At 69.5% G+C, this 55293-nt stretch carries 53 protein-coding genes and 1 tRNA gene (1 of these 54 only partly in view); 15 read left to right on the top strand and 39 right to left on the bottom strand.

What is annotated here, in order from left to right:
* Both AB4Z01_RS17485 and AB4Z01_RS17490 read left to right on the top strand, forming a co-directional pair.
* The coding region (locus tag AB4Z01_RS17485; protein WP_441695821.1) for a M10 family metallopeptidase C-terminal domain-containing protein at positions 1–551 on the top strand (551 nt) is incomplete at its 5' end.
* A gap of 159 nt (positions 552–710) precedes the next feature.
* Positions 711–1367 carry a hypothetical protein gene (locus AB4Z01_RS17490; RefSeq protein WP_441695822.1) on the top strand — a complete coding sequence of 219 codons (657 nt, stop codon included), beginning with the start codon at positions 711–713 and terminating at the stop codon, positions 1365–1367.
* Positions 1368–1567: 200 nt separating this feature from the next.
* On the opposite strand, the gene AB4Z01_RS17495 is transcribed toward AB4Z01_RS17490, so the two are convergent.
* Together AB4Z01_RS17495 and AB4Z01_RS17500 are read right to left on the bottom strand one after the other, a co-directional pair.
* The gene (locus AB4Z01_RS17495; protein WP_441695823.1) at positions 1568–2734 is read right to left on the bottom strand and encodes a dienelactone hydrolase family protein; all 1167 of its coding nucleotides are present in this window, start codon (positions 2732–2734) and stop codon (positions 1568–1570) included.
* Between the two features lie 36 nt (positions 2735–2770).
* A complete protein-coding gene (locus AB4Z01_RS17500; RefSeq protein ID WP_441695824.1) occupies positions 2771–3952 on the bottom strand; it encodes a M14 family metallopeptidase in 1182 nt (393 codons plus the stop codon).
* Between the two features lie 185 nt (positions 3953–4137).
* Between AB4Z01_RS17500 and AB4Z01_RS17505 the strand changes: the two genes are divergently transcribed.
* Complete coding sequence (locus tag AB4Z01_RS17505) at positions 4138–5724, top strand: ABC transporter substrate-binding protein (protein ID WP_441695825.1); 1587 nt, start codon at positions 4138–4140, stop codon at positions 5722–5724.
* Positions 5725–5750: 26 nt separating this feature from the next.
* Here the strand turns inward: AB4Z01_RS17505 and AB4Z01_RS17510 are convergent, their stop codons facing one another.
* Both AB4Z01_RS17510 and AB4Z01_RS17515 read right to left on the bottom strand, forming a co-directional pair.
* Positions 5751–6644 (bottom strand): alpha/beta hydrolase family protein, encoded by an 894-nt coding sequence (locus AB4Z01_RS17510; protein ID WP_441695826.1) that lies wholly within the window; start codon positions 6642–6644, stop codon positions 5751–5753.
* Positions 6645–6656: 12 nt separating this feature from the next.
* Entirely contained in the window at positions 6657–7589 is a 933-nt protein-coding gene (locus AB4Z01_RS17515; RefSeq protein ID WP_441695827.1) for a cyclase family protein, read from the bottom strand.
* A gap of 265 nt (positions 7590–7854) precedes the next feature.
* On the opposite strand from AB4Z01_RS17515, the gene rsgA reads away from it, so the two are divergent.
* Positions 7855–8925: a ribosome small subunit-dependent GTPase A gene (gene rsgA, locus AB4Z01_RS17520; RefSeq protein ID WP_441695828.1), complete on the top strand. Its 1071-nt coding sequence runs from the start codon at positions 7855–7857 to the stop codon at positions 8923–8925.
* 4 nt (positions 8926–8929) lie between these two features.
* On the opposite strand, the gene AB4Z01_RS17525 is transcribed toward rsgA, so the two are convergent.
* From AB4Z01_RS17525 to AB4Z01_RS17535, 3 genes are read right to left on the bottom strand one after another with little or no spacing between them, the layout of a single operon-like run.
* Positions 8930–9313, bottom strand: a complete 384-nt coding sequence (locus AB4Z01_RS17525) for a VOC family protein (RefSeq protein WP_441695829.1) — start codon at positions 9311–9313, stop codon at positions 8930–8932.
* Positions 9314–9357: 44 nt separating this feature from the next.
* The gene (locus tag AB4Z01_RS17530) at positions 9358–9720 is read right to left on the bottom strand and encodes an Atu4866 domain-containing protein (RefSeq protein WP_441695830.1); all 363 of its coding nucleotides are present in this window, start codon (positions 9718–9720) and stop codon (positions 9358–9360) included.
* A gap of 12 nt (positions 9721–9732) precedes the next feature.
* Positions 9733–10464 (bottom strand): SDR family oxidoreductase, encoded by a 732-nt coding sequence (locus tag AB4Z01_RS17535; protein WP_441695831.1) that lies wholly within the window; start codon positions 10462–10464, stop codon positions 9733–9735.
* Positions 10465–10576: 112 nt separating this feature from the next.
* Here AB4Z01_RS17535 and AB4Z01_RS17540 point away from each other — a divergent pair, with 112 nt between their 5' ends.
* The gene (locus AB4Z01_RS17540; RefSeq protein ID WP_441695832.1) at positions 10577–11482 is read left to right on the top strand and encodes a LysR family transcriptional regulator; all 906 of its coding nucleotides are present in this window, start codon (positions 10577–10579) and stop codon (positions 11480–11482) included.
* A 47-nt stretch (positions 11483–11529) separates the two neighbouring features.
* On the opposite strand, the gene clpB is transcribed toward AB4Z01_RS17540, so the two are convergent.
* Positions 11530–14139 (bottom strand): ATP-dependent chaperone ClpB, encoded by a 2610-nt coding sequence (clpB, locus tag AB4Z01_RS17545; protein ID WP_441695833.1) that lies wholly within the window; start codon positions 14137–14139, stop codon positions 11530–11532.
* Between the two features lie 268 nt (positions 14140–14407).
* Here clpB and AB4Z01_RS17550 point away from each other — a divergent pair, with 268 nt between their 5' ends.
* Positions 14408–15166 (top strand): MOSC domain-containing protein, encoded by a 759-nt coding sequence (locus AB4Z01_RS17550; RefSeq protein ID WP_441695834.1) that lies wholly within the window; start codon positions 14408–14410, stop codon positions 15164–15166.
* A gap of 38 nt (positions 15167–15204) precedes the next feature.
* On the opposite strand, the gene AB4Z01_RS17555 is transcribed toward AB4Z01_RS17550, so the two are convergent.
* On the bottom strand, positions 15205–16224 hold the full coding sequence (locus tag AB4Z01_RS17555; protein ID WP_441695835.1) for an aldo/keto reductase: 1020 nt from the start codon (positions 16222–16224) through the stop codon (positions 15205–15207).
* Positions 16225–16342: 118 nt separating this feature from the next.
* Here AB4Z01_RS17555 and AB4Z01_RS17560 point away from each other — a divergent pair, with 118 nt between their 5' ends.
* On the top strand, positions 16343–17269 hold the full coding sequence (locus AB4Z01_RS17560) for a LysR family transcriptional regulator (protein ID WP_441695836.1): 927 nt from the start codon (positions 16343–16345) through the stop codon (positions 17267–17269).
* 6 nt (positions 17270–17275) lie between these two features.
* Here the strand turns inward: AB4Z01_RS17560 and AB4Z01_RS17565 are convergent, their stop codons facing one another.
* The 3 genes from AB4Z01_RS17565 to AB4Z01_RS17575 all read right to left on the bottom strand — a co-directional run bounded on the left by AB4Z01_RS17565 (position 17276) and on the right by AB4Z01_RS17575 (position 19594).
* Positions 17276–17860 carry a nitroreductase family protein gene (locus AB4Z01_RS17565; RefSeq protein WP_441695837.1) on the bottom strand — a complete coding sequence of 195 codons (585 nt, stop codon included), beginning with the start codon at positions 17858–17860 and terminating at the stop codon, positions 17276–17278.
* Between the two features lie 79 nt (positions 17861–17939).
* Positions 17940–18608, bottom strand: a complete 669-nt coding sequence (locus AB4Z01_RS17570; RefSeq protein WP_441695838.1) for a glutathione S-transferase family protein — start codon at positions 18606–18608, stop codon at positions 17940–17942.
* 134 nt (positions 18609–18742) lie between these two features.
* Entirely contained in the window at positions 18743–19594 is an 852-nt protein-coding gene (locus tag AB4Z01_RS17575) for a LysR family transcriptional regulator (protein WP_441695839.1), read from the bottom strand.
* 117 nt (positions 19595–19711) lie between these two features.
* Between AB4Z01_RS17575 and AB4Z01_RS17580 the strand changes: the two genes are divergently transcribed.
* The gene (locus tag AB4Z01_RS17580) at positions 19712–20092 is read left to right on the top strand and encodes a tautomerase family protein (protein ID WP_441695840.1); all 381 of its coding nucleotides are present in this window, start codon (positions 19712–19714) and stop codon (positions 20090–20092) included.
* A gap of 65 nt (positions 20093–20157) precedes the next feature.
* The gene (locus AB4Z01_RS17585; RefSeq protein ID WP_441695841.1) at positions 20158–21654 is read left to right on the top strand and encodes an FAD-binding protein; all 1497 of its coding nucleotides are present in this window, start codon (positions 20158–20160) and stop codon (positions 21652–21654) included.
* A 4-nt stretch (positions 21655–21658) separates the two neighbouring features.
* Here the strand turns inward: AB4Z01_RS17585 and gltB are convergent, their stop codons facing one another.
* The 3 genes from gltB to AB4Z01_RS17600 all read right to left on the bottom strand — a co-directional run bounded on the left by gltB (position 21659) and on the right by AB4Z01_RS17600 (position 28845).
* The gene (gene gltB / locus AB4Z01_RS17590) at positions 21659–26224 is read right to left on the bottom strand and encodes a glutamate synthase large subunit (protein WP_441695842.1); all 4566 of its coding nucleotides are present in this window, start codon (positions 26222–26224) and stop codon (positions 21659–21661) included.
* A 16-nt stretch (positions 26225–26240) separates the two neighbouring features.
* On the bottom strand, positions 26241–27686 hold the full coding sequence (locus tag AB4Z01_RS17595; RefSeq protein ID WP_441695843.1) for an NAD(P)-dependent oxidoreductase: 1446 nt from the start codon (positions 27684–27686) through the stop codon (positions 26241–26243).
* A 514-nt stretch (positions 27687–28200) separates the two neighbouring features.
* Positions 28201–28845 (bottom strand): hypothetical protein, encoded by a 645-nt coding sequence (locus AB4Z01_RS17600; RefSeq protein WP_441695844.1) that lies wholly within the window; start codon positions 28843–28845, stop codon positions 28201–28203.
* Between the two features lie 114 nt (positions 28846–28959).
* Here AB4Z01_RS17600 and AB4Z01_RS17605 point away from each other — a divergent pair, with 114 nt between their 5' ends.
* From AB4Z01_RS17605 to AB4Z01_RS17615, 3 genes are all read left to right on the top strand, one after another.
* Positions 28960–29268 (top strand): putative quinol monooxygenase, encoded by a 309-nt coding sequence (locus AB4Z01_RS17605; protein ID WP_441695845.1) that lies wholly within the window; start codon positions 28960–28962, stop codon positions 29266–29268.
* A 212-nt stretch (positions 29269–29480) separates the two neighbouring features.
* Positions 29481–31019: a glycosyltransferase family 39 protein gene (locus tag AB4Z01_RS17610; protein WP_441695846.1), complete on the top strand. Its 1539-nt coding sequence runs from the start codon at positions 29481–29483 to the stop codon at positions 31017–31019.
* A 67-nt stretch (positions 31020–31086) separates the two neighbouring features.
* Positions 31087–32100: an alpha/beta hydrolase gene (locus tag AB4Z01_RS17615; RefSeq protein WP_441695847.1), complete on the top strand. Its 1014-nt coding sequence runs from the start codon at positions 31087–31089 to the stop codon at positions 32098–32100.
* A 46-nt stretch (positions 32101–32146) separates the two neighbouring features.
* Here AB4Z01_RS17615 and AB4Z01_RS17620 read toward each other — a convergent pair whose 3' ends face one another.
* Positions 32147–33109 carry a complex I NDUFA9 subunit family protein gene (locus AB4Z01_RS17620; protein WP_441695848.1) on the bottom strand — a complete coding sequence of 321 codons (963 nt, stop codon included), beginning with the start codon at positions 33107–33109 and terminating at the stop codon, positions 32147–32149.
* Positions 33110–33299: 190 nt separating this feature from the next.
* Between AB4Z01_RS17620 and AB4Z01_RS17625 the strand changes: the two genes are divergently transcribed.
* A tRNA-Ala gene (locus AB4Z01_RS17625) sits at positions 33300–33375 on the top strand.
* 343 nt (positions 33376–33718) lie between these two features.
* Here the strand turns inward: AB4Z01_RS17625 and AB4Z01_RS17630 are convergent.
* The 21 genes from AB4Z01_RS17630 to creD all read right to left on the bottom strand — a co-directional run bounded on the left by AB4Z01_RS17630 (position 33719) and on the right by creD (position 50764).
* Positions 33719–33889, bottom strand: coding sequence for a DUF1328 domain-containing protein (locus tag AB4Z01_RS17630; RefSeq protein ID WP_441695881.1), 171 nt, complete (start codon positions 33887–33889; stop codon positions 33719–33721).
* A 136-nt stretch (positions 33890–34025) separates the two neighbouring features.
* On the bottom strand, positions 34026–34460 hold the full coding sequence (locus AB4Z01_RS17635) for a CBS domain-containing protein (protein WP_441695849.1): 435 nt from the start codon (positions 34458–34460) through the stop codon (positions 34026–34028).
* A gap of 111 nt (positions 34461–34571) precedes the next feature.
* Positions 34572–35048: a GNAT family N-acetyltransferase gene (locus AB4Z01_RS17640; protein WP_441695850.1), complete on the bottom strand. Its 477-nt coding sequence runs from the start codon at positions 35046–35048 to the stop codon at positions 34572–34574.
* A gap of 163 nt (positions 35049–35211) precedes the next feature.
* Positions 35212–35910, bottom strand: coding sequence for an ABC transporter permease (locus tag AB4Z01_RS17645; RefSeq protein WP_441695851.1), 699 nt, complete (start codon positions 35908–35910; stop codon positions 35212–35214).
* Positions 35911–35912: 2 nt separating this feature from the next.
* Positions 35913–36650: an ABC transporter permease gene (locus AB4Z01_RS17650; protein WP_441695852.1), complete on the bottom strand. Its 738-nt coding sequence runs from the start codon at positions 36648–36650 to the stop codon at positions 35913–35915.
* A 54-nt stretch (positions 36651–36704) separates the two neighbouring features.
* Positions 36705–37502, bottom strand: a complete 798-nt coding sequence (locus AB4Z01_RS17655) for a transporter substrate-binding domain-containing protein (protein WP_441695853.1) — start codon at positions 37500–37502, stop codon at positions 36705–36707.
* A gap of 77 nt (positions 37503–37579) precedes the next feature.
* Positions 37580–38371, bottom strand: coding sequence for a transporter substrate-binding domain-containing protein (locus AB4Z01_RS17660; protein ID WP_441695854.1), 792 nt, complete (start codon positions 38369–38371; stop codon positions 37580–37582).
* Positions 38372–38474: 103 nt separating this feature from the next.
* Positions 38475–39212: an ABC transporter ATP-binding protein gene (locus AB4Z01_RS17665; protein ID WP_441695882.1), complete on the bottom strand. Its 738-nt coding sequence runs from the start codon at positions 39210–39212 to the stop codon at positions 38475–38477.
* A 214-nt stretch (positions 39213–39426) separates the two neighbouring features.
* The gene (gene ccmI, locus AB4Z01_RS17670) at positions 39427–40812 is read right to left on the bottom strand and encodes a c-type cytochrome biogenesis protein CcmI (protein WP_441695855.1); all 1386 of its coding nucleotides are present in this window, start codon (positions 40810–40812) and stop codon (positions 39427–39429) included.
* The gene (locus AB4Z01_RS17675; RefSeq protein ID WP_441695856.1) at positions 40809–41276 is read right to left on the bottom strand and encodes a cytochrome c-type biogenesis protein; all 468 of its coding nucleotides are present in this window, start codon (positions 41274–41276) and stop codon (positions 40809–40811) included. Before AB4Z01_RS17675 ends, ccmI begins: the two co-directional genes overlap by 4 nt.
* Positions 41273–41809, bottom strand: a complete 537-nt coding sequence (locus AB4Z01_RS17680) for a DsbE family thiol:disulfide interchange protein (RefSeq protein ID WP_441695857.1) — start codon at positions 41807–41809, stop codon at positions 41273–41275. Before AB4Z01_RS17680 ends, AB4Z01_RS17675 begins: the two co-directional genes overlap by 4 nt.
* A gap of 13 nt (positions 41810–41822) precedes the next feature.
* Positions 41823–43790 (bottom strand): heme lyase CcmF/NrfE family subunit, encoded by a 1968-nt coding sequence (locus AB4Z01_RS17685; RefSeq protein WP_441695858.1) that lies wholly within the window; start codon positions 43788–43790, stop codon positions 41823–41825.
* The gene (ccmE, locus tag AB4Z01_RS17690; protein WP_441695859.1) at positions 43787–44272 is read right to left on the bottom strand and encodes a cytochrome c maturation protein CcmE; all 486 of its coding nucleotides are present in this window, start codon (positions 44270–44272) and stop codon (positions 43787–43789) included. Before ccmE ends, AB4Z01_RS17685 begins: the two co-directional genes overlap by 4 nt.
* Positions 44269–44439 (bottom strand): heme exporter protein CcmD, encoded by a 171-nt coding sequence (gene ccmD / locus AB4Z01_RS17695; protein WP_441695860.1) that lies wholly within the window; start codon positions 44437–44439, stop codon positions 44269–44271. The genes ccmE and ccmD overlap by 4 nt, the downstream gene beginning before the upstream one ends.
* Positions 44436–45197 carry a heme ABC transporter permease gene (locus AB4Z01_RS17700; protein WP_441695883.1) on the bottom strand — a complete coding sequence of 254 codons (762 nt, stop codon included), beginning with the start codon at positions 45195–45197 and terminating at the stop codon, positions 44436–44438. Before AB4Z01_RS17700 ends, ccmD begins: the two co-directional genes overlap by 4 nt.
* Before the next feature lie 60 nt (positions 45198–45257).
* Positions 45258–45674 carry an SET domain-containing protein gene (locus tag AB4Z01_RS17705; protein WP_441695861.1) on the bottom strand — a complete coding sequence of 139 codons (417 nt, stop codon included), beginning with the start codon at positions 45672–45674 and terminating at the stop codon, positions 45258–45260.
* A 317-nt stretch (positions 45675–45991) separates the two neighbouring features.
* Positions 45992–46213 (bottom strand): antitoxin PaaA2 family protein, encoded by a 222-nt coding sequence (locus AB4Z01_RS17710; protein ID WP_441695862.1) that lies wholly within the window; start codon positions 46211–46213, stop codon positions 45992–45994.
* Between the two features lie 63 nt (positions 46214–46276).
* Positions 46277–46942 (bottom strand): heme exporter protein CcmB, encoded by a 666-nt coding sequence (gene ccmB / locus AB4Z01_RS17715; protein WP_441695863.1) that lies wholly within the window; start codon positions 46940–46942, stop codon positions 46277–46279.
* Positions 46939–47589, bottom strand: coding sequence for a heme ABC exporter ATP-binding protein CcmA (gene ccmA / locus AB4Z01_RS17720; protein ID WP_441695864.1), 651 nt, complete (start codon positions 47587–47589; stop codon positions 46939–46941). Before ccmA ends, ccmB begins: the two co-directional genes overlap by 4 nt.
* A gap of 109 nt (positions 47590–47698) precedes the next feature.
* Positions 47699–49156 (bottom strand): Ca2+-dependent phosphoinositide-specific phospholipase C, encoded by a 1458-nt coding sequence (locus AB4Z01_RS17725; RefSeq protein WP_441695865.1) that lies wholly within the window; start codon positions 49154–49156, stop codon positions 47699–47701.
* 195 nt (positions 49157–49351) lie between these two features.
* Entirely contained in the window at positions 49352–50764 is a 1413-nt protein-coding gene (gene creD / locus AB4Z01_RS17730; protein ID WP_441695866.1) for a cell envelope integrity protein CreD, read from the bottom strand.
* Positions 50765–51172: 408 nt separating this feature from the next.
* Here creD and AB4Z01_RS17735 point away from each other — a divergent pair, with 408 nt between their 5' ends.
* Both AB4Z01_RS17735 and AB4Z01_RS17740 read left to right on the top strand, forming a co-directional pair.
* Positions 51173–52690, top strand: coding sequence for an MFS transporter (locus AB4Z01_RS17735; RefSeq protein WP_441695867.1), 1518 nt, complete (start codon positions 51173–51175; stop codon positions 52688–52690).
* Positions 52691–52696: 6 nt separating this feature from the next.
* Positions 52697–53875 (top strand): HlyD family secretion protein, encoded by a 1179-nt coding sequence (locus AB4Z01_RS17740; protein WP_441695868.1) that lies wholly within the window; start codon positions 52697–52699, stop codon positions 53873–53875.
* A 51-nt stretch (positions 53876–53926) separates the two neighbouring features.
* Here AB4Z01_RS17740 and AB4Z01_RS17745 read toward each other — a convergent pair whose 3' ends face one another.
* On the bottom strand, positions 53927–54349 hold the full coding sequence (locus AB4Z01_RS17745) for a VOC family protein (protein WP_441695869.1): 423 nt from the start codon (positions 54347–54349) through the stop codon (positions 53927–53929).
* Between the two features lie 60 nt (positions 54350–54409).
* On the bottom strand, positions 54410–55293 hold the 3' portion of the coding sequence (locus tag AB4Z01_RS17750; RefSeq protein WP_441695870.1) for an esterase-like activity of phytase family protein. It continues 205 nt past the right edge of the window; 884 of the gene's 1089 nt are visible here — the last part of the coding sequence; its start codon lies beyond the right edge, outside the window — the gene reads right to left on this strand; it ends in the stop codon at positions 54410–54412.

Consider the following 55293-nt stretch of genomic DNA (forward strand, 5'->3'; position numbering starts at 1 on the left):
CCGTCGGCGTGACGATCAACCTCCAGACCCAGGTCAACACCGGCGGCACGGCCGAGGGCGATACGATCGCCGATGACGTCGAGACGATCAACGGCAGCAATCACGACGACGTGATGACCGGCAACGCCCTGGGYAACGCGCTCATYGGGTTCGACGGGGATGACAGCCTCAACGGCGGCGGCGGTGACGACGTGCTGCGGGGTGGAGCTGGCGCCGACACGCTGAACGGCGGCGGCGGCAGGGACTTCTTCAGCTACACAGCGGTTTCCGACAGCRCCGTCTCGGCCGCCGACACSATCCAGGACTTCCAGACCGGGGACGTGATCTCGGTTCGGATGATCGACGCCGACGGCGATGCCGGGAACGGCGACACGGCCTTCAGCTTCATCGGCACCGCCGCCTACACYGGAGTCGCCGGTCARCTGCGCTACGCGTTCACCAGCCCCGGCGTCACCACTATCGCCGGGGACATCGACGGCGACGGCACCTCGGACTTCCACATTCGTCTCGACGGCGCAATCACGCTGCAGGCCTCGGACTTCATGCTGTAACCTGTGCCGGCTCGGGCGCCTCGCGCGCCCGAGCCGCTATCCTCGTGGCGCGATGAGGAGCTGGGTTAACAACGGCTCGAATACGCTCCAGCCAAGGGCCGATGGAATTAACGCAATGTTCATTGCGCGCATCCATGATTCTCGTTCATGCTATGTTCTATGAATGAGGCGCGATCCGAACCGATCCGGCCGACCGACCCCGACATGCATTGGACGGGCTGGGCGCTGACCACGCTGCGCGAGGCGGCCGAGATCGACATGCGCTGCAAGCGCCTGACCGAGCGGCAGCAGGAGCGGGCGCATCACGACCCGAAGGCGCCGTCGCCGGCTTTCGGCCTGATCCAGGCGCGGCTGACGCGCTCGGTGCGGCTGACGGTCGCCCTGACCGACCGGATCCGCAACGGCTTCATGACGCGGCGGGACGAACGCAAGGCCTCGGGCGAGGAAGCCCGCCGCCGGCAGCGTCGCGAGCGCGCGGCGCAAATGGTCGGCGAGGCGACGGCACAGCCCGAGCGCGGGGTGGACGTCGAATGCATGCGGGCGATGGCGTGGGAGTCGCTGGTCGAGGACGAGATGCTCGACGCGCAGCTGGACACGCTGTCGGCGGAAGAATTGGTGCGGGAGGTCTGCCGCAAGATCGGCCACCCGCCGGTCCGGCTGCCGCAGAGCTGGGACGAGGGCTGCGAGATGACGCCCGTCCCGCCGCGGGAGACCGAGGCCGCCGACCGCGAGACCGCGGACGACTGGTCCGCCGAGTCGGGCGAGTCCGATTCCGGCCGGCCCGAACCGGAGCCGCCGAACCCGGACAGCAGCTGAGCGTCCGCGGCACGACCGCGTWGGTTGGGTTCGCGTCGCGAACCCAACACCCCGCCGTCGCACCATTGTTGGGTTCGCTTGCCGCGAACCCAACCTACGCAGCCAAGATCCGGATTGTTTTGCCTCTCCCATTTACGGCAGAGGCCGGAGGCGCTTGCGCCTCCGGCTGAGGGGTTTTGCCGAAGCCGAGCCCCGCCTTCTCACTCCACCCGCCCGAACTGCCGGTCGAGCCAGTCGAAGGCCTCCGACTGTTCTTCGGCCCGGAAGATATGGGCGTTCGGCCAGACCTTCGCCGAGAACCGGTCCGGCGCGCCGGCATCGGCCCAGACCCGTTCCATGCTGGCGAAGGCCTGGCGCACCGAGGCCACCGGGAACAGCGGGTCGGTCTCGCCGGCATAGAACAGCATCGGCTTCGGCGCCGCGATCGCGGCCGCGTCGGGGTAGTCGAACCAGCGGAACATGCCGGGATGCAACATGTTGAAGGCCGACTGGCCCTTGAGCTGGTTGTTGCCGGGCACCATCAGCCCGTCCAGCGTCGCCATCCAGTTGACTGCGACGCCGGCGGTGACCGCGTCGGTCAGCGCCGCCACCTGCCAGGCGCGGAAGGCACCCATCGAGAATCCGACCGCGGCGACCCGGCCCTTGTCGACCTCGGGCAGCGACGCCAGCCAGCGGGCCGCCCGTACATCCTCCACCGCGATGGTGCCGGCCAGCGACGAGCCGAGGTTGAACAGGTTCGAGGCCAGCGCCTGCTGCGACTCCGGGCCATTGTTCTGGCGGTCGCCCCAGCCCAGCGCGTCGGTCGCCAGCACGACATAGCCGCGGCGGGCCAGATCGTCGCCGATGAAGTTGCCCGAATAGTACTTGTCGACCCAGGCCTGGGCCGATGCCAGCCGGGCCTCATCGCCCCAGGGCCGGACCATCTTCTCCTTGCCGATGTCGAACTTGCCACCATGGTCGTGCAGCACCAGCGCCGCCGGAAACGGCCCCTGCCCCTTCGGCATCAGCAGCAGCGCGGCGATGCGGCTGTTGCCGGTGATCGACAGGACGATCTTCCGCGCCACGTGGTCGCCGCGGTCCTGCTCCTCGACCACCCTGGCGTCGAACGGCGCCGAATCGTCCGGCTGGATCAGCAGGTCCCACAGCTTCGCCCGCGCGGTCGCCCGCCAGTGCGAAAAGTCGCCGCCCGCCGGATCCCAGGCCAGGGCGAAATGCAGCTGGTCCTTCAGCTTCTGGTAGAAGACCGGGAGGTTGTTCTCAGTCACCCCCTTGGTCTCGCGATCCGCCTCGGCCGCCATCGCGATGCCGCCCGCGATCAGGAGCGCCGCGGCCAAGGCCGCCCGCGCCGGAATCCGGAGTCCAACCACGCGCCCCCCTCCAGGATCGTTATCCTGCGAGCTCTATCACATCCCGGCGCCGGACGCGCCCTGCCGCATCCCCGGCAGCGCCGCCGCGATCGGCTCCAGCATCGCCCGGCCGAGGCGCGCGCTGCGCTGCGGCGACCAGCCGAAGCGCGCATCCGGCGCATCGACCTGGTCCTTGAACGGCATCTCCAGCAGCACGGTCAGGCAGCCGAAGCGCTCGGCGATCCAGTTCCAGGCCATGCGCAGATCGGCCTCGGCCGGCGGCCCGCCCGGATAGGGGTGGCGGCGGACATAATCCGGGCTCGCCGCCTCCAGCCCGCGCATGAAGTCGACGAAGCGCCGGCGCAGCGCCGGGCTGCGCGACGGGATCTCCAGCGGCCCGCCGAGGAAATTATAGGGCAGTTCCTCGTCGCCGTGGATGTCGAGGCAGAAATCGACGCCCTCGGCCTCCATCGCACCGCGGATCGCCGCCACCTCCGGCGCATTCGCCGCCGCCGGATCGTTCCAGGCGCGGTTCAGGTTCATCCCCAGCGCGTTGGTGCGGGTGTGGCCGCGGGCGCAGCCATCCGGGTTGGCGGTCGGCACGATGTGGATCACCGCCGCCTCGCGCAGGTCGGCGGCCAGCGGATCGGCCGCGTCGAGCAGCCGGCCCATCAGCCCCTCCAGTAACCAGCCGCCCATGGTCTCGGACGGGTGCTGCCGCGCCATGATCCACAGCCGCGGTTTGCCCGGGCCGGACCGGCCGATCGTCAGCCGGTCGATCGGGTGCCCGTCCGGCGTCCGGCCCAGCACGTCATGCGCCACCTGCGGCGCCTGCCGGGCGCGGTCGACCAGCGCCCGGTGCCGCGCCAGCGGCCAGGGCGCGAAATAGGCGTAGTCGACAGCGTCGTGCCGCGGCCGGTCGACGATCGAGAACACGCCGTCGCGGTAATCCGCCCCGACCCGGAGCCACTCCATACCGTCATGCGAGGCGACAGGGCGATAGCCGGTCCAGCAATCCGGGATCTCGTCGCGGCCGGCCAGCCGGGCCAGCTGGCCCGAATTCTCGAAGATCATGCGGCAGTTGCGGCCCTTCGCGCCATGCAGCCGGAAGTGGAACCACTGCAGGTCCGGCGCCCGGCCGTCCGGCCGCAGCGCCAGCCGGATCGCGCCGGGATCGCGGCATTCCAGCACCCGGACGCTGCCGCCCTCGAAATCGCTGGTGATGTGAAGGTCGGGCATCGAGGTCTCGGCGGCCGGGGAGACCTCGACCCTGGCGGTGCCGCCCCGCGCTGGCAACGCCAAAAGCGGAGGATGGAATTAGCGATCGAAGATTGCAAAATCCGGCGAGCAACAAGGATTGAGTGGATTTTCCGGAAATCCACGTCATCCTGGCGACCGCTGTCCCGACGGAGTCCGATGGTCCGATGCGCACCCCTCTCCTCACCCTGGCCCTGACGGCCGCCCTGGCCGCGCCCTGGGCGGCCGCGGCCAAGACGCCGGCCAACACCGTCGTCATCGCCCAGCCGATCGACGACATCGTCTCGCTCGACCCGGCCGAGGAGTTCGAGCTGACCTCCGAACAGGAGAACGCCAACACTTATGACCGGCTGCTGGCCTACGACCTGCAGGACGTGTCCAAGATCAAGGGCGTGCTGGCGGAGAGCTGGTCGGTCGGCGCCGATGGCAGGACCTTCACCTTCAAGATTCGCCAGGACCTGAAATTCGCCTCCGGCAACCCGATCACGGCGGCGGACGCGGCCTGGTCGCTGCAGCGCGTGGCGATCCTGAACAAGACCCCGGCCTTCATCATCACCCAGCTCGGCTTCACCGCCGACAATGCGCGCGACCGGATTCGCGCCACCGACCCTGCGACCCTGGTGATCGAGACCGGCGAGGCCTATTCGCCCAGCTTCGTCTACTATCTGCTGACCGCCACAGTCGCCTCGGTGGTCGATAGCAAGCTGGCGCAGGAGCACGAGACGGACGGCGATCTCGGCAATGGCTGGGTGCGGCTGAACTCCGCCGGGTCCGGCCCCTATGTGCTGAAGAGCTGGAAGCCGCGCGAGAGCCTGCTGCTGGAGGCCAACCCGAATTACTGGGGCGAGGCGCCGAAGACCCGGCGGATCTTCATCCGCCATGTCCAGGAGGCGGCGACCGCCCGTCTGCTCCTGGAAAACGGCGACGCCGACTACGCCCGCAGCCTTGGCAAGGACCAGGTCGAGGCGCTGGCGAAGAACCCGGACATCCGCATCCAGACGGCGCCCAAGGGCAACCTGCTGTATCTCGGCTTCAACCAGGCCCATCCGGCGCTGCAGCACCCGGAGGTGCGCGAGGCGCTGCGCTATCTGATCGACTATGAGGGCATCCGCGCCGCCCTGCTGGGCCAGGGCTACACGACGCACCAGACCTTCCTGCCGACCGGCTTCCTCGGCGCGGTCGACGACACGCCCTTCGCCTTCGATCTGGACAAGGCCAAGGCCCTGCTGAAGCAGGCCGGGCTGCCGGACGGGTTCGAGGTGACGATCGACGTACCGAGCCAGCCGCCCTATCCCGACATCGCCCAGGCGATCCAGGCCAGCTGGGCGCGGGCCGGGATCAAGCTGACGCTGAACCAGCAGGACCTAAAGCAGATCTACACCCGCTACCGCGCCCGCCAGCAGGACATCTTCCTGTATTTCTGGGGCCCGGACTACCAGGACCCGCACACCAACGCCCAGGCTTTCGCCGAGAATGCGGACAACAGCCCGAACACCCGGACCAAGACCATCGCCTGGCGCAACAACTGGGACATCCCGGAGCTGAGCGCCCGGGTCGAGGCGGCGGTCCGCGAGACCGACACGGCCAAGCGCGCCGCGCTGTACCAGGCGCTGCAGCGCGACATCCTGCACAGCTCGTCCTACGCCATCCTGTACCAGACGACGGAGGTGGTGGCGCACCGCGCCGAGGTCGACGGCCTGGTGCTGGGCCCCAGCATCGACACCGACTTCTGGGCCGGCATCGTCAAGAAGTAGCGCACGGGCGGGAAGCCACTCCCCGCCTATTTCATCCCGGCGGCGATGAAGTCGCCGGTCTTGGCGATCAGCGCGTCGACCATCTCGGTGCCCTCGAAGGCGTTGAAGGCATGGTCCATCGGCTGCACCCACAGCTCCTCCGGCCCGTCATGGTAGTCGAGCAGGACCTGCCCGGCCTCCGGCTGCGGGAACACCACCGTGTCCTTGGTGCCGACCGCCACCAGCAGCGGGCCCTTGTAGCGGGCGATCTCCGCCACCGGGTCGACGGCATAGAGGCTGTCGAAGAAGGCCTGTTTCAGCGGCACCTCGGCGCCCCAGGGCAGCCTGGCCGTGATCGGCTTGTCGCCGCCCGCCAGCCCCTGGCGCATGACCTCCGGCCCGACCAGCAGCGCCACCGACGCCGCCAGATTGGTGCCGCGTGCCCAGAGCGAGACCGAGGTCAGCCTGTGCGAGGTGCGGCCGGCGACGATGGCGCCGACCGTGCCGCCCATGCTCCAGCCCACCAGCGCCATGCGATCGCGGTCGACATCCCCCTCCGCGGCGAGGAAATCGAGCGCCGCCAGCGCGTCCTTCACCTGGCTGTCCAGGGTCATATCGGCGAAGGCACCCTCGCTGTCGCCGTTGCCGCGAAAGTCGATGCGGAGGCTGGCGAAGCCCCGCTCCGCCCAGATCCGCGCGGCGCGATGGAAGACCCCCTCTTTCACGGCGGGGATCTCCATCTCGTTGCGGGTGCCGGTGAAGCCGTGCAGCAGCAGCACGACGGGCGGCGAGGCGACGTCGTCCGGCAGGGCGAGCGTGCCGACCACCTTCTGGCCGTCCACGATGAAGCCGACCGTCTTCTCGGCGGCCCGGCCGACGGGCGGGCCGGCAACGAAGGCGCACAGGGTCATCAGCAGCACCGCCAGCTTCGAGGTCGACATCGGCGGCCTCCCTTATTTCGGTGTCGGCCGCATCACCCCGTCGGGGCCGCGGCGCAGCGGCGCGGTCTGCTTCGGCAGCGGCGCGCCGGGCGCCTCGGCGATGGTCACGCCGTGCGGCCAGTCGGCCGGGGCGATGGCGATGTAGCGGGCATAGCCGCCGGTGCCGCCCAGCGGCTTGGCGAAGCCGATGCTGATCAGCGCTCCGGCCTCCGGCACTTGGTCGAGATTGGTCACACCTTCCGCTTGCGTAAAGTGATTGTGCATCAGCCAGGCCTCGCCCTCCAGGTCCGGCGTGGCGTCGGTGTCCAGCGGCTCATGGCCGTGGAACAGGATGCGGCGCTGCAGGTGCAGGAACTTCAGCGCATCCAGCGACACGCCGGGGAACGGCTTGTCGTTGAAATGGGCGACGTCGTCCCACTTCTTCGACCAGTCGGTGCGGACCATGACGACGCTGCCCTCGGGCACGGTGCCGTGCTTCGCCTCCCAGGCGGTGACGTCGTCCACAGTCATCGCATAGCTCGGGTCCTTCGCCACCTTCTCATGGATGTCGATCACCACCAGCGGCCGCACCGCGAAGGTCGGCGGCAGGTCGCTGATGGTGGCGCCATATTCGTCCCAATGCGCCGGCGGGTCCAGCTGGGTGCCGTACTGATCGGTCGGCAGGGCGTAAGCGGTGGCGACGAAGCCGTGCTTGGCATAGGTGAACTCGTCGCCCTTCTTGGCGTAGTCCGGCAGCTCGTTGCCTGCCGTCGCGGGCTTGAACTCGGCATTGCCGAAGCCCGGCCAGACCGGCTGGACCGGGGCGAAGGCATGGGTCAGATCGATGTACTTCGCGCTCTTCAGCGCCGAATCATAGACGCTCCACAACCCCTCTGCCGCCTGCGCCGCCGGCGTGGCGGCCAGTGCCAGGGACAGGACGGCCGTCGCGGCCGGAATGCGCAGCATGGAAGCCCCCTTCGTTGGTTGCACCGGCGAGCATCGCCCGACCCCGGGCCGGGCTCCAAGCAGTAAGATCATGCGCCGGCTTGACGCCCCGCCCCGGCCGGCTTATCCCTGGGCTGCCCCTAACGGCTCGGAAAGGAGGGTATGACGATGGCTGCGATTGTCCGCGCGTTTCGCGCCCCCCTTTGCTGTGCCGCCGTTCGGACCTCCTGACACCAGGATTCCATCGGCCGGCGCCTGACAGGCTTTCCGACCGAGGATTTCCGAATTGATCGAACGCTATGGCTGGAGCCAGGGGCTCCAGGATGATTTCAGCCCTCATGCAGCCCAAGGCCTGAGCCCGGCGCGCGTCACCGTGCAGCGGCGCGGCGCCTACACCCTCATCACGCCGCAGGGCGAGATGACCAGCCACCTGTCCGGACGCTTCGCCCATGAGGCGCAGGAAGGCGAGTATCCCGTGACCGGCGACTGGGTCGCTGTGTCCGTGCCCCCGGACAAAGCCAGCGCCACCATCCACGCCGTGCTGCCGCGGCGCAACGCCTTCACCCGCAAGGCGGCCGGGCCCGGCCGGCCGGTTGCCCAGGTGGTGGCCGCCAATATCGAGGTCGCCTTCCTCGTCACCTCGCTGAACGCCGAGCGCAACGCCCGGCGGATCGAGCGCTACCTCGCCACGGCATTGGAGAGCGGGGCCGCGCCGGTGGTGGTGCTGACCAAGGCCGATCTGTGCGACGACCGCGCGCCAGCGCTTGCCGAAATCGAACCGCTGACCCGGGGCGTGCCGGTCCATGTCGTTTCCGCCGTCAGCGGCGAGGGCATCGAGGGCTTGCGCGGCTGCTTCGCCCCCGGCCAGACGGCGGTGCTGCTGGGCAGTTCCGGCGTCGGCAAGTCCAGCCTAGTCAACGCCCTGGCCGGGATGGAGAGGATGGCGACCGGCGGAATCCGCGAGGATGACGCCCGCGGCCGTCACACCACCACCCATCGCGAGCTGGTGCTGCTGCCGGATGGGCGTCTGGTGCTGGACACGCCGGGCATGCGCGAGCTGGGGCTGTGGGATGCCGAGGCCGGTGTCGCCACGGCCTTCGACGACATCGAGGCGCTGGCGGCGACATGCCGCTTCGGCGACTGCCGGCATGAGGCGGAACCCGGCTGCGCCGTGCGCGCGGCGCTGGAGGATGGCCGCCTGGATGGGGACCGCTGGCGCAACTGGGGCAAGCTGCAGCGCGAGCTGGCGCATCTCGGCCGCCGGGAAGACCCGGTCGCCCGGGCCGCGGCGCGCAAGGTCTGGATCCAGCGCAACAAGCAGGGCCGCGCCGGCAAGAAGCGGGGTGACTTGGAGTGAGGCCTCAGGCCGGGTTCGAGATCTCGATCAGGTTGGCGTCGGGATCGCGGAGATAGACCGAGCGGATCGGCCCGGTCGCCCCGGTGCGGGGCACCGGGCCCTCCTCAATGGCGATGCCGAGACGCTGGAGATGGGCCATCACCTCCTCCAGCGGCGTCGCGGCGATGAAGCAGAGATCGGCCGATCCCGGAATCGGCCGCAGCGCCTTCGGCTCGAACTCGCGCCCGGCTTGGTGCAGGTTGATCTTCTGGTCGCCGAAGCGCAGGGCCTTGCGGCCCTGGCCGAAGGTCTCGACCTGCATGCCCAGGGCGCGGGCGTAGAAGTCGCAGGTCGCCTCGATGCTGGCCACGGTCAGCACCAGGTGGTCGAGATGGTCGATGCGGATCATGCCGTCCTCTCCTCGGTTGCCGGGATGATAGGACGGCGTGCCGGTCAGTCCCAGCGCCCCTCCCGGCGGAAGCGGTCGCCACCCACTTCAAGGGTGCCGTCGGCGACGGTGCCCACGGCGGTGAAGCCGGAATCGTCGGCGAAGAAGATCTGGCCAGGGCCGCGGATCTCCCAGCGGCCGGTATAGGCGCTGCGCTTGGCGCCGCGCGCCTCGTCATAGCGGCCGCCGGCCAGCAGCTCGAGCCGGATATGGCCGTTCTCGGTCACCCACATGCCGACGAGATCGGTTTCGGAGAGGTCGGTGCGTGTCATGTCGATGGCCTGTGTCGGGATGGTCTGGGACTGGGCTGCGGCGGCCGAGGCGGAGAGAACCGCCAGGGCTGCCAGGGCGATGCGGGAGGGAACCATCGTTGCCTCCGCTCAATAGGCCTGGGCGGTCGGGCGCACGACCAGCTCGTTGACGTCGACCTCAGGCGGCTGGGCGACGGCATAGGCGATCGCGCTGGCGATGGCCTCGGCCGGGAGCAGGTCGCGGCGGTAATCCTCGATCGCGGCGCGCCGCAGCTCGGGGTCGGAGATGCCATTGGCCAGCTCCGATTCCGTCGCGCCAGGCGCCACCACCGTGACCCGGATGCCGCCGCCGACCTCCTGCCGCAGCCCCTCGGAGAAGGCGCGCACGGCATATTTGGTGGCCGAATAGACCGCGGCGGTCGGCACGATGCGCCGGTCGGCCACCGAGGTGACGTTGATCACGTGGCCGGAGCCCTGGGCCTGGAACACCGGCAGGGCCGCGGCGACGCCGTACAGCACGCCCTTGAGGTTGACGTCGACCATCCGGTCCCATTCCTCGACCTTGAGGTCCGCGACCGGGGACAGCGGCATCACCCCGGCGTTGTTGACGATCACGTCGAGCCGGCAGAACTGTTTCACCGCGGCCTGGACGAAGGCTTCAACATCCTCGCGGCGGGTGACGTCCAGGCGCTGCAGCGCCACCCGGCCACCACCGCGGCGGATCTCGTCGGCCACGACCTCGAGCCGGTGCAGGCGGCGGGCGCCCAGCATCACGGCGGCGCCGGCCTTGGCGAAATGGCGCGCCACGGCTTCGCCGATGCCGCTCGACGTGCCGGTGATCGCGATGACTTTGCCTTCCATGGGGATCTCCATCAGTTGCGGCGTCCTTCGCCGTTGCCGGAGACCCTATGGCTTGACCCGCCACGACACGAGCGCATAGTCGACATCATTTCGATGACTGGGAGTCGTTCTCATGGCCTTCGACGGCCGCCTGCTGAGCGGCATCAGCGCCCTGGCCGCGGTGGTCGAGGCCGGCAGCTTCGTCCGGGCGGCGGACAGCCTGGGCCTGACCCAGTCCGGCGTCAGCCGTGCCGTCGCCCGGCTGGAGGCGCGGCTGGGCGTGCGCCTGTTCGACCGCACGCCGCGGGCGATCACCCTGACCGAGGAGGGCCGCCGCTTCTATGACGGGGTGATGCCGCACCTGACCGGCATCGAGGACCGGACGGCCGAGGCGTCGGGCGGCGCCACCGCGGTCCGGGGCCGGCTGCGGGTCAATGCCGATGCCGCCTTCGGCCACTCCGTCCTGGCCCCGCGCCTGGCCGGCTTCATGGCACGCCATCCGGAGATCGAGCTGGAGCTGGTGGTGCGCGACCGCATCGGCGACCTGGTGGCCGAGGGCTTCGACATCGCGCTCCGCTTCGGCGAGCCCGAACCCTCAGGCCTGAACAGCAAGCTGCTGCTGGAGACCCGGGTGCTGACCTGCGCCGCCCCCGACTACGTGGCTCGGCGCGGGCGTCCGCAGCATCCGGACGATCTGGTCCGGGACGGCCACGAATGCGTCCTGGTGAAGGAGGCCGCCACCGGCCGGCCCTACGAGTGGGAGTTCCGGCGCAAGGCCGAGGTGCTGTCGGTGCCGGTCAAAGGCCGGCTGACGGTGAACGATTCCGGCAGCCTGATCGGCGCCCTGCTGGGCGGCCAGGGCATCGGCCAGCCGCTGGAGTTCAGCGTGCGCGACCTGCTGGCGTCCGGCCGGCTGGTCCGGCTGCTGCCCGACTGGTCGGATGAGCGATTCCCGGTCTACGCCTATCACCGCTCGCGCGGCCTGCCCCCGGCCCGGGTGCGTGCCTTCCTCGACTTCGTTTTCGAGATCACGGTGTAGACAAGAGAAAGGGGCGCCGAAGCGCCCCTTCCCCTGTCGTCTGGCCGTCAGGCCGCCGCGGCGAGCGGCTGGGGCTCGATCACCAGCCCGTCCTCGCCCGTGGTGACCTTGACCGCGCTATCGTCGGCCACCCGGCCCTCCAGGATCGCCGTCGCCAGCGGGTTCTGCAACTCGCGCTGGATCACCCGCTTCAGCGGGCGCGCCCCGTAGATCGGGTCGTAGCCCTGGTCGGCCAGCCAGCCCTTGGCCTTGTCATCCAGCTCCAGCGTCACCTTGCGGTCGGCCAGCAGCTGGCGCAGACGGCCCAGTTGGATCTCGACGATGCCGGTCATGTTCGCCCGGGTCAGGCGGCGGAACACGATCATCTCGTCCAGCCGGTTCAGGAACTCCGGCCGGAAGTGCTGGCGCACCGCCATCAGCACCTTCTCGCGGCTGACGAAGTCGATCTCGCCCTCGCTGTCCCCCTGCTCGATCGAGGCGACGGCGAGATGCTCCGAGCCCAGATTCGAGGTCATGACGATCAACGTGTTGCGGAAATCGACCGTCCGCCCCTGCCCGTCGGTCAGGCGGCCGTCGTCCAGCACCTGCAGCAGCACGTTGAAGACGTCCGGATGGGCCTTCTCGACCTCGTCGAACAGGATCACCTGGTAGGGCCGGCGCCGCACCGCCTCGGTCAGCGCCCCGCCCTCGTCATAGCCGACATAGCCCGGAGGGGCGCCGATCAGCCGGCTGACCGCGTGCTTCTCCATGTATTCCGACATGTCGATGCGGACCATCGCCGTGTCGTCGTCGAACAGGTACTCGGCCAGCGCCTTGGTCAGCTCGGTCTTGCCGACGCCGGTCGGGCCCAGGAACAGGAAGCTGCCGATCGGCCGGTTCGGGTCCTGCAGCCCGGCGCGGGCGCGCCGCACCGCGTTGGCGACGGCGGTCAGCGCCTCATCCTGGCCGACCACGCGCGACTTCAGCTTCTCCTCCATGTGGAGGAGCTTCTCGCGCTCGCCCTCCAGCATCCGGTCGACCGGCACGCCGGTCCAGCGGCTGACCACCGCGGCGATATCGTCGGCCTGCACCTCCTCGCGCACCATGTGCGAGGCCTGGGCCGCCTCGGCCTCCTTGAGCTTCTTCTCGAGCTCCGGGATGACGCCGTAGGTCAGCTCGCCGGCGCGAGCCCAGTTGCCGCCGCGCTGCGCCTGCTCCAGCTCGCCGCGGGCTTGGTCCAGTTGCTCCTTGACCTTGGTCGCGGCGGACAGCTTCTCCTTCTCCGCGGTCCAGGCCGCGGTCAGGCTGGAAGACTGCTCCTCCAGCTCGGCCAATTCCTGCTCCAGCTTGGCGAGGCGGTCCTTCGAGGCCGCGTCGGTCTCCTTCTTCAGGGCCTCGCGCTCGATCTTCAGCTGCATGGTGCGCCGGTCCAGCGCCTCGATCTCCTCGGGCTTGCTGTCGACCTGCATGCGCAACCGCGCGCCGGCCTCGTCCACGAGGTCGATGGCCTTGTCCGGCAGGAACCGGTCGGTGATGTAGCGGTTCGACAGGGTCGCCGCCGCCACGATGGCGCCGTCGGTGATGCGCACGCCATGGTGCAGCTCGTACTTCTCCTTCAGTCCGCGCAGGATCGAGATGGTGTCCTCGACCGTCGGCTCGGAGACGAAGACCGGCTGGAACCGCCGGGCCAGCGCCGCGTCCTTCTCGACGTGCTTGCGGTACTCGTCGAGCGTGGTGGCGCCGACGCAGTGCAGCTCGCCGCGCGCCAGGGCCGGCTTCAGCATGTTCGAGGCGTCCATCGCGCCGTCCGCCTTGCCGGCGCCGACCAGCTGGTGCATCTCGTCGATGAACAGCACGATCTCGCCGGCCGCGGTCGTCACCTCCTGGAGCACGGCCTTCAGCCGCTCCTCGAACTCGCCGCGGAACTTGGCGCCGGCGACCAGCGACCCGAGATCGAGCGCCAGCAGGCGCTTGTTCTTCAGGCTCTCCGGCACGTCGCCATTGACGATGCGCAGGGCCAGCCCCTCCACGATCGCGGTCTTGCCGACGCCGGGCTCGCCGATCAGCACCGGGTTGTTCTTGGTGCGGCGCGACAGCACCTGGATGGTGCGGCGGATCTCCTCGTCGCGACCGATCACCGGGTCGAGCTTGCCCGACCGCGCGGCCTCGGTCAGGTCGCGCGCGTATTTCTTCAGGGCCTCGTACTGGCCCTCGGCGCCGGGGCTGTCGGCGGTGCGGCCCTTGCGCATGGCGTCGACGGCGCGGTTCAGCGTCTGCGGCGTGATCCCGCCCTGGGCCAGGGCGCGGCCGGCCTCGGTCTCCTTGGCGATGGCGAGCGCCAGCAGCAGCCGCTCGGCCGCGACATACTGGTCGCCGGCCTTCTTCGCCTGCTCCTGCGCCTGGTCCAGCACCCGCGCCAGCTCGCGGCTCATATAGACTTGGCCGCCGCCGCCCTCGACCTTGGGCTGCTTGGCCAGCGCCTGCTCCACCGCCTGCAAAGCGGCCTCGGGCCGGCCGCCGGCGCTGCGGATCAGGTTGGCCGCCAGGCCCTCCTCGTCGTCCAGCAGCACCTTCAGCAGGTGCTCGGGCAAAAGCTGCTGGTGGCCGCGGGTCAGCGCCGCGGTCTGAGCGGCCTGGAGGAATCCCTGGCTGCGCTCGGTGAACTTCTGAAGATCCATACGTCTAGTCTCCGCTATCCGGCGCGGTCGTCTTGCTCGAAGCCCGACCCCGCCTTGATCCACATTCGTGCGATCCGGGAGGATGCAGGACTGATGTAGGGGTGTGGCCGGGCTGCAACAAGGGCCATCGGGAACATCCGGAAGAGTCGTGCCGCGAGCGCGCCGATGGGGGCCGGTCCCAATCGCGCATAGCGGCGATCCTCGGCGCGCTGATTGTTTCCACCGGCCAGAACGCGCTAGGGTTTTTTCCCGGAACCCGAGACCCGCCATGACCGCCGTCCGCCTCGCCGAACTGTACCGCTACCCCGTCAAGGGCATGTCCGGTCAGAAGCTCGCCACCACCGATCTCGCCGCCGGCGAGACGCTGCCGCATGACCGGCGCTTCGCCATCGTCCATGGCGCCAGCCAATGCGACCCGACGGCGCCGAGCTGGCAGCCGAAGCGGCAGTTCCTGCAACGGATGACCGACGAGCGGCTGGCGCTGCTGGGCATCGACTATGACGACGCCACCGAGGCGCTGACGCTGAAGCGGGACGGCAAGCAGGTGGCGCGTGGCCTGCTGTCGATGCCGATCGGGCAGGAGTTGATCAACCAGTTCCTGAACGCCTTCATGAAGGATCCGCGCGGCGCGCTGAAGATCGTCTCCGCCCCCGGCCTCGCCTTCACCGACAAGCCGGAGAAGCTGGTCTCGCTGATCAACCTGGCATCGGCGAAGGACATCGAGCGGGTGACGCGCGCCCCGGTCGACCCGCGGCGCTTCCGCGGCAACCTTATCCTCGAGGGCCTGCCGGCCTGGGCGGAGTTCGACTGGATCGATCGCGAGCTGGCGATCGGGCCGGTGCGGCTCAAGGTCGTCTCCCGTATCACCCGCTGCGCCGCGGTCAACGTCAACCCGGCGACCGGCGAGCGCGACCTGAACATCCCGAAGGCCCTGATCGCCGGCTTCGGCCACGCCGATTGCGGCATCTATGCCGAGGTGCTGGCCGGCGGCCGGATCGCCGAAGGGGACACGCTGACGGTCGTGTGACCGGGCCTGCCCGAAGGCGAACCCGGTCCCCGTCGTCGTTACGGCCGAACCGGCCCGGTACCCGCGCCGGTGCTCTCGATCGCGGCGGCGATCTCGCCGACATCCTCAGCCGTAAGCTCCAGCGTCGCGGCGTCGAGCCAGCCGTCGACCTGCTCCGGGCCGCGGGCGCCGACGATGGCGGCGGTGACCGCCGGCCAGGCCAGCGTCCAGGCCACCGCCACGGCGGCGACCGAGGTGCCGTGGCGCGCCGCCACCGGCTTCAGCGCCGCGGCCAGCGCCAGGTTGCGGGCCAGGCCGTCGCCGCTGAAATGCGGCGAGCGCGAGCGCCAGTCGTCCTTCGACAGCGCCGCCGCCCGCTCCGCCGTGAAGGCGCCGCTCAGGAGCCCGGACTGCATCGGGCTGTAGACGATGACGCCGGTCTGGTGCTTCGCACACCAGGGCAGCTCCGACGCCCCGATGTCGCGCCGGATGGCCGAGAAGGGCGGCTGCAGCGTGTCGACATGGCCCACCGCTTCGGCCCGCGCCAGCAGCTCGACATTGTGGTTCGACAGGCCAACGGCGCGCACCTTCCCTTCGCGCTTCAGGTCGAGAAAGGTCTGCCAGAGGGTCTCGATCGAGGTGCCGTCCTCGGCCGGCCAATGCAGCTGGTACAGGTCGATCCGCTCGACCCCGAGCCGCTGCAGCGAGGCCTCGACCTCGCGCCGCAGGCTGGCCGGGGCGCCGACGCGCTTGGGCACGGCGGTGCGGTTCGCCTCGTCCCAGATCAGCCCGCCCTTGGTGAAGACGTAGGGCCGCTTGTCGGCCGGGATCTCGCGCAGGGCGCGGCCGACGATCTCCTCGGAATGGCCGAGGCCGTAGACCGCCGCGGTGTCGATCCAGTTGATGCCAACCTCGGCGGCGTGGCGGATCGCCGCCACCGAGGCGTCGTCATCCTGCTCACCCCAGGCCGCGGCCCAGCCGGCGCCGCCGATCGCCCAGGCGCCGAAGCCGACCCGGGTGATCGCCATGTCGGTGGTGCCGAAGCGTCGTGTCGGCAGATGCGTGTGGCCTTCGCTCATGATCGTCTCCCGATTACGTCAGACATGGAGAATGACGGCATCACATTCAGCGTTCCAATTGAATGTTCAGATCGCATTCAGCATGATCGCAGCACAATCGGCGGAACCGGGCAGGATCATGGATCTGAGGCAGCTGGAGCATTTCCTGGCGGTGGCGGAGGAGCAGCACTTCACCCGCGCCGCCCGGCGGGTGAACATCGTCCAGTCCGGCCTGTCGGCTTCGATCCGGGCGCTGGAGGAGGAACTGGGCGCGCCGCTGTTCATCCGCAGCACCAGGCGGGTCGACCTGACCGCCGCCGGCCGGGTGCTGGCCGAGGAGGCGCGGCGGGTGCTGGTGGCGGCGCAGGGCGCCCGCGACGCCGTCGCCGCGGTGCAGGGCCTGGCGCGCGGCCGGCTGGCGATTGGCACCACTCACAGCCTGGCGCCGTTCGTCGATCTGCCGGCGCTGCTGGCCCGGTTTCACGCGGCCCATCCCGGGGTCGAGATCCGGCTGTGCCAGGGCGGGTCGGACCGGCTGTTCGAGAAGCTGCGCGACAGCCGGGTGGACCTGGCCTTCGTGCCGATGCAGCCGGCGCCGCCTCCGGACGTCCGGGCCACCATGCTGGCCTGCGAGGAGTTGGTGGCCGCCTGCCGCCACGACCATCCGCTGGCGGGCCGCAAGAACGTGGCCCTGAGCCGGCTGGGCCGCGAGACCTTCGTCGATTTCCAGACCGACTGGGGCACGCGGCAGCTGGTCGACCAAGCCTTCTCGCGCATCCGGGTGGAGCGCCGCACCGGCTTCGAGGTCAACGACCTGCCGACCGCGCTCGACCTCGTCGCCCTCGGCCTCGGCATCGCTTTGGTGCCGGAGGCGCTGATCGCCGCGCATCCGGCCGACCCGCACCGCCCGCCGCTGGCGGTGGCGACGCTGGCCCCGCCCGAGATCTGCTGGGAACTCGGCGTCGCCCAGGCCAAGCGCGGTGCCGGCGACGGCCCGGTCAACCCCGCGGCACGGGCTTTCCTGGCGCTGCTGATGGAGTCGCGCCGCGTCGCCGCGGCGGCGTAAGCGTCGTCAGGCCACCTGCACCGGCGCGCCGGACCATTCGGTGACGACGTCGGACAGCGCCGGGCGCGGCCGGTCCTCCATCGGCTCGGTCGGGGTGCCGAGATAGATAAAGCCGATGATCTTGTCGGTCGCCGGGTTGTGGCCCAGCAGTTCGACGATCTGCGGGTGGTAGGCCGGCCAGCCGGTGATCCAGCTTGCGCAATAGCCCTGGGCGTGCGCCGCCACCAGGATGTTCTGGCACAGCGCGCCGCCGGACAGGATCTGCTCCAACTCCGGGATCTTGCCGGGCTGCGGCTGGTGGGTGATCACCAGCAGCAGCGGCGCCAGGGCCGGCTTCTGCCGCATCGCCTCGACCAGCGCCTCGGTGGCGTCCGGGGTCTCGCGGGCGAAGATCCCGGCCATCGCCTCGCCCAGCCGGCGCTGCCCGTCCTTGCGCAGCACCTGGATGCGCCAGGGCGCCAGCTTGCCGTGGTCCGGCACCCGCGTGCCAGCGCGCAGGATCCGCTCCAGCGCCGCCGCATCCGGCCCGGGCTCGACCATGTTGCGGGCGGGCACCGAGCGGCGCTTCAGCAGAAGATCCAAGGCATCCATGCTTCGTCTCCGATGATCCGCCGTGCAGGACGGCGCTATCTAAGAATCACTCTCAACAACACAGATAGGACGGACCGGGTCAGAAATCCAGGTCGCGGTAATGCGCCGGCGCCGGAATGCCGGGAACGTGGTCCTCCAGCAACGGCCGGAAGCTGGGGCGGGACTTTATGCGCGAATACCATTGCCGCGCCTCCGGATGGGCGTCCCAGGGCACGTCGCCAAGATAGTCGACCACCGAGAGATGGGCGGCGGCGGCGATATCGGCCAGGCTGAACTCGTCGCCGGCCAGCCAGCGCCGGGTCTCGGCGAGGTAGGAGATGTAATCGAGGTGATAGTGCACGTTGTGCCGGCCGGCGCGGATCGCGTCGGAGCTGGGCTGGCCGCTGCGCGTCACCCGCTTCATGAACTTCTCGCCGACCAGGTTCTCGGTCACCTCACGGCCGAACTTCTGGTCGAACCACACCAGCAGGCGCCGGGTCTCGGCCCGGGCCAGCGTGGTGTCGCCCAACAGCGGCACCTCGGGATGCATCTCCTCCATATACTCGACGATGACCCAGACATCGGTCAGCGTCGTGCCGTCCGGCTCGATCAGCAACGGCACCTCGCCCGTCGGGTTGAGGGCAAGGAACTCCTCGCGGCGCTCCCAGACCCGCTCGACCTTGGTGTCGCAATGCAGGTCCTTCTCGGCCAGCAGCAGCCGGACGATGCGGGATTGGGCGGAGAGCCAGATGTGATAGAGGGTTCGCATGGCGGGCGAACTCTAACCGATGCCGCCATGGTTCGGTAAGAGTCGCGTTGCGCTGCAGCGGCACATGCCACCCCCGCGCCGCGGCCGGGAACCAACCGGTGAAGCCTTGCCTTTGGTCTGGCTGCGACGGCGAGTCACGCCGCGACCGGCAGGCGGAAGGCGGCGGCGAGGCCGCGCAGGGCGCCGGCGAGCCGAGGGTCCGACAGGCGCGAATGCAGCATCACCTCGCTTGGCGCCAGGGCCGGCAGACCGAGCCGCGGCCCGACATCGGCGGTGCCGGGCGGCGCGGTCCGGCGGGCCAGAGGCGAGACGCCGAGTCCCGCCACGGTCGCCGCCGCCACCGCGGCGCTGCCGCCGCCGATGAAGGCCTCGACCCAGGCGATGCCGGCGGAGTCGAGCGCGCGCAGCGCCACGGTCCGCATGCCGCAGCGGGCCGCCTGCGTGACCAGCGGCAGCGGGTCGCCCGGGCGATGGTGCCAGCCGGTGGCGGCGAACCAGCCGAACTCGTCGCGGAACAGCGCCTCACCGTCGCGGCGGCCGGCGTCGCGGCGGACGATCACCGCGTCGAGCGCGCCGGTGTCGTAGTCGGCGAGCAGGTCCTGCGACAGGCCCAGCCGGACCTCCAGCGCCAGGCCGGGCCCCTGCCCCGCCACCCGGGCCAGCAGCCCCGGCAGCTCCGGCCCCGCGACATGATCGCTGATGCCCAGCACCAGCCGCTGCGGCCCGGCCGAGACCGCGGCGATCGCGTCGTCCTGCGCCTCCAGGAGCCGCCGGGCGCGCGGCAGGAAGGCCTCGCCCTGCGGCGTCAGCCGCACCAGCCGCGGCGTGCGCTCGAACAGCCGGGCGCCGAGCCGGTCCTCCAGCCGCTTCAGCCGCAGGCTGATGCCGGACTGGGTGGCGCCGAGCGCGTCGGCCGCCCGGGTGAAGCTGCCGTGATCGGCCACCAGGACAAAGGCGTGGATCGCATCGAGGTCGAGGGCGCGCATCGCATCATCATTTCAAATTGAAATCATTGATAGTGATATCGAGTTCATTCCGAAATGATCAAGGGCGAGCTACATAGAGGTTACCGCGGCTCCTGCCGCCCGACCTCGGAGGATCCCATGCCCCTCGTCCGCATCTCGCTGCGCAAGGGCAAGTCTGCCGCGCATATCGCCGCCATTCGCGACGGCGTCTATCTGGCCATGCGCGAGACCTTCAACGTGCCGGAGAACGACCGCTTCGTGCTGGTGCACGAGCATGACGAGACCGGCTTCGACTACGACCCATCCTATCTCGGCATCGAGCGGACGAACGACCTGGTGTTCGTCCAGATCACCGTCAGCAACACCCGGACGATTGAGCAGAAGCAGGCACTGTACCGCCGCATCGCCGACCGGCTGGCCGAGAGCCCCGGCCTGCGCCGCGAGGACGTGTTCATCAACCTGATCGAGGTGGCGAAGGAGAACTGGTCCTTCGGCAACGGCATCGCGCAATACGTCTGAGCTTCGCCATAATCCCACGCCTGTCCCGGTAATACTATCGCCGGCAGGGGACGATGCGGGGGATCATGGCCAGGAGGGGATCGACTCGGCGGCGCGTGCTGGCGACCGGCGCCGTGGTGTTGGGCTCGGCGGCGCTGGGGGGTATCGGCGGGGCTTGGCTGCAGCGGTTGTCCGATGAGTCCAGGCTGCCGCCCCTTGCCCCGCCCCGGACCCTGCTGGACGATGCCAGCGGCCTGAACCCGACGCCGGTGCGCGGCGTCGCATTCGCCGAGGCAGCCCCTGACGCGGCGGCGGCGCGGCTCGCGCCGCTGCTGCAGCGGATCGCGGCCGGAGCGGAACCGGCCCTGGCCGTGTCCGGCGCCCGCCACTCGATGGGCGGGCAGAGCCTGCTGCGCGACGGCTGGGTGCTGGACGCCCTGCCGCTGAACGAGCTGGCGATCGACGCCGAGGCGCGCACGATGCGGGTGGGCGGCGGAGCGCTGTGGCGCGACATCGTGCCGGCGCTGAACGCCACCGGCTTCTCCCCCGCCGTGATGCAGTCGAACAACGACTTCAGCATCGGTGGCACGCTGAGCGTCAACGCCCATGGCTGGCACGCCAACAGCCCGCCGGCCGCGAGCACGGTGCGGCGGCTGCGGCTGCTGACCGCCGATGGCATGGTCATGGACTGCGGCCCTGGGGACGAACTGTTCGGCCTGGCGCTGGGCGGCTACGGGCTGTTCGGGGTGATCCTGGAGGCCGAGATCGTCATCCTGCCCAACGCGATGTATGTGCCGGACTTCGCCGCGATGCCGACCAATGACTACGCCGCGGCCTTCGCCGAGCGGGTGGCGGCGCCGGGATCGCCGGTCGAGATGGCCTATGGCCGGCTGTCGGTCGATCCGGGCAGCCTGTTCGAGGAGGCGGTGCTGGGCTGGTACGTGCCGGTGCCGGAGACCCGCGGCGCCGTGCTGCCCCTGCCTGCTTTGGACCATGGCGGGCTGCAGCGGCTGGTGTTCCGCAACGCCGCCGGCAGCGACACCGGCAAGGCGCTGCGCTGGTGGCTGGAACGCGAGGCCGGGCCGTGGCTGGCGGAGCGGACCAGCCGCAACAGCCTGCTCAATGAGCCGGCTTCGGTGTTCGCCAACCGCGAGCCCGGGTCGACCGACATCCTGCACGAGTACTTCGTGCCCCGGGCCCGGCTGTGGGACTTCGCCCAGGCGGCCCGCGCGGTGATCCGGCGCGACCAGGGCAACCTGCTGAACGTCACGGTGCGCGACGTCCGCCGCGACGACCGTAGCGCCCTGGCCTATGCCCGCGAGGACGTGTTCGGCCTGGTCATGCTGTTCGTCCAGGAAAGGTCCGTCGCCGGCGAGGAGCGGATGCAGCGCATGACCCGCGGCCTGATCGACGCCGCGATCGACGCCGGCGGCACCTACTACCTGCCCTACCGGCTGCACGCGACCGCGGAGCAGCTGCGCCGCGCCTACCCCGCCTGGGACGAGGTGATCGCGGCGCAGCGCCGGCACGACCCGAACGGTGTGTTCCGCAACGGGCTGTACCAGCGCTACGCCGTGGCCTGACCCCTTACTCCGCCGGGATCCGCAGCGCCTCGTCGTCACCATGGATCGGGTGCTGCAGCCGCGACACCATCTCCTTCGGCACCACCTGCCAGAACTTCGACCGCTCGATCGGCCAGTCATGCAGGATCGAGGCGGCCCAGGCGCTCCCGGTCTCGCGCACATGCTCGGCGATCAGGGCGCGCAGCTGGTCGTCATAGTGCCGGGTCTCAATCCGCTGCCACAGCACGCTCTCCGGATTGGCGCGGCGGGCGAAGCTGCTGTCGTCGTCATAGACGAAGGCCATGCCCCCGGTCATGCCGGCAGCGAAGTTGTCGCCGACCGGGCCTAGGATCACGGCGGTGCCGCCGGTCATGTACTCGCAGCCATTCGAGCCGCAGCCCTCGACCACCACCGTGGCGCCGGAGTTGCGCACCGCGAAGCGCTCCCCCGCCTGGCCGGCGGCAAACAGCCGGCCCGCGGTGGCGCCGTACAGCACCGTGTTGCCGATGATGGTGTTCTCGTTGGTCTTCAGCACCGACGCCGCGAACGGCCGGACCACGATGGTGCCGCCGGACAAGCCCTTGCCGACATAGTCGTTGGCGTCGCCGAACACCTCGAGCTTCAGCCCCTGCACCGCCCAGGCGCCGAGCGACTGGCCGGCATTGCCGCGCAGCCGCACCGTCACATGGCCCGGCTGCAGCCCGGTCATGCCGAACTTGCGGGTGATCATCGACGACATCCGCGTGCCCACCGCGCGGTGGGTGTTGCGGATCGAGTAGGTCAGCTGGGTCTTCTCGCCGAGCTCGAACAGCGGCCGGGCGTCGGCGATCATCTGCGCATCCAGCGTGTCCGGCACCGGGTTGCGGCCCTCGAGCGTGCAGTACATCGCATGCTCGCCCGGGTCGGCCTTGGCCAGCAGCGGGTTGAGGTCGAGGTCGTCGAGATGGGCGGCGCCGCGGCTGACTTGGCGCAGCAGCTCCGTCCGGCCGACGATCTCGTTGATCGAGCGGTAGCCGAGCTGGGCCAGGATCTCGCGCACCTCCTCGGCGATGAAGCTGAACAGGTTGACCACCTTCTCCGGCGTGCCGGAGAACTTGGCCCGCAGTTCCGGGTCCTGGGTGCAGACGCCGACCGGGCAGGTGTTGGAGTGGCACTGCCGGACCATGATGCAGCCCATGGCGATCAGGCTGGCGGTGCCGATGCCGAACTCCTCGGCGCCGAGGATGGCGGCGATCACCACGTCGCGCCCGGTCTTGATGCCGCCGTCGGTGCGCAGCCGGATGCGGTGGCGCAGCCGATTCAGGGTCAGCACCTGGTGCACCTCGGACAGGCCCATCTCCCACGGCACGCCCGCGAATTTCAGCGAGGTCTGGGGCGAGGCGCCGGTGCCGCCGACATGGCCGGAGATCAGGATGATGTCGGCATTGGCCTTGGCCACGCCGGCGGCGATGGTGCCGATGCCGGTGCGGCTGACCAGCTTGACCGTGACCTTGGCGTCCGGGTTGATCTGCTTCAGGTCGTAGATGAGCTGGGCCAGATCCTCGATCGAGTAGATGTCGTGGTGCGGCGGCGGGCTGATCAGCATCACGCCCGGCGTGGCGTGGCGCAGCTTGGCGATCTCCACCGTCACCTTGAAGCCGGGCAGCTGGCCGCCTTCGCCGGGCTTGGCGCCCTGGGCGACCTTGATCTCCAGCTCACGCGCCTGGTTCAGGTACTCGGCGGTGACGCCGAAGCGGCCCGAGGCGACCTGCTTGATCGCGGAGTTCCAGTTGTCGCCGTTCTTGTCCGGCCGGAACCGGGCCGGGTCCTCGCCGCCCTCGCCGCTGTCGGACCGGGCGCCGATCCGGTTCATGGCGACGTTCAGCGTGCCATGCGCCTCCGGGCCCAGCGCGCCCAGCGACATGCCGGGAGTGATGAAGCGCTTGCGGATCTCGGTAATGCTCTCGACCTCGTCGATCGAGACCGACTCGCGCACCGGCACGAAGTCCAGCAGGTCGCGCAGCGCCACCGGCGCCTGGTGCCGGATCATGTCGGAATACTTGCGGTACAGCGAGTAGCTGTCGGTCGCCACCGCCTGCTGCAGCATGTGGATCATCCGCCCTTCCCAGGCGTGACGCTCCTGCCCCTGGCGATAGCGGTAGAAGCCGCCGATCGGCAGCGTGACGACGTTGCTGTTCCACGCCGCCTCATGCATCTCGATCGCCTTCATCTGAAGGCCGGCCATGCCGAGGCCGGAGATGCGGCTGGGCATGCCCGGGAAGTATTCGGCGACGAGCGAGCGCGACAGGCCGACCGCCTCGAAGTTGCAGCCGCCGCGATAGGACGAGATCACCGAGATGCCCATCTTGGACATGATCTTCAGCAGCCCGTCATCGACCGCCTGCCGGTAGCGCTTCATGCAGGCGTCCAGCGATAGGTCGCCGAACAGGCCGCGGCGCTGCCGGTCGGCGATCGCCTCCTGCGCCAGATAGGCGTTCACCGTGGTGGCGCCGACGCCGATCAGCACCGCGAAATGGTGCACGTCGACGCATTCCATCGATCGCACGTTCAGCGAGGTGAAGGTGCGCAGCGACTGGCGGATCAGGTGGGTGTGGACCGCGCCGGTGGCCAGGATCATCTGGATCGCCACCCGGTCCGGCCCGACATGCTGGTCGGTCAGGACGATGTGGGTGGCGCCGCCGCGCACCGCATCCTCGGCCTCGCGGCAGACCCGGCGCAGCGCGTCGCGCAGCCCCTGCTCGCCACCCGCGCGGTCGAAGGTACAGTCGATCTCCGCCGCGGTCGCGCCCATATAGGCGCGCATCGCCTCGTATTCGGCGTTGGTCAGCACCGGGCTGTCGAGCTGCAGCAGGTCGCACTGGCTGGCATCCTCGTCGAGGATGTTGCCCAGATTGCCCAGCCGGGTGCGCAGGCTCATCACCCGCCGCTCGCGCAAGCTGTCGATCGGCGGGTTGGTGACCTGGCTGAAATTCTGCCGGAAGAAATGGTGCAGCGGCCGGTTCAGGTCGGACAGGATGGCGATCGGCGTGTCGTCGCCCATCGACCCCACCGCCTCCTTCGCGTCCTCCACCATCGGGTGCAGGATCAGCTCCAGGTCTTCCATGGTGATGTTCATGGCGACCTGACGGCGGCGCAGCTCCTCGCGCGGCAGCGCCGAACCGGTGTCCTCGCCGCCGGCGCGGATCAGCCCGTCGATCACTTTGATCCGCTTGGTCCAGTCCTGGTACGGCTGCTTCGAGGCCAGAACCTGCTTGATCTCGCGGTCGTGGTACAGGCGGCCTTCCTGCAGGTCGACCGCCAGCATCTGGCCCGGGCCGAGCCGCCCCCGCTCGATGATGCGGCTGTCCTCGAGCCGGACCATGCCGGCTTCCGACCCCGCGATCAGCAGCCCGTCATTGGTGATGGTGTAGCGCATCGGCCGCAGGCCATTGCGGTCCATGCCGCCCATCACCCAGCGGCCGTCATACATGGCCAGCGCGGCCGGGCCGTCCCAGGCCTCCATCACCGCGTTGCAGTAGCTGACGAAGGCGCGGTGCGTCGGTGGGATGTCGGCGTCGGCCGGCGTCGCCTCCGGCACCAGCATGGCCTTGACCATCGGCGCGTCGCGGCCGGCGCGGACCATCACCTCGAACACCGCGTCGAGCGCGGCCGAATCCGAGCTGCCGCCCTGGATCACCGGCTTGATGTCCTCGATCGCGTCGCCGAACACCGGGCTGGCCATGCGCGTCTCATGCGCGCGCATCCAGTTGCTGTTGCCCTTCAGCGTGTTGATCTCGCCATTGTGGGCCAGCATGCGGAAGGGCTGGGCCAGGCGCCAGGTCGGGAAGGTGTTGGTCGAATAGCGCTGGTGGTAGATCGCGAAGTTGGAGACGAAGCGCTCGTCCAGCAGGTCCGGGTAGAAGGCGGTCAGCTGCGCCGCCAGGAACATGCCCTTGTAGATGATCGACCGGCAGGACAGCGAGCACAGGTAGAAATCGGCAATCCCTGCCGCCTGCGCCGCCTTCTCGATCCGCCGCCGGATGACGTAGAGGTCGCGCTCGAACTGCTCCTCCGGCACCCCTTTGGGGTTGGCGATCATGATCTGTTCGATCTCCGGCCGGGCGGCGTTCGCCTTCTCGCCGATGATCGCCACGTCGATCGGCACCTGGCGCCAGCCGTAGATGTAGTAGCCGAAGCTGAGGATCTCGCCCTCGACCAGGCAGCGGCACTTCTCCTGCGCCTCCAGGTCGGTGCGCGGCAGGAAGGCCTGGCCGACCGCGATCAGGCCGGGCTGCGGCCGGTGGCCGACGCGCTCGACATGCTCGTGGAAGAACTGCTGCGGGATCTGGACATGGATGCCGGCGCCGTCGCCGGTCTTGCCGTCGGCGTCGACCGCGCCGCGGTGCCACACCGCCTTCAGCGCGTCGATGCCGGCCTGCACCACCTCGCGCCGCGGCTTGCCGTCGAGCGTGGCGATGAAGCCGACGCCGCAGGCGTCATGCTCCTCGGCCGGGTCGTAGGCATGGGCCTCGATCAGCCGGGCGACATTGGCGTCATATTCCTGGACGAAGCGCTCGCCGGCAGACATCGGGCTCTTCTCGGACTGGCTCATGGCTGGCTCCCCGCGCTTATTCCGCCGCGACCGCCGGAACGGCGGCCTTGGCGGCGAGGTGGCTGTGGATCGCGGCGGCGGCGTCGCGGCCGTCGCGGATGGCCCAGACGACGAGGCTGGCGCCGCGCACGATGTCGCCGGCGGCGAAGATGCCGTCGACCGCGGTCATCATGGTCTTGTGGTCGACCCGGACAGTGCCCCACTTGGTCACTGGCAGGCCCGGCGCGTCGAACAGGGTCGGCAGGTCCTCGGGGTCGAAGCCCAGCGCCTTGACCACCAGATCGGCCTCGATGGTGTGGGCCGACCCTTCGATCACCATCGGGCTCTGGCGGCCGGTGGCGTCGGCGACGCCGAGATGGATCGAATGGGCGCGCACGCCGGTGACGGCGGCATCGCCGAGAAACGCCTCCGGCGCCGCCTGCCAGACGAACTCCACGCCCTCCTCCTCGGCGTTGTGCACCTCGCGCTGGCTGCCCGGCATGTTGGCGCGGTTGCGGCGGTACAGGCACTTCACCGAGACGGCGCCCTGGCGCACGGCGGTGCGGACGCAGTCCATCGCCGTGTCGCCGCCGCCGATCACCACCACCCGCTTGCCGGCGGCGTTCAGCGTGCCGTCGGCGAATTCCGGCACGTCGTCGCCGAGGCCGGTGCGGTTCGAGGCGGTGAGGTAATCGAGCGCGGCGACGATGCCCTTGAGGCCGGAGCCCGGGGCCTGGAAGTCGCGCGCCTTGTACACGCCGGTGGCGATCAGCACCGCGTCATGGCGCGACCGCAACTCCTGCAGCGTGGCGTCGCGGCCGACCTCGAAGTTCAGGTGCAGGGTGATGCCGGCATCGGCCAGCCACTGCGCCCGGCGGGCGACGACCTCCTTCTCCAGCTTGAAGCTGGGGATGCCGTAGATCAGCAGCCCGCCGACCCGGTCGTAGCGGTCGTAGAGATGGACCTGGTAGCCGAGCCGGCGCAGCTGCTCGGCGGCGGCGATGCCGGCCGGGCCGGCGCCGATGATGCCGACGGATTGGCTGAGCTCGCGCAGCGGCGTGGGCGGCTTGACCCAGCCCTCGGCCCAGGCGGTGTCGGTGATGTACTTCTCGATCGAGCCGATGGTGACGGCGCCGTGGCCGGACTGCTCGATCACGCAGTTGCCCTCGCACAGCCGGTCCTGCGGGCAGATCCGGCCGCAGATCTCGGGCATCGAGTTGGTGGAAGAGGCGATCTCGTACGCCTCCTCCAGCCGGCCCTCGGCGGTCAGCTTCAGCCAGTCCGGGATGTTGTTGTGCAGCGGGCAATGCACTTGGCAGAACGGCACGCCGCATTGCGAACAGCGCGACGACTGCTCCTCGGCCTTCTGCCGGACATAGGGGCCGTAGACCTCGAGCCAGTCGTGGCGGCGAGTCTCGGCAGCGCGCTTCGACGGCATCTCGCCGGCGGTCTTCACGAACTGCAGCATCTTCGTCGTCGCCATGGGCGGCCCCTCGTCACACGGAGTCGAACAGCCCGCAGCGATGGGGCCGAGGCGACATTTACGGAATTCGGAAATCCATGGCGAGCAGTTTTTTGCAATTAGGTCACCTTTGTTGACTAATTGCGCGTTGTTAAGAGCCGTTCGCAGCTAGAGAGGCGTTTCGGCATGATTGTTTCAAGGAAATTAGGACCGATTCGGTATTATCGGAGAATCATGTTGATAAATTGCCTTCGCGAATGTCGCTTGTTCCGAAGGAATGGAAGGAGAAGTGCTCCCTTGGCGGGAGAGGTCGGACGTCCGCAGGACGGCCCGGTGAGGGTTGGTCCCGACCTCGACAAAATCCCCTCACCCGGAGGCGCAAGCGCCTCCGGCCTCTCCCGTAAACGGGAGAGGGAAAACCGTCCGAGACTCGTAGGTTGGGTTCGCGGCAAGCGAACCCAACAGGCCATGGCGCGGCGGCGAGATGTTGGGTTCGAAGGCGAACCCAACCTACGCGGTCGCGCCGCACCAGCGCTCAGCTGCTGTCCGGTTTCGGCGGCTTGGACAGGGGCCGGCCGGCGGAGGACTCGTCCGGCGCCAGGGGCCAATCCTCTGCAGGCTCGCGATCGGCGAGGCCGTCATCGGCCGTCGCCTCAACGCCATCGTCGCAGCCCTGCGGCTGCCGGATCGGGTGCGGCGGGCGGCCGATCTTGCGGCACACCGCCTGCAGGAACTCCTCCGGCGACAGCGTGTCGATCTGCACGTCCAGGATCTCGTCCTCGACCAGCCTCTCCCGCACCAGCTTCCGCACGCGCTCGATGTCGTCGGCGTCGTCGGGCCGCGTCACCGCCTGGACCACCGCCTCCGCGGCCTGCTCCCGGCGCTGCCGCCGGCGCTCCTGCTCGCCCGATGCCTTGCGCTTTTCCCGGCGCATCAGATAGTCGGTGCGGATCCGCTCGGTCATCGCCAGCGACAGCCGCACCGACCGGGACAGCCGCGACTGCGTCAGCCCGAAATCCGGCGTGTCCCGCCCCGCGGGCGTCCTGTCCTGCTGCCGCTCGATCATCCGCTTGGTGCGCAGGTCGGACTGGACCAGCTCGCGCAACGCATCCAGCGCCCATCCCGTCCAATGCATGTCGGAATCGGTCGGCTTGATCTCGTCGGTCTGCGCCATGCTCATAGAACGTATCATGAACGACAGCAGCCGGTAATACTACTGCAATTGGCATTTCCGGCCTTGACCTCAAGCCGGCTTGAACCTTTAGCAGGGTAGCTCCTTCATCCGGAGCCGAACATGACCAAACCCTATGTCTCGATCAGCGTGATCACGCCGAAGCCCGACCGGTTCGACGAGTTCATGGAGCTGCAGCTGGCCCAGCAGAACCGAGTCCGCGGCCAGGTCCAGGGGCTGCGTGGCGGTCGGCTGTTCCGGTCGCTCGACGGCCGCAGCGTCGTGCTGGTGACCGCCTTCGAGACCGTCGAGGACGCCCAGCGCTTCCGCCAGGACCCGCGCTTCACCGAGCACATCGCGCGGGTGCAGCCGCTGCTCGAAAGCGCCGTGCCGGGCGGCTACGAGACGGCCTACGAGATCGGGGAGATCTGACCCTCAGACGGCCGACCCCTCCCGGATCGTCATTGCGAGCGCAGCGAAGCAATCCAGGGCCGCTCGCACCGGCCCCTGGATTGCTTCGTCGGCTTCGCCTCCTCGCAATGACGGTTGGGGGCGGCCGACGGCTTACCAAGAGGTCATTGGACACTGCCCCCAACCCGGGCCTAACCGCTCGGGGCCGGTTCCATTGCCCTCCGTCGAACCCGATGTCGATCGCGCTCAGCGCCCCGCTCCGCCGTTCCGACGGCGAGACCCGCGACCTCCTGCTGCTGCTGGCGGCGCATGTCGTGCTGTGGACCGCGTTCTGCCTGCTGTACCTGGCGCCGTCGGACCTGCAGAACGACATGACGGAGGCGTTCTCCTGGGCGCAGGAGATGCCGCTCGGCACCTACAAGCACCCGCCCTTCTACGCCTGGGTGGTGCATGGCTGGTTCAGCCTGTTCCCGACCGCCGAATGGGCCTTCTACCTGCTGTCCACGGTCAATGCCGCGATCGGCCTGGCCGCGGTCTGGGCCATTGCCGGCCGGTACCTGTCCGGCCCGGCGCGGCTGGCCGCGGTGCTGCTGCTGGAGGCCCTGCCCTTCGTCACGGTCCAGTCGCTGAACTTCAACGCCAATTCGGTGCTGCTGTCGCTGTGGCCGCTGGTGATGCTGCTGTTCCTGCGCGCCTTCGACCGGCGCGACCTGGCCAGCGCCGTCCTGCTGGGCCTGGCGGCGGCCGCGGCGATGCTGTCGAAATACTACAGCGGCATCATCCTGGCCTGCTGCGTGGCCGCGGCGCTGGCCCATCCCGACCGTCGCCGCTTCTTCGCCAGCGCCGCCCCCTATGTCGCGATCGCCGTGTTCGCCGCGGCGATGACGCCGCATGTGCTGTGGCACCTGCACGCGGCTATCGGCCCGCTGCAATACATGGCCAGCAAGAGCCATTCCGACATGCTCAGGATCCTCGGCAAGGCCGGGATCTTCGTCGCCGGCTGCGTCGCCCTGCACACGCTGCTCGGAACGGCCCTGGCCTGGCTGTGGCGGCGCGGTCGGACGATGCCGACGGAGGACCGGCCCGCCGTTTCATCCACGGGCGACCGCCGGTCGCTGGCGATCTTCGCCCTCGGCCCGTTCCTGCTCACCGTTGCGATCGCGCTGGCCTTCAAGGTGAAGATCGTCACCCAGTTCGCCATTCCGATCTTCAGCCTGTCGCCGCTGGCCGCGATCGTCTGGCTGCGGCTGGCGATCGACCGGGCGGCGTTGCACCGGCTGGTGCTGGCGGCCGGCATCGGCGGGCTGCTGCTGCTGTCGGCGGCGCCGTTCGCCGGCGCCTGGACCCTGCGGCACGACATCGAGCATGCGGCCGAGCCGCGGCGGCTGGTGGCCGAACGGGTGACGGCGCTGTGGCGCCAGCAGGTCGGCACGAAGCTGGCGATCGTCGCCGGCAGCGAGAGCTATGCCCTGGGCGCCACCTTCTACAGCCCGGACCACCCGACCGACTTCACCGCCTTCGCCCCGGCCTACGCGCCCTGGATCGATGCCGACAGGCTGCGCCGCGGCGGCCTGGCGGTGATCTGCCTGAAGGACGACGCGTGGTGCCTGGGCGAGGCGGCGAAGTACCAGGGGCTCGACACCTCGCGCACCGAGTTCAGCGTCGCCAAGCGGCTGCGTGGCGTGATCGGGCAAGCCTTCGATTTCGTCGTCGTCTTCGTCAAGCCGGGCCAGACCCTGCCGACCGAGCCCATCCGGCTGCGTCCGTTCTGATCGCCCCCGGGGTGCGCCCCACCAAGACTCGGGCTAGGGTGGCGGCACAATCCAAGGGAGCGAACGCATGCGCAAGAACCACGCCGCCCCGCGCGGGCGGGTCGACAGCTTCACCATCGACAGCCAGGTGCTGCGGGGCAACCTGCTGGGCGATCCGCATGAGCGGCGGGTCGACCTCTACGTCCCGGCCGGACATGACGGGCACGGCCTGCCGCTGCTGGTCGACCTGGTCGGCTTCACCGCCGGCGGGCCGGCCCACACCAACTGGAAGAATTTCGGCGAGAACGTGCCGGAGCGGGCCGACCGGCTGATCGCCGAGGGCAAGCTGCCGCCGGTGGTGATCGCCTTCCCGGACTGCTTCACCCGGCTCGGCGGCAACCAGTACATCAACTCCGCCGCCATGGGCCGGTGGGAGGATTTCCTCATCGACGAGATGCTGCCGGCGGTGGAGGCGCGGCTCGGCTGCGGCGGGCCCGGCCGGCGCGGCGTGTTCGGCAAGAGCTCCGGCGGCTACGGCTCGATCATCCACGCCATGCGCCGGGCCGACATCTGGAGCGCGGCGGCCTGCCATTCCGGCGACATGGCCTTCGAGCTGGCCTATCTGCGTGAGATGCCGGACGTGCTGCGGGCGCTGGCCAAGCACGAGGGCTCGATCGAGCGCTTCATCACCTCGCTGGAAACGGCGAAGAAGATCCCGGATGCCGACCTGCACATCCTGATGTGGCTGGCGATGGCCGCGACCTACGACCCGGACCCGTCGCAGTTCCTCGGCATCCGGCTGCCGGTCAACCCCGACACCTGCGAGCTGATCGAGGAGCGCTGGGCCAACTGGCTGGAATGGGACCCGGCGCTGCTCGCCGACCGGCACGCCGATGCGCTGAAGTCGCTGAAGGCGCTGTACATCGATTGCGGTGACATCGACCAGTTCAACCTGGTCTATGGCGCCCGGCGGCTGCACCGCTCGCTGGAACGGCTGGGCGTGACGCACCGCTACGAGGAGTTCCCGGACAACCACTCCTCGGTCGATTACCGGATGGATGAGAGCCTGCCCTTCCTGGCGCGGGCGTTGACGGGAGGATAGCGCCGTAGGCTGGGTTCGCCGTTGGCGAACCCAGCCTACGGGTGGCTCAGGCGGCCTGGCTGTTGCCGAAGCGGCCGCCGGGGCGGTAGCGGTCGAGATAGCTCGGCAGGATCAACTCGGCCGGAGTCGGCTGGATGCCGAGATCGGCCAGCGTTTTCGCGCCCGGGGCGACGACGTTGTCGATCTTCAGCTGCAGCACCTGGTCCGGAGTCAGCGGCGGCTTCGGCAGCAGGCTGAACAGCTTCGCCTCGAACGCCGCCATGCCCCAGGACAGCGAGACCAGGCGCTTCTTCCGGCCGGTCTGCTTCAGGGTCAGCTCCATCAGCTCGCGGAAGCTGTAGACCCGCGGGCCGCCCAGCTCATAGGTCTGGCCGGCAGTGCCGTCCTGCTCCAGGCAGGCGACCACCGCGGCGGCGACGTCCTGGACATAGACCGGCTGGAACTTCGTGGTGCCGCCGCCGAACAGCGGCAGGAACGGCGCCGTGCGGGCGAGGTTGGCGAACAGGTTGAAGAAGCCGTCCTCGGTCCCGAAGACCACGCTCGGCCGCAGGATCGAAGCGCCCGGGAAGGCCGCGCGCACCGCCGCCTCGCCGGCCGCCTTGGTGCGGGCGTAGGAGGACGGGCTGTCGGCCGAGGCGCCGATCGCCGAGATCTGCACGAAGCGTGTGGCGCCGGCGGCTGCCGCGGCGCGGGCAACACGGCCGGCGGCCTCGCCATGGACGGAGTCGAAGCGCTGCTTGCCGCGCTCGAACAGGATGCCGACCAGGTTGACCACGGCATCGGCTCCGGCCACCGCGGCCGCCACCGAGCCGTCGTCGCGGATGTCGGCGAAAACGGGCACGACCTGGCCGACCGCCCCCGCCGTCTTCAGCGGCAGCGCCCGGTCCGGGTGGCGCGAGGCGACGATGATGCGCCAGCCGCGCTGGGCCAGCATCTGCGCCACATAGCGGCCGACGAATCCGGTGCCGCCGAAAAGGGTGACCGTTTTTTGGCCGATGAAGTCCGTCATGGTCCCGCCTGCGAGCCGATCAGGCCGCCCTGGCTGCGGCCCGGCCCCCTTATATCCGAGCCGCCGACGGTTTCAAACGACCGCCGCCGAAAAACGATGGAGGCCCGATCAGGCGCTTGACAAGCCGGGGGGCTGGCACGATATTCCGCGCCGTTCGCCGGGATGCCCAACCGCCCGGGTTCGAATTCGTGGGGCTGTAGCTCAGTTGGGAGAGCGTCTCGTTCGCAATGAGAAGGTCAGCGGTTCGATCCCGCTCAGCTCCACCATCTCCCTCCTGACGACCTGTGTCCCTTGAGAGGCCGATCCGATAACGGGTCGTCGTTGAAACGCTCGGTCTGATACGGCCCTCGGACAAAGAACAATCCCTATTTCATTGTCATGGCCGGACTTGACCGGGCATCCAGGGAATGTCGATGCCGCTCTGGGCGGCCCCTGGATTGCCGGGTCAAGCCCGGCAATGACAGACGTGGGATAGCCCTGCCCCTCGCCTGGAGCCCCTCAGCAGGCTATGGGCCTGCGCTTGGCGGAACGCAGTCGGGCAAGACCGAAGCGGCCTGATCGTCGCGACAACGGCCGGACACCCGTCAGGGTGCCCGGCCGTCGACGAGTCTAGGGTCGGCCGCGCCTGACCAGGCTAGCGACGAGCATGATCACGAAGATCACGATCGCGACCCAGAACAGGAGCTTGGCGCCGGCCATCGCCGTGCCGGCGATGCCGCCGAAGCCGAACAGGGCCGCGACCAGCGCGACGATCAGGAAGATGATGGCCCAGTGGAGCAGACTGCCGAACATGTCGGACACCTCGTTCTTGTGAGCCGGCCGGCCGGCGGCGCCGGCGCGGACGTTCATTCGGAGAACAGGGTCCGTCGCCCGACAGTTCCCGCTTCGCTGCGCCATCCCCAACCCTGGGACCGCGTCAGCTGGTGGTGATGTATTCGCGCAGGCTCTCGGCCTCGCTCTCGATCTCGTCGAGCCGCGCCTTCACCACGTCGCCGATGCTGATCATGCCGCAGATCAGCCCCTGCCCGTCCACCACCGGCAGGTGGCGGAAGCGGCGCTGGGTCATCATCCCCATCAGCTCGGCCACCGTGTCATCGAGGCCGCAGGTGATGACGGTGCGCACCATGATGGCGGACACCGGCTCGTCGAGGAGGGCCGGCCCCTTGTCGGCCAGGCGGTGGACGACGTCACGCTCGGACAGGATGCCATCGATGTGGCGGCCGTCACCGCTGACCAGCACGGCGCCGATGCGCTTGTCGCGCAGCAGCGTCACCAGCTGCGCCACCGGAAGATCCGGCGTGACATGGATGACGGTATTCCCCTTCACATTCAGAATGCGGGCAACGTTCATGGCGATTCCCCGATTGGTTCTGATTTCGGTCGGTTCTTGCTTTTCGAGAATCATAACACGCCCGCGCCCGACCGCGACTCGGCAGTTTCCCGCTGGTCTCGTCCGATGGATCTAGGCGCCCGGCCGATCCTTGGCCATCGCCAGCAGCGGGCCGCCACCATCGTCCAAGGGATGGAACCCCGCCCCTTCCAGGCAGCGGACGGCGCGGTGGTTCGAGCGGGCCGGGCGGGCCAGGATGCGCGCGGCCCGCCCGCCCTTCAGCAGCCGGTCGGTGTAGGCGCCGAGGAAGGCGGTGCCGAGCCCCTTGCCGACATAGCTCGGCTCGCCGATGAACAGGTCGATGCCGAAGCTGCCGGGCTCGGCGTCCTCACCGGGCGCCGCCGAGGCCGCGTCATAGGCCTGGAGATAGCCGATCTGCCGGCCCTGCCAGGCGACCAGCATCGGCTCGGCCCAGTCCGTGGCCATCAGTCGGCGGATCTCGCGGATCCCGGTGTCGGGGTCGCCCCACCAAGCCCGCACATGCGGCATGGCGAGCCACAGGCGCAGGCGCGGCAAGTCGGCGGGGCGGAGCGGCGTGAAGGTGAACATCGGCCGAAGCTTAGCAGAGCTGCAGCCCATATTTAGCTGTCATCCTCGGGCTTGACCCGAGGATCCAGGGGCTTTCAAAGCAGGTCTCGGTGGCCCCTGGATTGCCGGGTCAAGCCCGGCAATGACAGATGGGAATGGCGCTCTACTCCCAAGGACGGCGCGCTCAGTGCTTTCGCCGGCGCAGATGCGGGGTCAGCTTCCACTCCACCGCCCGGATGCCCTGCGCCACCACGAAGTTCATGGCGAGGTAGAGGATGCCGGCGGCGGTGAACACCTCGAACGGCGCGAAGGTGCGCGAGTTGATCTGCTTGGCGATGCCGGTGATCTCCATGATGGTGATGATCGAGGCCAGCGAGCTGGCCTTCACCATCAGGATGATCTCGTTGCCGTAGGCCGGCAGGGCCTGGCGCACGGCGATCGGCACGGTGATCCGCCGGAACACCAGCGACCGCGACATGCCGCAGGCCCGCGCCGCCTCGATCTGGCCGAAGGGCACGGCCTGCAGGCCGCCGCGGATGATCTCGCTGGTATAGGCCGCGGTGTTCATGGCGAAGGCGATCACGGCGCAGGGGAAGGCCTCGCGCAGCGGCCAGTCCCAGACGCCGAGCGCCTCCCACAGCGGGCGGAACTGGCCGAGGCCGAAATAGATCAGGAAGATCTGCACCAGCAGCGGCGTGCCGCGGAACACGAAGACATAGCCGCGGGAGATGCGCGACAGGATGCCGTTGCCGGACGCCCGCATCAGCGCCAGCACCATGGCCAGGACGACGCCGAGGGCGAGCGCCGGCACGATCAGCTCGATCGTCACCAGGGCGCCGCCGAGCAGCCGGCCGAAGGTGTCGAGGATCAGGTCGAGATCCATGCTCAGCCCGCCCGCCGCACGCCGCGGTCGTAATGCGTCTCGGCCTTGCGGAACAGCTTGGTCGAGAAGGTGGTGATGACCAGGAACAGCACCGCCGCGGTGATGAAGAACGGGAACGGCTCGCGCGTCGACCGCGCCGCCACCTGGCTGATGCGCATCAGCTCGGTGACCCCGACGACGGAGACCAGCGCCGTGTCCTTCAGGATCAGCTGCCAGATGTTGCCCAGGCCGGGCAGCGCCAGGCGGATGGTCTGCGGCAGGATGATGCGGCGGAACACCATGAAGCCGTGCATGCCGAAGGCGCGCCCGGCCTCGATCTGGCCATGCGGGATGACCTGGATGGCGCCGCGCAGCACCTCGGTGGCATAGGAGCCGGAGATCAGGCCGACGGCGAGGACGCCGATCACGAACTCGTTCAGCCGGAACGGCTCGGTGACGCCCATCAGGCCGAGGATGGCGTTGATCGCCGCCTCGTTGCCGAAGAACAGGAGATAGATGATCAGGAGCTCCGGCACGCCGCGGATGACGGTGGTGTAGACCTCCATCAGCCAGCGCAGCGGGAACCAGCCCCAGACCTTGAGGCAGGCGGCGATCAGCCCGACCACGATGCCGAAGATGTAGCTGGCGGTGGAGAGCAGCACGGTCATCACCGCGGCCTGGACGAACTCGTCGCCCCAGCCCTGGTCGCCCCAGGAGAAGAGCTGCGCCCAGTGGAGCAGCGAATCGGTCAGTCCTTGCATGCTTTTCCGCTGCCTGGGACGGAGCGGGCGGCCGTCAGGCCGCCCGGAGCCGTCTTAGTTGCCGGGGGCCAGCGGGTCGTAGCCGAACCACTGGACCGCCAGCTTGCCCAACGATCCGTCGGCCTTCATGGAATCGATCGCCTTGTCGAGCTTGGCCTTGAGCTCCTTGTCCTCCTGGCGCAGGCCGATGCCGACGCCCTGGCCGAACAGCGGGTTGTCCTTGCCGGTCATGGTCGGCCCGAAATGGGTGAAACCCTTGCCGGCGTCGCTGTTCAGGAAGGAGCTCCAGGACACGCTGTCGTTCAGCCCGGCATCGATGCGGCCGTTGACCAGGTCGAAATTGAGCTCGTCGACGGTGTCGTAGAGCTTGATCTCGGTATCCTTGAACTCCGCTTCGACGAAGTTCTGGTGGGTGGTCGAGCGCTGCACGCCGATGGTCTTGCCCTTCAGCGCCGCCTTCACGTCAGCCAGGGACTTGGCGTTCTTCAGGAGCCCGTCCTTGGCCCCGACGAACCAGGCAGGCGTGTCGGTGTAGGGCACCGAGAAGGCGATCTGCTTCAGCCGCTCCGCGGTGATCGACATGCCGTCCATGATGCCGTCATAGCGCTTGTTCATCAGCGCCGGGATCATGCCATCCCAGTCCTGTTGCATGACCTCGCAGGTCATGCCGGTGCGCTTGCACAGCTCGTTCACCAGGTCGACCTCGAAGCCGACGATCTTGCCGGTGGAATCGGTGTTGTTGAAAGGCGGGTAGGCCCCTTCCATGCCGACGCGGAACGTTTCCGCCGTGGCCGTTCCAGCGGCCAGCACCAACGCCGCCGCCCCGACCAGGGACACCCAGATCTTGTTCATGAAGCTCTCCCGTTGGAACTTGCGGTCCCGGTTGGGGCCGGGCGCCGGCACCGCATCCGCCGGCGCCCGTTCCTGCCTTACTTGATCGAGGTGTCGATGCCGAACCACTGCATCGACAACTTGGTCATCGTGCCGTCGGCGTTCACCTCGTCCAGCGCCTTGTCCAGCTTCGCCTTCAGCGCCGAATCGTCCTTGCGCAGGCCGATGCCGACGCCGAGGCCGAAGATCGGATCGTCCTTGCCGGTCAGGCCCGGGCCGAAATGGTCGTAGCCCTTGCCCGCGTCGCTGGCCAGGAAGTCCTTCCAGCCGAGGCTGTCGGCCAAGCCGGCGTCGATGCGGCCGTTCTGCATGTCGAGGTTGAGGTCGTCCTGCGTGTCGTAAAGCTTGACCTCAACACCGGGGATCTTCTGCTCCAGGAAGTTCTGGTGGATGGTCGAGCGCTGCACGCCGACCGACTTGCCCTTGAGCGCGGCCTTGATGTCGTCCAGGGTCTTGGCGTCCTTCAGCACGCCGGTCTTGGCCGAGACGAACCAGGCCGGGGTGGTGCTGTAGGGCTTGGAGAAGGCGATCTGCTTCAGCCGCTCTTCGGTCACCGACATGCCGGCCATGATCGCGTCGTAGCGCTTGTTCATCAGCGCCGGGATCATGCCATCCCAGTCCTGCTGGATGATCTCGCAGGTCATCTGGGTGCGCTTGCACAGTTCGTTGGCGAGGTCGATCTCGAAGCCGACCAGCTTGCCCGAGGCGTCGGTGGCGTTGTACGGCGGATAGGCGCCTTCGGTGCCGACCCGCAGCGTCTCGGCCGAGGCGGCGCCAGCGGCCAGCACGAGGGCCGCGGCGGCGGCCAGCGACATCCAGCTCTTCATCATGAAGTCTCCCGTTCAGAACAGGGACCTTGCGGTCCCGGGTTGGATGGGCCGATTTCCGCGAAATCGCCGCGCGTGGTCAAGCATTGCGGCGCAGCAGTGCCCATCAATGTTGCACTTTAAGGAACTGGCGGATCCGCTCGGAGCGTGGATTGTCGAACACCTCGGCCGGCGTCCCCTCCTCCTCGGTCCGCCCCTGGTGCAGGAAGATCACCCGGCTCGACACCTCGCGGGCGAAGCGCATCTCATGGGTGACGAGCAGCATGGTGTTGCCCTCCTCCGCCAGCTGGCGGATCACCCGCAGCACCTCGCCGACCAGCTCGGGGTCGAGGGCCGAGGTCGGCTCGTCGAACAGCATCACCTTGGGCTGCATCGCCAGCGCCCGCGCGATCGCGGCGCGCTGCTGCTGGCCACCGGACAGGTGGCTCGGATAATGGTCGCGCTTGTCGGCGATGCCGACCTTGACCAGCAGCGCCTCGGCGCGCTCCACCGCTTCCTTGCGCGGCACCTTCAGCACATGCACCGGCGCCTCGATCACGTTCTCGAGCACGGTCATGTGCGACCACAGGTTGAAGCTCTGGAACACCATGCCGAGCGAGGCGCGGATCCGGTCGACCTGCTTGCTGTCCTCGGGCTCGGCCTCGCCGGAGCGCAGCTTCCGCATCCGGATCAGCTCGCCATTCACCCACACGCGGCCGTCATTGGGCATTTCGAGCAGGTTGATGCAGCGCAGCAGCGTGCTCTTGCCCGAGCCGGAGGAGCCGATGATCGAGATGACGTCGCCCTGCCGGGCCTGCAGCGATACGCCCTTCAGCACTTCGAGCTTGCCGAACCGCTTGTGCATGTCCTCGACGACGATCGCCCTGTCCGAGGGCGCCGCGGCGGCAGCAACAGAGACCACGATGGAAAAGCCTCACCCGAGTTCTTGTTGCAATCGAAACAAGCATTGTTTCCCGGTGCCGGTCAACCGCGGCCCGACGCCGCGTCGCTGCAACCGCGAAGACGAAGGTGCCGGGCCGGTTTTCATCCGCATTGTTGCGGCGATCCGGCCGGTCCGGTCATCCGGCGTCGGGCGCCGGCAGCTGCGACATGCGGCCCTCGATTGCCCGGCGCTCCTGGCTGCCCTCCCGGAACTGATCGCGCATCCGGCCCCACAACCTCCGCGCCTCCTCCGGCTGTCCCGCCTTCTGCGCGGCGACGCCGAGGAACCACAGGGCCTGGAGGTCGTTCGGATCGGAGGCCAGGATGCGGCGCAGCCCGGTTTCCAGCAGCGGCGGCACCTCCTCGCCGCGGCCGGCGGTCAGCAGGGCGTCGGCATAGGCGCGCAGCAGATCGTTGTTGTCCGGCGCCAGCGCCGCAGCCCGGGCATAGGCGTCGGCGGCGGCGCCGGCGTCGCCCAGCACACCGCGGGCGCGGGCCAGGCGGACCCAGCCCTCGAGATCGTCCGGCGACTGCTCCAGCCGCGCCGCCAGGCCATCGACCATGCCGCGGATCGCCTTGGCCTGCTCGTCCGGCGGCAGCGACGCGATGGCGCCGGCCGGGCCGCTCGCCGGCGGGGCGGCCCGCGCGGTGGGCGGCTGCGGTTCCGGCGTCGCGGTCTTCGGGTCGAGACCGAGGCGCTGCGCCGCCTCGGCGAGATGCTGGCGCACCGAGGGCAGCCAGGGCGCGTCGGCCGGGGACTCCCGCACCAGCGCCTGCCACAGGTCCAGCGCCGCACGGTCGTCGCCGGCCTGGGCGTTGCCGAGCGCCAGGAAATAGCGGGCCCGGATGTCGGCGGGCCGCAGCGCCAGCGCCTGATCGAAGGCGGCGCGCGCGGTCTCGGTGACGGTGCCGCCATTGGCGCCGACCAGGGCCTCGCCGTAGCGGCCGGTCAGCTCGGCATCGGCATTGCCCAAGCCGATGGCGCGGCCATAGGCGTCGGCCGCCTTGGCGCTCTCGCCCAGCTGACCCCAACGCTGGCCAAGCTCGATCCAGCCGGCGCGGTCCTGTGGGCTGGCGGCCAGGCGCTGTTCCAGGCTCTGCGCCTCGGCCATCGCGGATTGGACCGCCATGCGCTCGCCCGGGTCACGGCTGGCAAAGGGCTGCGACTTCAGGCCGGGCGTGCCTTCGACCATGTAGATCGCCAGCGCCGCCACCGGCAGCAGCACGGCAAGGCCCAACGCGATGCGCCGCGGCGGCGCGACGGAGGCGGTGATCGTCGGCTTCGCTTCGCCTGCGGCGGCCAGCAGGCGGCGGCCGATCTCGGCCTTCGCCGCCTCGGCCTCGGCGGCGCCGATCTCGCCGGCGGCACGCTCGCGCTCCAGCTCCTTCAACTGGTCGCGATAGATCGCGGCGTCGGCACCGGAGGCGAGCGAGGCGTCGGTGGCGAAGAGGCGGCGCAGCAGCAACGCCACGGCGCCGCCGGTCATCACCGCTGCGGCCACCCAGAACAGCCAGCCGGTCACGGCGCCGATTCCTCGTCCATCAGCCGGGCCAGGCGGCGGCTCTCCTCCGGCGACAGCGGCACCACCTCGGCCGGGCGCCGGCGGCGGCGCAGGATCAGCAGGGCAATGGCGGCGAACAGCAGCACCACCGGGCCGAACCAGAGCGCCAGCGTGCCGGCGCGCAGCGGCGGCCGCAGCAGCACATAGTCGCCGTAGCGGGCGGTGACGAAGTCCAGCACCTGGCCGTTGCTGTCGCCGGCGGTCAGCCGCTCGCGCACGATGCGGCGCAGGTCGCGCGCAAGGTCGGCGTTGGAATCGTCGATCGACTGGTTCTGGCAGACCAGGCAGCGCAGCTCCTGCCCCAGCTCCCGCGCCCGTGCCTCCAGCGCCGGGTCGGAGAGCTGCTCCTGCGGCTCCACCGCGAAGGCGGGGGCGGCCGCGGCGACGGCCAGCAGCAGCGCCGCAAGGATGGCACGTCCCCTCACTTCGCCAGCTCCGCCAGCAGCGGCCGGATCTCGCGGTCGACGATGTCGGGGGTCAGCGGGCCGGGGTGCCGGTAGCGAATGCGGCCGGCCTTGTCGATCACGAAGGTCTCCGGCACGCCGTAGACGCCGAGGTCGATCGCGGTGCGGCCCTCAACGTCGGCGCCGATCCGGAGATACGGGTCGCCGTTGCGTTTCAGCCAGGCCAGCGCGTCCTCCGGCTTGTCCTTGTAGTTGATGGCCAGGACCGGAATGCCGTCCTCGCGGCCGAGCTTGGTGATCACCGGATGCTCGGCCAGGCACGGCACGCACCAGCTGGCAAAGACGTTCAGCAGCATCGGCGCCCCGCCGAAATTGCCGGTCGAGAGACCGTCCGACCGGCCCGGCAGCGCCGCCAGGTCGAAGACCGGCAGCGGCTTGTCGATCAAGGCCGAGGGCAGCGATTGCGGGTCGCTGCCCGACAGCAGCTTGGTCCCGACCCCGACGGCCAGGGCGGCGAGCAGCAGCAGCGGCAGCAGGAACAGCAATCGGCGCATGGTTTCGCGATCCTCAGGCCGGCGACCCGACGGCCGGCGCCGCCGTCCGCCGCGGCGCGCCGACGCGCAGCCGGCGGTCGCTCAGCGACAGCGCACCGCCGAAGGCCATGACCAGGGCGCCGCCCCAGATCCACGGCACCAGCGGGTGGTGGTACAGCCGCAGGCTCCAGCGGCCGTCCGCCTGTTCCTCGCCCAGGGCGACATAAACGTCGCCGGTCAGGGTGGTGTGGATCGCGACCTCGCTGGTCGGCATCCGGGCCACCGGATAGAAGCGCTTCTCGGGCGCGAGATCGGTCACGACGCTGCCGTCATGCAGCAGCGTCATGTCCCCCTCACGGGTCTCATAGTTCGGCCCCTGCGCCATGCGCACGCCGTCGAACTGGACCGCATAGCCGGCGGCGAGGTCGATGCGGTCACCCGGCTTGGCCAGCACCAGCTTCTCGGTCGACCAGTAGCTGGTGGCGATCATGCCGAGCAGCGCGATGCCGAGCCCGGCATGGGCGAAGGCGGTGCCCCAGGCGCTGCGTGGCAGGCCGACGGCGCGGGACAGGCTGTCCCGCAGCGGGATCCGGAACAGCCGCACCCGCTCCGCGATCTCGGTGGCGGCGCCGAGCACCACCCAGGCGCCGAAGGCGATGCCGACCAGCGCCAGCACCGGCCCGCCGCCCTGCAGCCACAGCGCGGCCAGGGTGACGATCACGGCGCCGGCGGCGGCGAATTTCAGCCGGCCGAGCACACCGGCCAGGTCGCCGCGCTTCCAGGCCATCAAGGGCGCGATCACCATCACCACGACCACCGGCGTCATCAGCGGCACGAAGGTGAGCTGGTAGAACGGCTTGCCGACCGAGACCGCCTTGTCGAGCAGCGGGTAGAGCGTGCCGATGAACACCGTCACCGTGGCGGTGCAGATCAGGAGGTTGTTCAGCACCAGCGCCCCTTCCCGGCTGATCGGGGCAAAGACGCCGCCCAGCTTCAGCCGCGGCGCGCGGATGGCGTAGAGGGTGAAGGCGCCGCCGATGGTAAGCGCCAGCAGCAGCAGGATGAACACGCCGCGCTCCGGGTCGACGGCGAAGGCGTGCACCGAGGTGATGATGCCGGAGCGCACCAGGAAGGTGCCGACCAGGCTGAGGCCGAAGGCGAGGATGGCGAGCAGGATGGTCCAGCTCTTCAGCGCGTCGCGCTTCTCGACCACCAGGGCGGAGTGCAGCAGCGCGGTGCCGGCCATCCAGGGCATCAGCGAGGCGTTCTCAACCGGGTCCCAGAACCACCAGCCGCCCCAGCCGAGCTCGTAATAGGCCCAGTAGGAACCGAGCGCGATGCCGACGGTCAGGAACGACCAGGCGGCCAGGGTCCAGGGCCGCACCCAGCGCGCCCAGGCGGGGTCGACCCGGCCCTCGAGCAACGCCGCGACGGCGAAGGAGAAGGCCATCGAGAAGCCGACATAGCCCAGATAGAGAAAGGGCGGGTGGAAGGCCAGGCCGGGGTCCTGCAGCAGCGGGTTCATGTCCTGGCCGTCGAGCGGCGCCGGGTCGAGCCGCAGGAAGGGATTCGAGGTCAGGATGATGAAGGCCAGGAAGCCGACCCCGATCATGCCCTGCACCGCCAGCACCCGCGCCTTCAGCGTCGGCGGCAGGTTGCTGCCGAACAGCGCCACCGCGGCCCCGAACAACGCCAGGATGAGGACCCAGAGCAGCATCGAGCCCTCATGGTTCCCCCAGACGCCGGTGACCTTGTAGAGCATCGGCTTGGTGGAGAGGCTGTTGTTCGCGACCAGCGCCACCGAGAAGTCGGAGACGACATAGGCCCAGGTCAGCGCCGCGAAGGCGATGCCGATGGCGGCCAGCTGCAGCGTCGCCGCCGGCTCGGCGATCGCCATCATCCCGGGATGGCGCCGGGCGGCGCCCCACAGCGGCAGGGTCGACTGCACCACAGCGAGCAGCAGCGCCAGGACCAGGGCGTAGTGGCCGAGCTCGGGGATCATTGCGCGGCCACCGTGCCGGGGGAGAGGGCGGGCTTGCCGGAGCCGCCGGGCGCGCCCGGATGGCCGGCATCGCGCAGGGCCTTGGCGACTTCGGGCGGCATGTATTTCTCGTCGTGCTTGGCCAGCAGCTCGTCGGCGACGAAGGTGCCGTCGGCCCCGACCCGGCCATGCGCCACCACGCCCTGGCCCTCGCGGAACAGGTCGGGGACGATGCCGCCGTAGCGCACCGGCACGTCGAAGGCGGTGTCGGTGACGGTGAAGGTGATGGTCTGCCCGTCCGGCAGACGCCGCAGCGAGCCGTCGACCACCAGGCCGCCGAGGCGGAAGCGCTGCCCTTCCGCCACCTTGCCGTCATGCAGCTCGGTCGGGCTGTAGAAGAACAGCAGGTTGTCCTGGAAGGCGGTCAGGGCCAGGGCCGAGGCGGTGCCGAGGCCGAGGGCGGCGAGGCCCAGCAGCATCAGCCGGCGGCGCTTGCGGGTCATGCCCGTCTCCCGCGGCCGCGCAGCTGCTCCAGCGCCTCCAGGCTGCGCCGGCTGCTGCGCCGCTGCGCCAGGGTGGCGACGGTCAGCCCGACCAGCACCACCAGGGCGGCGCCATAGGCGGTCCAGACATAGAGGGCGTAGCCGCCCATCGCGAGGAACTCGGTCATCCGATCGGCTGCTCCAGCCCGGGCGCTTCGCCGCGCCGCGCGGCCATGGCGGTGGCCAGTCGCAGGGCGCGGATCCGACGCTCGGCGATCTCGGTCTCGGTGCGCAGCAGCACCAGCCAGGCGAACAGCGCGGTGAAGGCGACCGCCATCAGCAGCAGCGGCACCAGCATCGAGGAGTCGAGGGCGGAGCCGCCCAGCTTCATCACCGAGGCCGGCTGGTGCAGCGTGTTCCACCAGTCGACCGAGAACTTGATGATCGGCACGTTGACGGCGCCGACCAGGGTCAGCACCGCGCCGGCCTTGAGGCCGCGCTGCGGGTCGTCGAAGGCCGAGACCAGCACGATGTAGCCGAGATAGATGAAGAACAGGATCAGCACGCTGGTCAGCCGCGCATCCCACACCCACCAGGTGCCCCACATCGGCTGGCCCCAGAGCGAGCCGGTGAGCAGGCACAGCGCGGTGAAGCCCGCGCCGAGCGGCGCCGCGGCCTTGGTGTAGAGCTCGGCCACCGGGTGCTTCCAGACCAGGCCGACGGCCGAGGCCACGACCATGGTGGTGTAGACCATCATCGCCATCCAGGCCGAAGGCACGTGGATATACATGATCCGCACCGTCTCGCCCTGCTGGTAGTCCGGCGGAGAATCGAACAGGGCCAGCCACAGCCCGGCGCCGAGCGTCAGCAAGGCGATGCCGAGGGCCCATGGCCGCAGGGCGGCGCTCAGGCGCAGGAAGCGGGCCGGGTTGGCGAAGCGGTGCATGGCGTGGCGTGGCGGTCGTTGGGCCTCAGGATAGACAAAGCTCGGTCGCATGTCGGCGGCTCAATTGCCGCGCCCCGCGGGCCCGCCTGCCGCTCCGCCCGATGCCTGGATGGCGTCGCGCAGCTCCGGATGGAAGGCACCGTAGTCGCAGGTCAGCTCCTCTCCCGCTGCGATGTCGCGCCGGGCGACGCAGACCTCGCCGACCGTCTCCAGCGTCGGGTCGTCGCTGTGGTTCATGAAGCGGGCATCGTCGAGGTTGAGCGACAGCCCGCCCGGCAGCTCCGGCGCCGGATAGGCGTAGCGCTCGAGGAAGTCGCGCGCGGTCTCGGGCAGCGCAGCGATCGCGGCATCGGGCACGAAGGCCTCGAACACCGGATGCCAGCGCCAGACCTCCGTGCCGGCAGCGATCGGTTCGGCGGCGAGCAGACCCAGCCCTTCGATCCGGCTGGGCCCGACGGTGGTGGGGACGAGAAGCATCGGCCGGGTTCCTTTTGCCCAAGCATTACGCGAGGCCGGCCTCCGCGTCACCCCGGACGAAGGATCGACGGCGATATGCCGTCATGCGGCGAGGGATGAGTATGGTCGATCGGCGATCTGCCGCGGCGGCGTCCACGCCGGCTCCCGGACGAACGTGCCCCACGCGCTCCCTTATCCCTGGATTGCCGGGCTTGACCCGGCAATCCAGGGACCACCACGAACGGCTCTGGCCACCCCTGGATCCTCGGGTCAAGCCCGAGGATGACAACAACAAAGCAGCGTAGAGGTGCAGTGTAGAGGTGGAGAACACCCGCCACTCAAGAACCGGCACGGCGCTTCCGGTCGATCAGGGCCTGAGCCTCGTCCATGACCTGCTGCTGCGGCACCGCCGGACGCGTGTCGGCCAGCGCCTCCTGCACCTTTGCTCGGAACGACGCATCCAGATCCTCGAACAGGTTCTCGGGAGAGGCGAGACGTTCGCCCCTGCCCTGTTCGAGTTCAGCCATGGCCCTGCGTGTCGTAGCGTTCGGCACCGCCATGATCAATCTCCTGACCTGTTGGAAACAGCGTAGCCAGATCCTGCGAGCCTTCAAGCGACACCGCTACGACTGCGCCTGGCGCAGCGCCGCCGCGGCGGCGATCGGAGCCAGGGGCAAGGCGGCGGCGAGGCAGCCGCCGAGCAGCAGCAGGTGCGGGCGGGCCGTGAGGCCGGTCGCCACCGCCTCCACCGCCGCGGCGCCGAAGATCAGCACCGGCACGAAGAGCGGCAGGATCAGCAGCGCCAGCAGAGCCCCGCCGCGCCGGGCGCCGAGGGTCAGGGCGGATCCGACCGCGCCGATCAGGCTGAGGCAGGGCGTGCCGAGCAGCAGCGACAGCGCCAGCACCGGCCATGATGCCGGCTGCAGCCCCAGCATCGCCGCCATCAGCGGCGACAGTAGGATCAGCGGCAGGCCGGTCAGCAGCCAATGCGCCAGGGCCTTGGCCAGCACCGCGGCCTCCAGTGGCAGCGGCGACAGCATCATGAGGTCGAGCGACCCGTCCTCGTAGTCCTGGGCGAACAGGCGGTCGAGCGCCAGCAGCGTCGCCAGCAGGGCCGCGACCCAGACCACCCCGGCGGCGATGCGGCCGAGCAGCGCCAGCTCCGGCCCGACCCCGAGCGGGAACAGCACCACGGTGATGACGAAGAAGGCCAGCACGGCGGCGACGTCGCCGCCCGAGCGCAGGGCCAGGCGCAGGTCGCGCGACAGCAAGGCGAGGAAGGCGCTCACAGCGGCAGGTCCTCCGCGGCGTAATCCTGCAGCGCCAGGAAGCGGGCGCCGTCGAGCGCCAGCGGCACATGCGTCGCCAGCATCACCAGCCCGCCGGCGGCACGGTGCCGGGCGATGCGCCCCTCCAGCCGTCCCACCGAGGCGGCGTCGAGGCCGAGGGTCGGCTCGTCCAGCAGCCACAGCGTGGCATGGCCGAGCTCCAGCCGCGCCAGGGCCAGGCGGCGGCGCTGGCCGGCGGACAGGTAGCGACCCGGCAGGTCGTCCAGCCCTTCCAGCCCGACCGCGGCGATGGCGGCGTCGACCACCCCCTCCGCCACCGCGGTGCCGGCCATGGCGGCCCAGCTTCGCAGCGCCTCGCGCACGGTCAGCGCCGGCTTCACCGCATCCTGGTGGCCGAGATAGGCGATCGAGCCGGGGGCGCCGGTCCAGTCGAGCCGCCCGGCGAAGGCCGGCACCAGCCCGGCGACCAGGCGCAGCAGGCTGGACTTGCCGCTGCCGTTCGGCCCGGTCAGCACCAGCGCCTCGCCGGCATCGAGCCGGAACGACAGCCCGGCGAAGACCAGCCGCCCGCCGCGCAGGCAGGCCAGATCCGTCGCCGACAGACTGGCAGCGATCAGACTCGGCTCAGGCTGGGTTGCGGCAGTCATCCCCCGCCAATAGCAGCCGGACGGCCTCAGACGGAAGGGGCAGGACCGCGATCGGCCCTGCCCCCTCGTGCCGCGCCGCCCCCCGACGGCACGGCGTCCCGCCAACGGATCAGTAGTGTGGGTTGTTGGCGTTCGCGTTGCTGCGCAGCCGGAAGCGCTGGCTGGCGCCGCCGGTGCAATCGCGGATCTGCAGCCGGGTGCCGAGATTGGTGTTGACCACATCGGCGCAGCGGCCGGTCATGCCGATCAACCGGCCGTCGGGTTGCAGCTGCCACTTCTCGCTGGAGCCGCCGTCGCAGTCCCAGATGTGCAGCTGGTCGCCGTTGTTGCCGTCGCCGCCATTGATGTCGAAGCAGTACTCGTCATTGCCGACGGCCCGCAGCTGGGTCTCGTCGCTGTAGTGCCACTGCTGCTGCACCGAGTCCGTGCAGCTGAACTGGTTGAGGTCGGAGCCGTTGCCGTAGATGCCGCTCTGGATCTCGACGCAATAGCCGCTCAGCTCGCTGCTGAGGGTGAAGCCGGTCGGGACCGAGCGGCGGATGCCATTCAGCGGCAGCTTGCCGCCCCAGGTCTCCAGCGTCTCGCGGCTGATCATCGAGGCGCCCCAGCCGGCCGCCAGATACATGTGGTTGAAGATGTCGAACCGCTGCGTGTTGCTGGACCACAGGTTGACCAGCTGGCCGTTCTGCTGGGCGGTCAGCGTGTCCTTGTACCAGTACTTGTCATCCGCCTGATTGCCGCAGATCACCCATTTGTTGGTGTTCGGGTCGTCGAAGTCGTCGGCGTAGCCGTTCCAGTAGAAATCATGCGGCTCATGCGCCTCGGGGCAGACGAAGATGTGGGCGTTGGCGCCGAACTGGTTGACGTATTCTTCCTGGGTGTCGTTCTTGTCGCCGATCGGCCCGCCCATCATCAGCACGATGACGCGGCCGCGCAGCGCATCGATGCTGGGCCAGCCGGCGCGGTAGACGCCCTCGCGCAGCGAGGCGTAGCCGGTGAAGGCCCGCAGCGCCTCCGGCTGGTAGACCTTGGCGCCGAGCTCCTGGGCGATCGTGGAATCGAGCGCGGTCTTGGCCGAGGAGTCCCATCCCCCGAACACGAGATCGCCGGGCTTGAGGTCGAGCTGCAGCGTGATCGGCAGGTGGCCGGGATGCGCGTCGCTCCAGGCCCGGATGTCGGTCAGGCAGTCCCGCAGGAAGCCGCCGGCGCCGCCTCGGCAATTGTTCAGATCGATCGAGTCGCCGGGATTGTGCTTCACCGGCAGAAGGTAGTCGTCATAGACGTCGAGCTCGACCGCCTGGTTGCCACGGTCCAGCGCGTCGGTCAGCCGGGCGAAGCTCGTCTTCTCATAGGTGTTGTGCGGCCGCGACCAATAGGCGGCGTTGTAGGGCGTCGACCCGGTCAGCCCCTGGGCGTCCGGCACCGCGGGCGGCGGTGACGGCGGGTCGAAGACGATCGGCCGCGGCGGCTTGATGCCGATCGTCCCGGGCATCTGGGCCTGGGCTCCCACCACCGACAACAGCAGGGCGGCGATGCCGACCGCCCCGAACACTAGACCTCGTCTCATCGGATCCCCCTCCTCTGATGGTCGAGCCGGCCGATCCGACCCGGCATGACGATCAGGCTAGGCGGCTTCGAAGACGGTGGGATGACGCTTTGAACACGTGTTCATGACGATTGGGACACGTGTTCACAGATGTCGGAGTCAGAAGAGCTATGGAGAGGCTGGGAGGGCCACCCCGCGGGCAGCCCTCCCTTGCCGTCACAGCGGCTCGGCGCGGGCGGCCGGGACTGCGGGCTCGGCGCCTCCGGGCGCGGCGGCGTACCAGTCGATCCGTCGGGTCACATACATCACGCCGCTGAGCGCCAGGAACAGGCCGATCGAGCCGAGCAGCAAGGCCAGGTCCTCGAGTTGCATCAGCGCGTAGAGCGCGCCGTACAGGATGGCCAGCAGCGCGCCGAGCACCAAGCTGCGCTTCCAGGTGCCGAGCACCGGCCGGCAGTACAGCACGATCTGCGCCACCACCGCGGCCGCGCCGACGCCATAGGCGGCGGCGAAGCCGATCTGCTCGGCGAACGACAGCAACAGCAGGTAGAACAGGCACAGCGACAGCCCGACCAGCCCGTACTGGAAGACGTGGATGCGCAGCCGCGCCACCGCCTCGAACAGGAAGAACAGCGTGAAGGTGAAGACGATGAACAGCATGCCGTATTTGGCCGAGCGCTCGGTCTGCTGATAGGCGTTGACCGGCTGGAAGAAGCGCACGCCGAAGCTGGAGCCGGAGACGGCGGAGAGATAGTCGCCCTCCCCGCCCACCCAGGCCTGGGGATAGCCGCGGCCGAAATAGGACAGCTCCCACGCCGCGGTGAAGCCCTGCGGCCCGATGCTGGAGCGCACCGGCAGGAAGGCGCCGTCGAAGCTGGGATCCGGCCAGTTCGAGCTGGCGGTCACCCGGGTCGACCGACCGAGCGGCAGGAAGTCGAGGCGCTGACTGCCGTTCAGCCGCAGGGTGGTGGCGAAGGGAATGGCCGATTGGGCCGATTCCGCCGACAGGCCCGGCAGGCGCAGGGTCATGCCGGCGCCGAAGCGCTGGCCCAGCTCGCCCGGTGCACCGGGCTGGAACGGCAGGTCGCGGTCGCCCCAGCGCAGCGACGCGCCCTCGCGGATGCTGCGCGGGTCGGCGACGCCGACATAGAGATAGGCCGAAGACCAGTCGATCGTCGCCTGCGGCCCGGCCAGGGCCGCGGCGTCGCCGATCAGGAACTGCCCGGACAAGGCGAGATCGACGGTGTAGACCACGGCCTCGAACAGGCCGCGCCTGCGCGTCTCCGGCGCCGCCTGGGCCTCGGCCTCGTAGCGGTCGGGCAGGATGACGAGCTGACGTTCGAGCGGCGGCAGCGGCGTGCCGTCGGCGCGCGGCTCGGACGGCACCCGGAACGGCACCACCAGGATCGGCCCGATGACGCGCTGCGGCCCGCCCCAGCTGCTGCCGATCTCATCCACCACCGAGYGGTAGCGCTCCTCGCGCTCGCCGATCACGTCGTAGACCAGAAAGACCGGCAGCAGGAAGGCGACGGTCAGGAAGACGATGGCCAGGACCTTCAGCGCCGGCGACCCGGCGCGGAGGCGCCGGACGGGCCAGGCGGCGGCAGGCGGGACGGAGTCGATGCTCATGGCGGGCTCGCTCGAGGCTGCGGAGCCCGCAGCGTCCGGGCCGGCGATGGCCGCTTCGTGGCGGCGCGGCGGAAAGCTGGAGGCGCGCCCCTCCCTGGCCGCTTCGACACGGTCGGCGCCGCAGCGTGGCGATTCCGACGACATCGCCCTGATTCCGCATCATCTTGAACAGCACCGTGGCGGAGCCCGCATTCTCCTTCTCGAGGCCGACGGCGGCCAAATACCTGCCTCCGACCTATGCCGAGGGCCAGGGTTTCTCATCTTTCGGTGTGCGGGATCAGCGGTGGGCACAATTGCCGAAAGGCTCGGAAATTTCGCAGTCTTCCGTCACCAGCTCCAGCTTGAGCGGCATCAGGATTTGATGAAGCCGGCGTGAGGCCAGGTGCGGCACACCCTTCGAGATCAGCCATGAATCTCACACCCCTGATCGGGCTCCTCGGCGTCCTCGTGGCCGCTCTCAACGCCGAGTTCAACGAACTCGTGATGGCGACGGCCCTGCCCGATGTCCGAGGCGCGTTCGGCATCAGCCACGACCCGGGCATCTGGCTCGAGAGCCTCTACGCCTTCGGCGCGGCGTTCGGGACAGCCCTCTCGCCATGGCTGGCGGTCACCTTCTCGCTGCGCCGGTTCACCCTGTTCGCCATCGGACTCACCTGCGGCACGACGCTGCTCATCCCCTTCGCGCCGGATTGGGAGGTGATGCTGGGCCTGCGCCTGTTCCAGGGACTCGGCGGCGGCTTCACCATTCCCCTGCTGATGACCACGGCGTTGCGAGTGCTGCCCCCGCCGATCCGTCTCTACGGGCTGGCGGTCTATGCGCTGACCGCCACCTTCTCCCCGGCGATCAGCAGCTCCATCGCGGCGCTGTGGACCGACATCGTCGATTGGCGCTTCGTGTTCTTCGAGGCGCTGCCGCTTGGCGCGATTTCAACCGTCCTTGTCTGGCATGGGCTGCCGCAGGAGTCGCCGCATTACGAGCGGCTGCGTCGGTTCGACTGGCGCGGGGCCGTGCTGCTGGCCTTGGCCGCGGGATCCCTGACCACGCTGATGTACCACGGCAGCCACCTGGACTGGTTCAACTCGCCGCTGGTCTGCGTCCTGGCCGCCTTGTGCGTGGTCGCGTTTCCACTGCTCGCCCTCAACGAGTGGTTCCATCCGCTGCCCCTGCTCAAGCTGCAGCTGCTCGGCCGGCGGAACTTCACCTATGGCGTCCTCGCGTTGTTTCTCTTCGTCGTGCTCAGCCTCTCCTCCTCGGTGGTGCCGCTGACCTACCTTGCCGGGGTTCAGGGATATCGCGCGCTGCAAGGTCACTGGATCATGCTGGTGATCGCGCTCGGACAATTCCTGATGCTGCCGGCGGTGGCGTTCCTGCTCGACCGCAGGTGGGCGGATGCCCGCATCGTGACGCTGTGCGGGCTGGGGCTTGTCGCCTGCGCCTGCCTGGGCGCCGCTGCGATCGACGCGTCCTGGAACCGGGAGCAGTTCTATCTTTGGCAGGCTCTGCAGGCGATCGGGCAGCCCATGGTGGTGGTCCCGCTGCTGATGATAGCCACGAATGCCCTGAAGGGACCTGAGGAAGGTCCCTTCGCCTCGGCGCTGATCAACACGGCGCGCAGCCTGGCAGTACCGGTCGGCACCGGCATCCTCGAGCTTGTTGAGCGCTGGCGCGGTGCGTTCCATTCCGAGCGCCTGGTGGACGAGGTCGGCCGGAGTCGCTTTCAGCCGATGTCGTCCCCGACGGGGCTGACCACCGCGATCGGCGACCATGGGGAGACCCTCGCCCGTGCCATCGAGACGCAGGTCAGCGTGCTGACCACCGCCGACACCTTCCTGGTCCTGTTCGCGGTCGGAGTCGTCCTGGCCCTGCTCGTCCTTCTCCTTCCGGTCCGCACCTATCCGCCGCGCATCCTGTTCGCGAAGCATTGAGGCCTCATGGACACCCATGCAAACGACCCGCAGCCGCAGACCGTGGTCGGCCCGGCCGCTCCCTCGTCAAGCGTCGCTCCCGTCCCGAGGAAGGGCAGGTTCGCGCCGTCCTGGCCGTGGGCGCTCGCAGGCCTGATCGGCGTCGGGTTCGTCGCCGTGGTGACCTGGCGCATCGTCGCGCCCCAATCGGATGTCTGGACGGACAACGCCTATGTGCGTGTGCACGCCGCCGTCATCGCGCCACGCATTTCCGGCCAGGTCACGGCGGTCCGCGTCGCCAACGACGACGCCGTGAGAGTCGGGCAGGTGCTCGTCGAACTCGACGACCTCGATGCCCGCGCGGCCGTCGCGGCGGCCGAAGCGAGCCTGTCCCGTGACCACGCCATGGTCGAGAATGCGGCGGCCTCCATCCTCCGCCAGAAATCGGTCATCGATCAGGCCGGGGCCCAGGTGAACACCGCGAGCGCCCAGTTGGACTTCGCCAAAGCCGATGCCACCCGCTACGACTACCTGGCGAAGACCGGCTCAGGGGCAGTCAAGACGCAGCAGCAGGCCGACAGCAACCTGCGCCAGAGCGGGGCGGCCCTCGACGAGGCGAAGGCTGCGCTGGAGGCGGCTCAGGCGCAGATGAGCGTTCTGCAGACCCAGGAGACTTCGGCCCGGGCCAGCGTCCGCGCCAGCGAAGCCCAGCTCGATCAGGCACGCCTCAATCTCTCCTACACCAAGGTTCTGGCTCCGGTGGACGGCATGGTCGCCCAGCGCGGCGTGCAGGTGGGCAACTACGTCAATGCGGGCGCCGGCATGATGGCCGTCGTGCCCCTGTCCGAGGTCTATGTCGAGGCGAATTATCGCGAGGTCGAGCTCAGGCACGTCCAGACCGGACAACGAGCCCGGATCCATGTGGATGCGTACGACATCGACCTGGAAGGCACCGTGGTTGGCGTGCCGGCCGCGACAGGGGCGACATTCGCGACGATCCAGCCGGACAACGCCACTGGGAACTTCACCAAGATCGTGCAGCGTCTGCCTGTGCAGATTGTGATCGCGCCGAACCAGCCTCTGGCCCGGCTGCTGCGGGCCGGCCTCTCTGTTCAGACGACGATCGAGACGCAGCTCGCCGACGTGGTCGGCCACTACCGCACGGCCGCGCAGCCCGCCGTCGCCGAGCTTCCGATATCCCGCTGAGCTCGCGTCATGCATCCATCGGGGGTGATGACGACGACGACAATGCCCCAGCTAGTAGTTGGCGCGCAGCCCCGGTGTCGCCAGCTCGATGGCGTGACCGTCGGGGTCGCGGAAATACAGGCTGCGCCCGCCGCGCCGCCAATGGGTCTCGCCAGCCAGCGGGACGCCCTCTTGCTCCAGCCGGGCGCGCCAGGCCGGCAGATCCTCGGAGGGAACGGCAAAGGCCATGTGCAGCCGCCCCTGCCCCTCATGGCCGGGGATCGTGCCCTCGTCGTCGACCATGCCGTCCGAGGTCAGGCCGTGGCGGAACAGCAGCAGCGCGCCCTGGCGCCCGGCATCCAGCGCCGCCAGCCGCGGCGAGCGGGACAGCAGCTCCAGCCCCAGCACCCGCTGGTAGAACTCGGCCGAGCGGTCGACGTCCTCGACATAGAGGCAGGTCTCGGCCAGCCCATTGATGCGCGGTGACGTGTCCATCCCCCGGCTCCTCCGTTTCGGGAGGCCAGGATGAGGCGGCGGACGGCGCCCGTCCACGCATCAGTCTGGCAGCACCTCGAACACCAGCGCCTTGGTCACTTGCACCGGGTTGAAGTTGTCGTCGGACAGCACGACCAGGCTGCGATGGCCGTTGGCGAGGTCCGGGCCCCAGCCCATCGCCTCGAAGTTGTCGAGGGCGACGCCGAGCCTGCCGAAATCCAGCAGCAGGGTCTTCTGCATGGCGAGCCAGCTGCCGTCGAGCAGCGAATCGAGCCCGGAGACATCCGTGGCCAGGGTGGGATCGGCGCGGTACAGCCGGATCGAGTTGCCGCGGCCCTGGGCATAGGCTCGCTCCAGCACCAGGAACGTGCCGTCGCCGGCCGGCAGAATCTCCGACACGCCATTGTCAGCCAAGCCGCCCGGAAGCAGCGGCGCCACCGGGATCGGGTCAGTGACATAGACGTGCTCCGGCCCTGGCGCACCGGTCGCCGCGTCGAAGCTGGCGAAGCGCACCGGGCTGCCCCGGGCCAGCAAGGCTGCCGGCCCGTCCTGGACGAGGGCGTTCTCCAGCGACACGAACAGGGTGTGGCCATCGGGCGAGAGCGCCAGCCCCTCGAACACCAGGTTGTCGCGCGGGCCGAAATTCTTGTCCTCGGAGGCGTGGTAGCGCTGCGGCAGGTCGAAGCCGCGCTGCCAGCGCCCGTCCGGCGCGGCGACGCTGATCGCCGGGTCGATCCCGGCCTTCACCCCGCCCTCGCTGCTCCAGTACAGCAGGCCCGAGGCAGGATCGCGGCGGATCGCTTCGGGATCGACGCTCTTCGGCGCGAAGGTGGCACCCGCTGTATCGCGCAGAGTGGTCACGCCGGTGACGCTGATGCCACGCACCGCGTCGGAATCGTAGTCGATCGACAGGGTGTAGAAGCGGGCCGGCGCCTTCTCCGACC

This window comes from Inquilinus sp. YAF38 (genome assembly GCF_052113205.1).
Classification (GTDB): domain Bacteria; phylum Pseudomonadota; class Alphaproteobacteria; order DSM-16000; family Inquilinaceae; genus Inquilinus.

What these genes read in the sequence shown, in the direction of transcription:
- AB4Z01_RS17490 (WP_441695822.1), top strand. Translation starts at nt 711, where the DNA reads ATGAATGAGGCGCGATCCGAACCGATCCGGCCGACCGACCCCGACATG.
- AB4Z01_RS17500 (WP_441695824.1), bottom strand. Translation starts at nt 3,952, where the DNA reads ATGCCCGACCTTCACATCACCAGCGATTTCGAGGGCGGCAGCGTCCGG.
- AB4Z01_RS17505 (WP_441695825.1), top strand. Translation starts at nt 4,138, where the DNA reads ATGCGCACCCCTCTCCTCACCCTGGCCCTGACGGCCGCCCTGGCCGCG.
- AB4Z01_RS17510 (WP_441695826.1), bottom strand. Translation starts at nt 6,644, where the DNA reads ATGTCGACCTCGAAGCTGGCGGTGCTGCTGATGACCCTGTGCGCCTTC.
- AB4Z01_RS17515 (WP_441695827.1), bottom strand. Translation starts at nt 7,589, where the DNA reads ATGCTGCGCATTCCGGCCGCGACGGCCGTCCTGTCCCTGGCACTGGCC.
- AB4Z01_RS17525 (WP_441695829.1), bottom strand. Translation starts at nt 9,313, where the DNA reads ATGATCCGCATCGACCATCTCGACCACCTGGTGCTGACCGTGGCCAGC.
- AB4Z01_RS17530 (WP_441695830.1), bottom strand. Translation starts at nt 9,720, where the DNA reads ATGGTTCCCTCCCGCATCGCCCTGGCAGCCCTGGCGGTTCTCTCCGCC.
- AB4Z01_RS17535 (WP_441695831.1), bottom strand. Translation starts at nt 10,464, where the DNA reads ATGGAAGGCAAAGTCATCGCGATCACCGGCACGTCGAGCGGCATCGGC.
- AB4Z01_RS17540 (WP_441695832.1), top strand. Translation starts at nt 10,577, where the DNA reads ATGGCCTTCGACGGCCGCCTGCTGAGCGGCATCAGCGCCCTGGCCGCG.
- clpB (WP_441695833.1), bottom strand. Translation starts at nt 14,139, where the DNA reads ATGGATCTTCAGAAGTTCACCGAGCGCAGCCAGGGATTCCTCCAGGCC.
- AB4Z01_RS17550 (WP_441695834.1), top strand. Translation starts at nt 14,408, where the DNA reads ATGACCGCCGTCCGCCTCGCCGAACTGTACCGCTACCCCGTCAAGGGC.
- AB4Z01_RS17555 (WP_441695835.1), bottom strand. Translation starts at nt 16,224, where the DNA reads ATGAGCGAAGGCCACACGCATCTGCCGACACGACGCTTCGGCACCACC.
- AB4Z01_RS17560 (WP_441695836.1), top strand. Translation starts at nt 16,343, where the DNA reads ATGGATCTGAGGCAGCTGGAGCATTTCCTGGCGGTGGCGGAGGAGCAG.
- AB4Z01_RS17565 (WP_441695837.1), bottom strand. Translation starts at nt 17,860, where the DNA reads ATGGATGCCTTGGATCTTCTGCTGAAGCGCCGCTCGGTGCCCGCCCGC.
- AB4Z01_RS17570 (WP_441695838.1), bottom strand. Translation starts at nt 18,608, where the DNA reads ATGCGAACCCTCTATCACATCTGGCTCTCCGCCCAATCCCGCATCGTC.
- AB4Z01_RS17575 (WP_441695839.1), bottom strand. Translation starts at nt 19,594, where the DNA reads ATGCGCGCCCTCGACCTCGATGCGATCCACGCCTTTGTCCTGGTGGCC.
- AB4Z01_RS17580 (WP_441695840.1), top strand. Translation starts at nt 19,712, where the DNA reads ATGCCCCTCGTCCGCATCTCGCTGCGCAAGGGCAAGTCTGCCGCGCAT.
- AB4Z01_RS17585 (WP_441695841.1), top strand. Translation starts at nt 20,158, where the DNA reads ATGGCCAGGAGGGGATCGACTCGGCGGCGCGTGCTGGCGACCGGCGCC.
- gltB (WP_441695842.1), bottom strand. Translation starts at nt 26,224, where the DNA reads ATGAGCCAGTCCGAGAAGAGCCCGATGTCTGCCGGCGAGCGCTTCGTC.
- AB4Z01_RS17595 (WP_441695843.1), bottom strand. Translation starts at nt 27,686, where the DNA reads ATGGCGACGACGAAGATGCTGCAGTTCGTGAAGACCGCCGGCGAGATG.
- AB4Z01_RS17600 (WP_441695844.1), bottom strand. Translation starts at nt 28,845, where the DNA reads ATGAGCATGGCGCAGACCGACGAGATCAAGCCGACCGATTCCGACATG.
- AB4Z01_RS17605 (WP_441695845.1), top strand. Translation starts at nt 28,960, where the DNA reads ATGACCAAACCCTATGTCTCGATCAGCGTGATCACGCCGAAGCCCGAC.
- AB4Z01_RS17610 (WP_441695846.1), top strand. Translation starts at nt 29,481, where the DNA reads ATGTCGATCGCGCTCAGCGCCCCGCTCCGCCGTTCCGACGGCGAGACC.
- AB4Z01_RS17615 (WP_441695847.1), top strand. Translation starts at nt 31,087, where the DNA reads ATGCGCAAGAACCACGCCGCCCCGCGCGGGCGGGTCGACAGCTTCACC.
- AB4Z01_RS17620 (WP_441695848.1), bottom strand. Translation starts at nt 33,109, where the DNA reads ATGACGGACTTCATCGGCCAAAAAACGGTCACCCTTTTCGGCGGCACC.
- AB4Z01_RS17635 (WP_441695849.1), bottom strand. Translation starts at nt 34,460, where the DNA reads ATGAACGTTGCCCGCATTCTGAATGTGAAGGGGAATACCGTCATCCAT.
- AB4Z01_RS17640 (WP_441695850.1), bottom strand. Translation starts at nt 35,048, where the DNA reads ATGTTCACCTTCACGCCGCTCCGCCCCGCCGACTTGCCGCGCCTGCGC.
- AB4Z01_RS17645 (WP_441695851.1), bottom strand. Translation starts at nt 35,910, where the DNA reads ATGGATCTCGACCTGATCCTCGACACCTTCGGCCGGCTGCTCGGCGGC.
- AB4Z01_RS17650 (WP_441695852.1), bottom strand. Translation starts at nt 36,650, where the DNA reads ATGCAAGGACTGACCGATTCGCTGCTCCACTGGGCGCAGCTCTTCTCC.
- AB4Z01_RS17655 (WP_441695853.1), bottom strand. Translation starts at nt 37,502, where the DNA reads ATGAACAAGATCTGGGTGTCCCTGGTCGGGGCGGCGGCGTTGGTGCTG.
- AB4Z01_RS17660 (WP_441695854.1), bottom strand. Translation starts at nt 38,371, where the DNA reads ATGATGAAGAGCTGGATGTCGCTGGCCGCCGCCGCGGCCCTCGTGCTG.
- AB4Z01_RS17665 (WP_441695882.1), bottom strand. Translation starts at nt 39,212, where the DNA reads ATGCACAAGCGGTTCGGCAAGCTCGAAGTGCTGAAGGGCGTATCGCTG.
- AB4Z01_RS17680 (WP_441695857.1), bottom strand. Translation starts at nt 41,809, where the DNA reads ATGCGCCGATTGCTGTTCCTGCTGCCGCTGCTGCTGCTCGCCGCCCTG.
- AB4Z01_RS17685 (WP_441695858.1), bottom strand. Translation starts at nt 43,790, where the DNA reads ATGATCCCCGAGCTCGGCCACTACGCCCTGGTCCTGGCGCTGCTGCTC.
- ccmE (WP_441695859.1), bottom strand. Translation starts at nt 44,272, where the DNA reads ATGACCCGCAAGCGCCGCCGGCTGATGCTGCTGGGCCTCGCCGCCCTC.
- ccmD (WP_441695860.1), bottom strand. Translation starts at nt 44,439, where the DNA reads ATGACCGAGTTCCTCGCGATGGGCGGCTACGCCCTCTATGTCTGGACC.
- AB4Z01_RS17700 (WP_441695883.1), bottom strand. Translation starts at nt 45,197, where the DNA reads ATGCACCGCTTCGCCAACCCGGCCCGCTTCCTGCGCCTGAGCGCCGCC.
- AB4Z01_RS17705 (WP_441695861.1), bottom strand. Translation starts at nt 45,674, where the DNA reads ATGCTTCTCGTCCCCACCACCGTCGGGCCCAGCCGGATCGAAGGGCTG.
- AB4Z01_RS17710 (WP_441695862.1), bottom strand. Translation starts at nt 46,213, where the DNA reads ATGGCGGTGCCGAACGCTACGACACGCAGGGCCATGGCTGAACTCGAA.
- ccmA (WP_441695864.1), bottom strand. Translation starts at nt 47,589, where the DNA reads ATGACTGCCGCAACCCAGCCTGAGCCGAGTCTGATCGCTGCCAGTCTG.
- AB4Z01_RS17725 (WP_441695865.1), bottom strand. Translation starts at nt 49,156, where the DNA reads ATGAGACGAGGTCTAGTGTTCGGGGCGGTCGGCATCGCCGCCCTGCTG.
- AB4Z01_RS17735 (WP_441695867.1), top strand. Translation starts at nt 51,173, where the DNA reads ATGAATCTCACACCCCTGATCGGGCTCCTCGGCGTCCTCGTGGCCGCT.
- AB4Z01_RS17740 (WP_441695868.1), top strand. Translation starts at nt 52,697, where the DNA reads ATGGACACCCATGCAAACGACCCGCAGCCGCAGACCGTGGTCGGCCCG.
- AB4Z01_RS17745 (WP_441695869.1), bottom strand. Translation starts at nt 54,349, where the DNA reads ATGGACACGTCACCGCGCATCAATGGGCTGGCCGAGACCTGCCTCTAT.